This window comes from Streptosporangium lutulentum (genome assembly GCF_030811455.1).
GTDB lineage: Bacteria > Actinomycetota > Actinomycetes > Streptosporangiales > Streptosporangiaceae > Streptosporangium > Streptosporangium lutulentum.
Genome location: NZ_JAUSQU010000001.1, coordinates 57,672 through 115,342 on the forward strand (window position 1 = coordinate 57,672; position 57,671 = coordinate 115,342).

General features: G+C 69.5%; 42 protein-coding genes (1 of these 42 only partly in view). 25 read left to right on the forward strand and 17 right to left on the reverse strand.

Annotation, left to right across the window (positions count from 1 at the left end):
* Window positions 1-22: 22 nt before the first annotated feature.
* On the reverse strand, window positions 23-1,156 hold the full coding sequence (locus tag J2853_RS00250) for a CaiB/BaiF CoA transferase family protein (RefSeq protein ID WP_307553652.1): 1,134 nt from the start codon (window positions 1,154-1,156) through the stop codon (window positions 23-25).
* Window positions 1,157-1,382: 226 nt separating this feature from the next.
* On the opposite strand from J2853_RS00250, the gene J2853_RS00255 reads away from it, so the two are divergent.
* From J2853_RS00255 to J2853_RS00285, 7 genes are all read left to right on the forward strand, one after another.
* Window positions 1,383-3,014 (forward strand): serine/threonine-protein kinase, encoded by a 1,632-nt coding sequence (locus tag J2853_RS00255; protein WP_307553654.1) that lies wholly within the window; start codon window positions 1,383-1,385, stop codon window positions 3,012-3,014.
* A gap of 331 nt (window positions 3,015-3,345) precedes the next feature.
* Window positions 3,346-4,704, forward strand: a complete 1,359-nt coding sequence (locus J2853_RS00260) for an FAD-binding oxidoreductase (RefSeq protein WP_307553656.1) — start codon at window positions 3,346-3,348, stop codon at window positions 4,702-4,704.
* Between the two features lie 13 nt (window positions 4,705-4,717).
* Window positions 4,718-5,977, forward strand: coding sequence for a class I SAM-dependent methyltransferase (locus J2853_RS00265; protein ID WP_307553658.1), 1,260 nt, complete (start codon window positions 4,718-4,720; stop codon window positions 5,975-5,977).
* Between the two features lie 252 nt (window positions 5,978-6,229).
* Window positions 6,230-7,210, forward strand: a complete 981-nt coding sequence (locus J2853_RS00270) for an acyl-CoA dehydrogenase family protein (RefSeq protein WP_307553660.1) — start codon at window positions 6,230-6,232, stop codon at window positions 7,208-7,210.
* Entirely contained in the window at window positions 7,207-7,950 is a 744-nt protein-coding gene (locus J2853_RS00275) for a PIG-L deacetylase family protein (RefSeq protein WP_307553662.1), read from the forward strand. Before J2853_RS00270 ends, J2853_RS00275 begins: the two co-directional genes overlap by 4 nt.
* Window positions 7,947-8,573 carry a class I SAM-dependent DNA methyltransferase gene (locus J2853_RS00280; protein ID WP_307553663.1) on the forward strand — a complete coding sequence of 209 codons (627 nt, stop codon included), beginning with the start codon at window positions 7,947-7,949 and terminating at the stop codon, window positions 8,571-8,573. The genes J2853_RS00275 and J2853_RS00280 overlap by 4 nt, the downstream gene beginning before the upstream one ends.
* Window positions 8,570-9,436 carry a glycosyltransferase family 2 protein gene (locus J2853_RS00285; RefSeq protein ID WP_307553666.1) on the forward strand — a complete coding sequence of 289 codons (867 nt, stop codon included), beginning with the start codon at window positions 8,570-8,572 and terminating at the stop codon, window positions 9,434-9,436. Before J2853_RS00280 ends, J2853_RS00285 begins: the two co-directional genes overlap by 4 nt.
* Before the next feature lie 123 nt (window positions 9,437-9,559).
* On the opposite strand, the gene J2853_RS00290 is transcribed toward J2853_RS00285, so the two are convergent.
* Window positions 9,560-11,095, reverse strand: a complete 1,536-nt coding sequence (locus J2853_RS00290; RefSeq protein WP_307553668.1) for a long-chain-fatty-acid--CoA ligase — start codon at window positions 11,093-11,095, stop codon at window positions 9,560-9,562.
* Between the two features lie 180 nt (window positions 11,096-11,275).
* Here J2853_RS00290 and J2853_RS00295 point away from each other — a divergent pair, with 180 nt between their 5' ends.
* The 3 genes from J2853_RS00295 (at window position 11,276) to J2853_RS00305 (ending at window position 15,557) form a co-directional block, all read left to right on the forward strand.
* Complete coding sequence (locus J2853_RS00295) at window positions 11,276-12,820, forward strand: GMC family oxidoreductase (protein ID WP_307553670.1); 1,545 nt, start codon at window positions 11,276-11,278, stop codon at window positions 12,818-12,820.
* A 141-nt stretch (window positions 12,821-12,961) separates the two neighbouring features.
* The gene (locus J2853_RS00300; protein WP_370879161.1) at window positions 12,962-14,206 is read left to right on the forward strand and encodes a cytochrome P450; all 1,245 of its coding nucleotides are present in this window, start codon (window positions 12,962-12,964) and stop codon (window positions 14,204-14,206) included.
* A gap of 76 nt (window positions 14,207-14,282) precedes the next feature.
* Entirely contained in the window at window positions 14,283-15,557 is a 1,275-nt protein-coding gene (locus J2853_RS00305; RefSeq protein WP_307553672.1) for a cytochrome P450, read from the forward strand.
* A 1-nt stretch (window position 15,558) separates the two neighbouring features.
* Here J2853_RS00305 and J2853_RS00310 read toward each other — a convergent pair whose 3' ends face one another.
* Window positions 15,559-17,757, reverse strand: coding sequence for a hypothetical protein (locus J2853_RS00310; protein ID WP_307553674.1), 2,199 nt, complete (start codon window positions 17,755-17,757; stop codon window positions 15,559-15,561).
* A gap of 540 nt (window positions 17,758-18,297) precedes the next feature.
* Here J2853_RS00310 and leuS point away from each other — a divergent pair.
* Together leuS and J2853_RS00320 are read left to right on the forward strand one after the other, a co-directional pair.
* Window positions 18,298-20,784 (forward strand): leucine--tRNA ligase, encoded by a 2,487-nt coding sequence (gene leuS / locus J2853_RS00315; protein ID WP_307553676.1) that lies wholly within the window; start codon window positions 18,298-18,300, stop codon window positions 20,782-20,784.
* 508 nt (window positions 20,785-21,292) lie between these two features.
* Window positions 21,293-22,159 (forward strand): NAD(P)-dependent oxidoreductase, encoded by an 867-nt coding sequence (locus J2853_RS00320; RefSeq protein ID WP_307553678.1) that lies wholly within the window; start codon window positions 21,293-21,295, stop codon window positions 22,157-22,159.
* 70 nt (window positions 22,160-22,229) lie between these two features.
* On the opposite strand, the gene lexA is transcribed toward J2853_RS00320, so the two are convergent.
* Complete coding sequence (gene lexA / locus J2853_RS00325) at window positions 22,230-22,940, reverse strand: transcriptional repressor LexA (RefSeq protein WP_307553680.1); 711 nt, start codon at window positions 22,938-22,940, stop codon at window positions 22,230-22,232.
* A gap of 712 nt (window positions 22,941-23,652) precedes the next feature.
* Here lexA and J2853_RS00330 point away from each other — a divergent pair.
* From J2853_RS00330 to J2853_RS00345, 4 genes are all read left to right on the forward strand, one after another.
* Entirely contained in the window at window positions 23,653-23,919 is a 267-nt protein-coding gene (locus J2853_RS00330; protein ID WP_307553682.1) for a LysM peptidoglycan-binding domain-containing protein, read from the forward strand.
* Window positions 23,920-24,262: 343 nt separating this feature from the next.
* On the forward strand, window positions 24,263-24,724 hold the full coding sequence (nrdR, locus tag J2853_RS00335; protein WP_307553684.1) for a transcriptional regulator NrdR: 462 nt from the start codon (window positions 24,263-24,265) through the stop codon (window positions 24,722-24,724).
* 85 nt (window positions 24,725-24,809) lie between these two features.
* Window positions 24,810-27,638: a vitamin B12-dependent ribonucleotide reductase gene (locus J2853_RS00340; protein WP_307553686.1), complete on the forward strand. Its 2,829-nt coding sequence runs from the start codon at window positions 24,810-24,812 to the stop codon at window positions 27,636-27,638.
* A 232-nt stretch (window positions 27,639-27,870) separates the two neighbouring features.
* Window positions 27,871-28,707, forward strand: coding sequence for a helix-turn-helix transcriptional regulator (locus J2853_RS00345; RefSeq protein ID WP_307553689.1), 837 nt, complete (start codon window positions 27,871-27,873; stop codon window positions 28,705-28,707).
* Window positions 28,708-28,949: 242 nt separating this feature from the next.
* Here J2853_RS00345 and J2853_RS00350 read toward each other — a convergent pair whose 3' ends face one another.
* Entirely contained in the window at window positions 28,950-29,762 is an 813-nt protein-coding gene (locus J2853_RS00350; protein WP_417849753.1) for an SDR family NAD(P)-dependent oxidoreductase, read from the reverse strand.
* A 74-nt stretch (window positions 29,763-29,836) separates the two neighbouring features.
* Between J2853_RS00350 and J2853_RS00355 the strand changes: the two genes are divergently transcribed.
* The gene (locus J2853_RS00355) at window positions 29,837-30,493 is read left to right on the forward strand and encodes a TetR/AcrR family transcriptional regulator (RefSeq protein ID WP_307553693.1); all 657 of its coding nucleotides are present in this window, start codon (window positions 29,837-29,839) and stop codon (window positions 30,491-30,493) included.
* A 123-nt stretch (window positions 30,494-30,616) separates the two neighbouring features.
* Here the strand turns inward: J2853_RS00355 and J2853_RS00360 are convergent, their stop codons facing one another.
* On the reverse strand, window positions 30,617-31,543 hold the full coding sequence (locus J2853_RS00360) for a DMT family transporter (protein ID WP_307553695.1): 927 nt from the start codon (window positions 31,541-31,543) through the stop codon (window positions 30,617-30,619).
* 98 nt (window positions 31,544-31,641) lie between these two features.
* On the opposite strand from J2853_RS00360, the gene J2853_RS00365 reads away from it, so the two are divergent.
* Together J2853_RS00365 and J2853_RS00370 are read left to right on the forward strand one after the other, a co-directional pair.
* Window positions 31,642-32,532, forward strand: a complete 891-nt coding sequence (locus J2853_RS00365; protein WP_307553697.1) for a LysR family transcriptional regulator — start codon at window positions 31,642-31,644, stop codon at window positions 32,530-32,532.
* 308 nt (window positions 32,533-32,840) lie between these two features.
* Window positions 32,841-34,475: a phosphodiester glycosidase family protein gene (locus J2853_RS00370; RefSeq protein WP_307553699.1), complete on the forward strand. Its 1,635-nt coding sequence runs from the start codon at window positions 32,841-32,843 to the stop codon at window positions 34,473-34,475.
* Window positions 34,476-34,711: 236 nt separating this feature from the next.
* Here J2853_RS00370 and J2853_RS00375 read toward each other — a convergent pair whose 3' ends face one another.
* Entirely contained in the window at window positions 34,712-36,148 is a 1,437-nt protein-coding gene (locus J2853_RS00375; RefSeq protein ID WP_307553701.1) for an MFS transporter, read from the reverse strand.
* A 100-nt stretch (window positions 36,149-36,248) separates the two neighbouring features.
* On the opposite strand from J2853_RS00375, the gene J2853_RS00380 reads away from it, so the two are divergent.
* A complete protein-coding gene (locus J2853_RS00380; protein WP_307553703.1) occupies window positions 36,249-36,743 on the forward strand; it encodes a winged helix-turn-helix transcriptional regulator in 495 nt (164 codons plus the stop codon).
* A gap of 339 nt (window positions 36,744-37,082) precedes the next feature.
* A complete protein-coding gene (locus J2853_RS00385; RefSeq protein ID WP_307553705.1) occupies window positions 37,083-37,355 on the forward strand; it encodes a hypothetical protein in 273 nt (90 codons plus the stop codon).
* A 128-nt stretch (window positions 37,356-37,483) separates the two neighbouring features.
* Here the strand turns inward: J2853_RS00385 and J2853_RS00390 are convergent, their stop codons facing one another.
* The 8 genes from J2853_RS00390 to J2853_RS00425 form a co-directional block, all read right to left on the reverse strand.
* A complete protein-coding gene (locus J2853_RS00390) occupies window positions 37,484-41,644 on the reverse strand; it encodes a ThuA domain-containing protein (protein WP_307553707.1) in 4,161 nt (1,386 codons plus the stop codon).
* A gap of 1,900 nt (window positions 41,645-43,544) precedes the next feature.
* A complete protein-coding gene (locus tag J2853_RS00395) occupies window positions 43,545-44,744 on the reverse strand; it encodes a cytochrome P450 (RefSeq protein WP_370879162.1) in 1,200 nt (399 codons plus the stop codon).
* A 148-nt stretch (window positions 44,745-44,892) separates the two neighbouring features.
* Window positions 44,893-45,654 (reverse strand): ABC transporter permease, encoded by a 762-nt coding sequence (locus J2853_RS00400; protein ID WP_307553712.1) that lies wholly within the window; start codon window positions 45,652-45,654, stop codon window positions 44,893-44,895.
* Complete coding sequence (locus J2853_RS00405; protein ID WP_307553714.1) at window positions 45,651-46,472, reverse strand: ABC transporter ATP-binding protein; 822 nt, start codon at window positions 46,470-46,472, stop codon at window positions 45,651-45,653. Before J2853_RS00405 ends, J2853_RS00400 begins: the two co-directional genes overlap by 4 nt.
* Complete coding sequence (locus tag J2853_RS00410; protein WP_307553717.1) at window positions 46,472-46,885, reverse strand: DUF1048 domain-containing protein; 414 nt, start codon at window positions 46,883-46,885, stop codon at window positions 46,472-46,474. The genes J2853_RS00405 and J2853_RS00410 overlap by 1 nt, the downstream gene beginning before the upstream one ends.
* A gap of 2 nt (window positions 46,886-46,887) precedes the next feature.
* Window positions 46,888-47,217, reverse strand: coding sequence for a PadR family transcriptional regulator (locus J2853_RS00415; protein WP_307553719.1), 330 nt, complete (start codon window positions 47,215-47,217; stop codon window positions 46,888-46,890).
* A gap of 463 nt (window positions 47,218-47,680) precedes the next feature.
* Window positions 47,681-48,322 carry a TetR/AcrR family transcriptional regulator gene (locus tag J2853_RS00420; RefSeq protein ID WP_307553721.1) on the reverse strand — a complete coding sequence of 214 codons (642 nt, stop codon included), beginning with the start codon at window positions 48,320-48,322 and terminating at the stop codon, window positions 47,681-47,683.
* 96 nt (window positions 48,323-48,418) lie between these two features.
* Window positions 48,419-49,246, reverse strand: coding sequence for a LysR family transcriptional regulator (locus tag J2853_RS00425; protein WP_307553723.1), 828 nt, complete (start codon window positions 49,244-49,246; stop codon window positions 48,419-48,421).
* An 82-nt stretch (window positions 49,247-49,328) separates the two neighbouring features.
* On the opposite strand from J2853_RS00425, the gene J2853_RS00430 reads away from it, so the two are divergent.
* Window positions 49,329-50,642 (forward strand): MFS transporter, encoded by a 1,314-nt coding sequence (locus J2853_RS00430; RefSeq protein WP_307553725.1) that lies wholly within the window; start codon window positions 49,329-49,331, stop codon window positions 50,640-50,642.
* Here the strand turns inward: J2853_RS00430 and J2853_RS00435 are convergent.
* Together J2853_RS00435 and J2853_RS00440 are read right to left on the reverse strand one after the other, a co-directional pair.
* Window positions 50,606-51,337 (reverse strand): pyridoxamine 5'-phosphate oxidase family protein, encoded by a 732-nt coding sequence (locus J2853_RS00435; RefSeq protein WP_307553727.1) that lies wholly within the window; start codon window positions 51,335-51,337, stop codon window positions 50,606-50,608. The genes J2853_RS00430 and J2853_RS00435 overlap by 37 nt on opposite strands.
* A gap of 820 nt (window positions 51,338-52,157) precedes the next feature.
* Entirely contained in the window at window positions 52,158-52,310 is a 153-nt protein-coding gene (locus J2853_RS00440) for a carboxymuconolactone decarboxylase family protein (RefSeq protein ID WP_307553729.1), read from the reverse strand.
* 423 nt (window positions 52,311-52,733) lie between these two features.
* Between J2853_RS00440 and J2853_RS00445 the strand changes: the two genes are divergently transcribed.
* The 3 genes from J2853_RS00445 to sthA all read left to right on the forward strand — a co-directional run.
* On the forward strand, window positions 52,734-56,276 hold the full coding sequence (locus J2853_RS00445) for a serine/threonine-protein kinase (RefSeq protein WP_307553732.1): 3,543 nt from the start codon (window positions 52,734-52,736) through the stop codon (window positions 56,274-56,276).
* Between the two features lie 80 nt (window positions 56,277-56,356).
* A complete protein-coding gene (locus J2853_RS00450; RefSeq protein WP_307553734.1) occupies window positions 56,357-56,614 on the forward strand; it encodes a metallothionein in 258 nt (85 codons plus the stop codon).
* A 67-nt stretch (window positions 56,615-56,681) separates the two neighbouring features.
* Window positions 56,682-57,671, forward strand: partial view of a Si-specific NAD(P)(+) transhydrogenase gene (sthA, locus tag J2853_RS00455; protein WP_307553736.1) — the 5' portion only. The gene runs 414 nt beyond the window's last position; only the first 990 of its 1,404 coding nucleotides appear in the window; its start codon is at window positions 56,682-56,684; the stop codon falls past the right edge of the window.

Below are 57,671 nucleotides of genomic sequence, written 5' to 3' on the forward strand. Positions count from 1 at the left end.
TCCTCGGACCGCGAGGATCGGCTCATGCGAGCACCCCCGCGGCGCGGAGCTTGGCGGCGGCCTCGTCGGACAGGCCCCAGGAGGAGAGGTCCGCCAGCCGGGTGGCGGGTGAGAGGTCCTGCTCGGGCGTGCCGAGCAGGCGCGGGGAGGGGGCGGGCTGCCGGACGCCGCCGACCTCGACGAACGTGCCGCGGGCCTTGTTGTGCGGATGGCCGGCGGCCTCACCCATCTCCAGCACGGGGGAGACGCACGCGTCCGTGCCGTCGAACACGGCCTCCCACTCGGCCCGGGTCCTGGATCTGAACGCCTCGGCCAGTCGCTCGCGCAGTGCGGGCCACTGCGACCTGTCGTCGCGGTCGGGCAGGTCCGTCAGGCCCATCAGCGAGACCATCTCCGCCCAGAACTGCGGCTCCAGCGAGCCGACCGCCAGGAACCCGCCGTCGGCGGTCTCGTAGGTGTCGTACATCGGCGCGCCGGTGTCGAGCAGGTTCGTGCCGCGGGGGCCCCAGAAACCGCTCTGGACGCCGTGGTAGAACATCGCGAACAGCGTCGCGGCCCCGTCCACCATGGCCGCGTCGATCACCCGGCCCTCGTCGGTCCGCTCCCGCTCCAGCAGCGCCAGCAGCACGCCGTACGCCAGCATGAGACCGCCGCCGGCGAAGTCGCCGAGGATGTTGATCGGCGGGGTCGGCTTCTCGCCCTCGCGGCCCAGCATCGACAGGATGCCGGAGATCGCGATGTAGTCGATGTCGTGCCCGGCGGTGGACGCCAGCGGGCCTTCCTGGCCCCAGCCGGTCATCCGCCCGTAGACCAGGCGCGGGTTGACCGCGTGCAGGTCGGCGGGGCCGATGCCGAGCCGCTCCGCGACCCCGGGCCGGAAGACCTCGATGACCACGTCGGCGCCCCTGGCCAGTTCCTTGAGCGCGGCCACGCCCTCGGGGGACTTCAGGTCCAGCCCGATCGTCCGTTTGCCCCGGTCCATCACGTCGGCGCGGGGCTTGTCCCCGGCCGCGGCGACGGCTCCGACGCGATCCACCCGCAACACCTCCGCGCCGTGGTCGGCGAGCATCATCCCGGCGAACGGCCCGGGGGCCAGTCCGGCGAGTTCGAGCACGCGAACTCCGGCCAGCGGGCCCTTCCTGGTCACGCGCTCCATCGACATCTCCTCAGGTGCGATTTCGGCTCCGGTCCGGTACGACGTAGGCAAGCAATCACTTGGCTGCCCGCGACCGTGCCTCCACGGCCAAGTAGAACAACATTCGGCTTTCTGTGGCAAGACATCCCCCTTGAGGCCCCGTGGCCCTCAGGCTGTATGGGAAACTTGCGCCCTCTCTGAACGAGGTCTAGGGGTAATTGAGATGACATATCCGCACAGTGAACGGGTGGTCGCTGGGCGTTATCGATTGCTGCGAGAGCTTGGCCGAGGCGGCATGGGGGTGGTGTGGGAGGGATACGACACCCTCCTCAACCGCTCGGTCGCGGTCAAGGAGGTACTGCTTCCGCCGAACCTCTCCCCGGCCGAGTACCAGCTCCAGCTGACCCGCACCTCGCGCGAGGCCAGGACCGCCGCCCGGCTCAATCACCACGGCATCGTGGCGATCTACGACGTGGCGGAGCAGGACGACCGCCCGTGGATCATCATGGAGCTGGTCAGGGCCCGCGGGCTGGACGAGGTCGGGCCGTTGTCCGTGCAGCAGGTCGCCGGCATCGGCCGCCAGGTGCTGTCGGCCCTGCGGGCGGCACACGAGGCGGGCATCCTGCACCGCGACGTCAAACCCAGCAACATCCTCCTCGACGCCGAGGGTCGCGCCGTGCTCTCCGACTTCGGCATCGCCACCATCGAGGGCGACAGCTCCCTGACGCAGACCGGCATGGTGACGGGCTCGCCGAGTTTCCTGCCTCCGGAACGCGCCATGGGCGTCGAGGCGGGTCCCTGGTCCGACCTGTGGGCACTCGGCGCGACCCTCTACGCGGCCCTGGTGGGCCACGGTCCCTTCGAGCGCCGCGACGCCATCTCCACCCTCGGCGCCCTGCTCACCGAGGAGCCCGACTTCAGCCGGGTGCCCCCGGCGATGCGGGAGGTGCTCTCGGGCATGCTCCAGCGCGAGCCCGCCCACCGCCTGACCGCCGAGCAGGCCGACATGCTGCTGGCACTGGTGAGCAGCGACCCGTCGGCGGCGGCTCGCCGTACCGGTGACTGGGAGGCGCGGAACGCCGGGCACGCCACGAACACCGGGCGCGTCACGAACGCCGGGCGTGCCACGCACGCCGGGACCGCGCCGAACGCCGCCGCGGCGCCGCACGGCCGCCGGCGGCCCCGGAGCCGGAGCCGGATCCCGCTGATCGTGGCGGCCGTGGTGATCCTGGCGGCGGGAGGCGGCGCCGTGGCGATGGCGATGACGGGGTCGGAGGAGCCCGTCGCGCAGGCGGAACCGGCCCCGGTCCCGTCCGCCGCCGAGTCCGAGAAGGCGGAGAAGCCGTCGGAGAAGCCGAGCCCCTCGCCCACCCCCAAGCCCTCGAAGACCGTGGTCGCCGAGTCCGGGCCGCAGCTGAAGGTGTGGCAGGCGAAGGCGCCGCAGAACTGGTCCATCCGGTATCCGGCCGGCTGGACCGGGGACTGGGCGCCCACGGGCTACACCCAGTGGTTACGCCGGGACGGAGCCGCGCACATGTCGGTCGAGGTGCTCGACGGCTCGCTGGACAGCCTGGAATCGCTTCAGGCGAGCGTCAAGGACAACGTGACGCGGTGGAGCGACGTCCTGGCGGAGGACACGAGGAAGATCCCCCTGGCCTACGGCTCCGGGCTTGAGTGGGAGTTCACCTGGACGATGAAGGACAGCGGCGGGGCGGCGTGGGCCACCGCTGGGGTGGAATATCACGAAGTGCAAAGGTTTGTCGCAGTTGGCGATACGGTGATGGTGCTCAGCTGGACCACTGACAGCACTCAGTGGAGCAGCCAGCAGGGCCTGATGAACCGCGTGTTCGACAGTTTCCACCCCCGCGGAGGCGAGTGACGTGTTCCTGGAAGCCGACACGGCCCGGAAGGCGATCGACCCGCCCCCCGGCTGCGGCGCCCGCCGCGCACGGCGAGGCGGCACCGCGGGCCACTCGCAGCCCGATCGACCGCGTGCTGGATAATTCGAAGGACGCGGTGGGTGGCCGCCCCGTGACCGTGACGAGCACGATCGGCGGGGTGGATCCGACCGTCCGGCGTCGTTCCCCAGGGACACGTCCATAGAGTTTTCTCGTGTTTAACGCGCCCTGCCTGGTTCCGGAGACATCCGAGATATACCGTGCTAGGGCGATCTTTTGATGAAGGTCATGGGGGTGATTACTGTGCAACAGATGACACAGATGTCGGCGCACCGGCGGGCAGTGGAACAGATCAGAGAGTCCTACGCCGCCATCCCCGCCGACGCGGTGCCTCGGCTGGCCAAGGCCACCACGAACCTGTTCCGGTTCCGGGAGGGCGTGAAGGCGGCGAAGCTGTCGGCCCGGGACCTGGATCAGGTCATCGAGGTCGACCCGATTACCATGACCGCCGAGGTCCAGGGCATGACGACCTACGAGCATCTGGTGGACGCCACGTTGGCGCACGGGCTCATGCCGTACGTCGTGCCGCAACTGAAGACCATCACGCTCGGCGGCGCGGTGACGGGGCTGGGCATCGAGTCCAGCAGCTTCAGGGACGGCTTACCGCACGAGTCGGTGGAGGAGCTGGAGATCCTCACCGGCGACGGCCGGATCGTCGTGGCCCGCGACGACAACGAGCACCGCGACCTGTTCCGGGCCTTCCCCAACTCCTACGGCACGCTGGGCTACGCGCTGCGGATCCGGATCAAGCTCAGGGCCGTGCAGCCGTACGTCCGGCTGAGCCACATCCCCTTCGCCGACGCCGACAAGTGCATGCTCGCCATGAAGGAGATCTGCGAGAGCGGCGAGCACGAGGGGGAGCCGGTCGACTTCGTGGACGGCACGTTCTTCGGCCCGGGTGAGCTCTACATCACCGTCGGGCGCTTCGCCGAGCGTGCCCCGTACCTGTCGGACTACACCGGTATGCGCATCTACTACCGGTCGATCCAGACCAGGTCCCGCGACTGGCTGACCGTTCGCGACTACCTGTGGCGCTGGGACACCGACTGGTTCTGGTGCTCGCGCGCCTTCGGCGTGCAGGGGGCGCTCGTACGCTCGCTGATGCCGCGCAAGTGGATGCGCTCCGACGTCTACCGCAAGCTCGTCGGACTCGACCAGAAATACGGCGTGATCGCCCGGGTGGACCGCTGGCGCGGCCTGCCCATGCAGGAGTCGGTCATCCAGGACATCGAGGTGCCCGTTGAGCGCGGCGCCGAGTTCCTGGAGTTCTTCCATGGCAAGGTCGGCATGGCTCCGGTCTGGATGTGTCCGCTGAAGTCCAACGGTGAGTGGCCGCTCTACCCGCTGGAGCAGGGGCGGTTGTATGTGAACTTTGGCTTCTGGGGTATGGTCCCTCTGCCCCGAGGCCAGTTCGACGGCTACTACAACCGTCTCATCGAGCACCAGGTGCACGAGCTGGAGGGGCACAAGTCGCTGTACTCCACATCGTTCTATCCCCCGGACGAATTCTGGAAGTTTTATAACGGAAACGCCTATTGGCCGGTCAAGCGGGCATACGACGGTGGTGGCCGGTTGCTCGACCTCTACGACAAATGTGTACGGGGGCGTTAGGGAGGTTGATTCTGTGTTGCTTGCAGAAATCTTCGAGAAGGTCATGGGGCCTGAGGCGGACGTCCGCTTCATCGCCTACGACGGAAGCAAGGCCGGGCCGGTCAGCGCGGACATCAGCATCGAGGTGAAGAGCCCCGTCGCCGTAGCCTACCTGGCGCAGGCCCCCGGCGAGTTGGGGCTCGCCAGGGCCTACGTGTCAGGGCACATCGACGTCCACGGCGACGTCTACTCGCTGCTGTCCCGGATGTGGTCGCTCACCATGAATGACCTTCCGATGAGCCAGAAGGCGGCGGCGGTGCGCGCTCTCGGCGTACGGCCGCTGCTGAAGCGGGTGCCGCCGCCTCCCCAGGAGATGCGGCGCAGCATGCTGGCCAAGATGGGCAGCCGGCACGCCAAACAGCGTGACGCCGAGGCCATCCACCATCACTACGACGTGTCCAACAAGTTCTACTCGTGGGTGCTCGGCCCGTCCATGGCCTACACCTGTGCCGTCTTCCCCAGCGAGGAGTCCACGCTGGAGGAGGCGCAGTACGCCAAGTTCGACCTGGTCGCCCGCAAGCTGGACCTGAAGCCCGGCATGCGTCTGCTGGACGTCGGCTGCGGCTGGGGCGGCATGGTCATCCACGCCGCCCGTGAGTACGGGGTGAAGGCCCTGGGCGTCACCCTCTCGCGCCAGCAGGCCGAGTGGGGGCAGAAGGCCATCGCCGAGGCGGGGCTCGGCGAGCTGGCCGAGGTCCGCTACATGGACTACCGGGACGTCAAGGAGACCGACTTCGACGCCGTCAGCTCGATCGGCCTGACCGAGCACATCGGCAAGGAGCAACTGCCGTTCTACTTCCGGTTCCTCTACGACAAGCTCGTCCCGGGCGGCCGGCTGCTCAACCACTGCATCACCCGGCCGACGGGCACCGAGAAGACCATCAACACCAAGGGTTTTATCAACCGTTACGTCTTCCCCGACGGGGAGCTGGAGTCGGTGGGTTACCTCGTCCGTCAGATGGAGGATCTCGGCTTTGAGATCCGTCACGAGGAGAACCTGCGCGAGCACTACGCCGAGACCCTCCGTTACTGGTGCGCCAACCTCGACGAGCACTGGGACGAGGCGGTCGAGGAGGTCGGCGAGGGCAGGGCCAGGGTCTGGCGGCTCTACATGGCCGGCTGCGTGGTCGGCTTCGAACGCAACAAGATCCAGCTCCACCAGCTTCTCGGGGTGAAACTCGACTCCGAAGGCAAAGCTCACATGCCCCTCCGCCCCTCGCTCGACTGGCCCTGAAGCCCAGTGCCCTGAAACATGGCGTTTTAACGTATTTCGTTTTGACGTGCAGGGCGCTGACTCACAGGACAGCGAGCAAGGCGGTATCCGGGCGTAGTTCGTCCTGAACCGTGTGCGCCCCTTTCCACGAGGTCCTCGTGGAAAGGGGCGCACACGTCTGTTACCCGATGATCCGCTCGCCCGGGGAACGATTCCTCCTTCATCACCCGCGCCGGGTGATAAGGATGCTTCCGGCGGGGTAGTGCCCAGCCTATGAACGGGGAGTGGCAGGGGAGTCCTGCCTGGTGCGGTGAGGTCTGCGGGGAGTTCGTCGCCACGGTGGAGTCAGGACGGCTGGACCTCCCGTTGCCCGGCGCGGGCCGCACCGCGCAGCGGTGGGAGGCGCTCGGCGCGCTGGCCCAGCGCGACCTGTCGCTGGCGCGACTGTGCGAGGGGCACACCGACGCCGTCGCGATCCTCGCCGAGCTCACCGGCCGCAACCCGCCGGAGGGCAGCCGGTGGGGCGTATGGGCGGCACAGCCCCCGGGCCCGTCCCTCGCGGCGATCCCGGAGGACGGCGGGTGGCGGCTGCGCGGGACCAAGCAGTACTGCTCGGGCGCGCGGGTGTGCACCCACGCCCTGGTGACCGCCGAGGCGCCGGACGGCCCTCGCCTGTTCGCCGTCGCGGTCGAAGACCTGGAACCGGTGGCCGGCAGCTGGGGGGCGACGGGAATGGCGGCCAGCGACACCCTGGACGTCTTCTTCGACGCCGTTCCCGCCCGGCCGATAGGGCCGGTGGGCGGGTATGTGGAGCGACCCGGTTTCCACCACGGCGGTGCGGGCGTCGCCGCGTGCTGGTACGGAGGGGCCAGGGGCGTGGCCGAGACCCTGCTGGCCGCCGCCGGGGAACGCGACGTCGGCCCGCACGCCCTGGCCCACCTGGGCGCGATCGACGTGGCGTTGCGGACCGCCCGGACCGCCCTGCGGGAGGCCGCGGACGAGATCGACGCCGATCCCCACGACCTCAAGGGCATGGGAAGAGTGCGGTCACTGCGTCTCAAAACACTGGTGGAGAGCGTGGCCACCGACGTCATGGGCCGGGTGGGCAGGGCGCTGGGAGCCGGACCCCTCGCCCGCGACAGGGCACACGGGCGCAGGGTCGCCGATCTGACGGTCTACCTGCGCCAGCATCACGCCGAACGGGACCTCGCCGCCCTGGGCGCGATCATCGCCGAGCAGGGGACCGTCTGGTGAACGCGGAACCGGCGGATCGGTCCGCGCTCAATCCCATCGACGCCCCGGGGACCCCGGAGGCCGAGTGGCGCGCGTGGCCGGGGCTCGGCGCCCTCCCGGCGCTCGCGTACGGCGGCTGGCACAGCGTCGTGGTGATCGCCGCCCATCCCGACGACGAGGTGCTGGGGGTGGGCGGGCTGCTGTCGCTGCTGGCGGAGGCGGGCGTACGGCTCCGCCTGATCGCCGTCACCGACGGGGAGGCCTCCCATCCGGGCATCGCCGATGTGCCGGCGCTGGCGGCGCGGCGGGTGAACGAGAGCGAGTCCGCGCTGGAGGCACTCGGCGCCCGCGCCGTCGAGATCATCCGGCTGGGAATGCCCGACACGGGGCTGGCTGCCCGCGAGGGCGAGCTCACCGAGGCGCTGAAGGAGGCGGCCGCCGGGTTCCAGGTGTGCCTGGCCCCGTGGGAGGCGGACGTGCACTCCGATCACGAAGCCGCCGGCCGGGCCGCGACCGCGGCCGGACTTCGGCCCTACTTCTACCCGATCTGGACCTGGCACTGGGCCCGGCCCGGCGACGTGAGACTGCCCTGGAGCCGGGCGCTGCGGATCCCCCTGCCGCCGCCGAACCGGGCCCGCAAGCTGGCGGCCGTCGGCTGCTTCGCCAGCCAGCTTGAGCCCCGCGGCGACGGCCTGGAGGCCGTGCTTCCCCCGGGCATCCTCGCCCACTTCACCCGCGACCAAGAGGTGCTCTTCCGATGACCGCCGAAGCGTCGACTCTCGGGCCGGAGTACTTCGAGCGGATGTACTCGGCCTCACCCGACCCCTGGGGGTTCACCTCCCGCTGGTACGAGGAACGCAAGTACGCCGTCAGCGCCGCGATGCTGCCCTCCCGCCGCTACCGCGACGCCTTCGAGGTCGGCTGCTCCATCGGGGTGTTCACCGCCATGCTCGCCCCGCGCTGCGACCGCCTGCTGGCCTGCGACCTGTCTCCCGTCGCGGTCGCGGCGGCCGCCGAGCGCACCGCCGGCCATCCGCGGACACGGGTGGAACGGCGCACCCTGCCCGGCGACTGGCCGCGGCACGAGGGTGGGTTCGACCTCATCGTGCTGTCGGAGGTGCTCTACTACTTCGGCGGCGAGGACCTGGACCGGATGCTCGACCTCGCGACCGCCGCGCTGAGCCCCGGCGGCACCCTGCTCGCGGTGCACTGGAGGCATCCCGTCGCCGAGTATCCCCGGGGCGGCGAGGAGGTACACCGCGCCCTCGCCGGCCGTACCGGGCTGACCCGTCTCGTCGATCACCGCGAACCGGACTTCCTCGCCGAGGTCTATCTTCGCGGTTCCGCGGCTCCCTCGGTGGCCGAGACCGAGGGACTCGTGTGATCCAGGCCGTCGGAGTCGTGATACCCGCCCGCGACGAGGAGGACCTGCTGCCCTCCTGCCTGGCCGCCGTGGACCTGGCCGCGCGCCTGATCACCGGTACGGCGGTTCACCTGATCGTCGTCGCCGACACGTGCAACGACCGCACCGCCGCCCTCGCCGCGCGGGCCGGGGCGACCGTCGTCGAGGGCAGCATGGCCAACGTGGGGCGCGCACGGCTGGCGGGGGCCGAGGAGCTCCTGCGCCGGACCCGCGCCCTGGATCCGGCAACCGTCTGGCTGGCCACCACCGACGCCGACACCCTCGTCCCGCCCTGCTGGCTCAGCCGCCAGCTCAAGCACGCCCGCCACGGGTGGGAGGCCGTCGTCGGCACCGTGACGGTCACCGACTGGGCCGGATACTCCCCGCGGTACCAGGCCGTCTACACCGAACGGTACGCCGCCGGTACGGAGGCCCCCGGCGCGGAGACGGCCCGGACGGAGATCGCCGGCGTGGAAGCGGCCCGGACGGAGGCCGGCGTGGAGGCCTCCTGGACGGAGGCCGCCGGCGTGGAGACGGCCCGGGTGGAGACCGGTGGCACCGCCCGGCGGCATCCGCACGTGCACGGCGCCAACCTCGGCGTCACCGCCGCCGCCTACCTGGCGGTCGGGGGGTTCAGCGCGCTGCGGACCGGTGAGGACCACGCGCTGGTCCGTGCCCTGGAATCGGCGGGGAGACGGGTCCTGCGCACCACCGACGTGGCCGTGGTGACCTCCGCGCGCCGCGACGCACGGGCGCCGGGCGGGTTCGGCCACTTTCTCACCTGGCTCGAACACGAGGTCATGCCCGGCGCGAACCGAGGGCCCTCGCGCCGCCGTACCCGGTGAGGGCGAGGACGCGCGAACCCGGCGCCGGGTTCGGACATCGGTCGAAGGATGCCCGAACCCGACGCCATGGCCCCTACGAGGGCCCTACGGGCGGGAGAGACGACGGCTCGCGCCGCCGCCCGCTCAGCGAAGCTCGCGCTTGAGGATCTTGCCGGTGGCGGTCATCGGCAGCGCGTCACGGAACTCGACGATCCGCGGGTACTTGTAGGCGGCCATGTTCTCCCTGGACCAGGCGACCAGCTCCTCCTCGGTCACGGTCGCCTCGGGGGCGCGGATGACATAGGCCTTGACCTCCTCGCCGTGCGAGTCGTGCGGGACTCCGACCACCGCGACGAGGGAGACCTCGGGATGGGTCATCAGGACCTCTTCGATCTCGCGGGGGTAGACGTTGAAGCCGCCCCGGATGATCATGTCCTTGGCGCGGTCGACGATCGAGTAGTAACCGTCCGCGTCGCGGGTGGCGATGTCGCCGGTGCGGAACCAGCCGTTGTTCATGACCTCGGCGGTGGCCTCGGGCCGGTTGTAGTAGCCCTTCATCACGTTGTGGCCGCGGATCGCGATCTCACCGGGGCCCTCGCCCTCGATCGTCTTCCAGTCGCCGTCGACGAGCTTCATCTCCACACCCCAGATCGGCGTGCCGATCGTGCCGGGCTTGGAGGGCCTGCCGTACTGGTTGAAGCTGGCCACCGGCGAGGTCTCCGACAGGCCGTAGCCCTCAAGGATGCCGATGCCGAAGGTGGCCTCGAAGTCCTTGAGCACCTCGACGGGGGAGGAGGCGCCGCCCGCTGACGCGATCTTGAGCGTGGTGGGCACCTCGTCGCCGTCGGCGTGGATCTTCGACAGCATGGCCCAGTACATGGTCGGCACACCCGCGAACAGGGTGACGTTCTCGTTGCGGATGAGCTCCAGGGCGGGGCCGGGCTCGAAGCGCGGCATGAGCACGACGGTGGCGTGACGCCGGAACCCGGCGTTCATGACGACCGTCTGGCCGAAGGAGTGGAACAGGGGCAGCACCGCGAGATAGGCGTCGCCACCCTCGGTGCGGGGGAACATCTCATCCGAGACCATGGCGTTGAGCAGCATGTTCTGGTGGCTGAGTTCGGCGCCCTTGGGCTGGCCCGTGGTGCCGCTGGTGTAGAGGATCACCGCGGTGTCGTCCGCCGAGGTCTGCACGGTCTCGAACGTGCCCGGCATGCCGTCCAGCGCCGCCCACAGCGTCTCGCCGTGCTCGGACTCCGTGGCGAACGCGGCGGCGGGCAGCACGAAGAAGTGCTCCGCGGACGGGGCGCCCTCGAAGCCGGCCCGTCCCCGTTCGCCCAGCGGGAGTTCCGGAGAGCCTTCGAAGCAGAACAGCGCCTTGGCGTCGGAGTCGTTGAGGTGGTAGGCGATCTCCCTTGACTGCAGCAGAACGTTGAGCGGCACGACCGTGGCCCCGGCCTTGAGGATCCCGTAGTAGACGAACGGGAAGTAGGGCAGGTTCGGGCAGGCCAGCGCGACCTTGTCGCCTTTGCCGATGCCCCGGGAGACGAGCAGGTTGGCGACCTGGTTCGCGACGGTGTCGACCAAGGAGTACGGCAGGCGCAGGTCACCGAAGACCAGCGCGGTGCGGTCGGGGAACTCCCGAGTGCTGTCTTCCAGCACGATCGACAGGTTGAGCATGGTGCGTCCTCCTCCGAGAAACCCTTGACCCGCTCATGTTTTCAGGCCGGGATACCTACCGGTAGGTAACAGTGGTTACAAATTGACGAGCAGGCAACGAAAGGATAAATACGTGGGAGCCCGCTTACCGGGGAGGCGAGCTGACCGTCTGTGCGAATGTGCGAAGAAGGGTCAGTGGGCATGGAGTACGACTACGTGATCGTCGGCGCGGGATCCGCTGGATGCGTGCTGGCCAACCGGCTCTCCGCGGATCCGGCGGTGACGGTCGTGCTGGTCGAGGCGGGCGGGACCGACGACAAGCTCGCGGTCCGGATGCCCGCCGGGTTCGGCAGGCTCTTCAAGACCGAGGACGACTGGAACTTCACCACCGCCAAGCAGGCCGAGCTGTCCGGCCGCGAACTCTACTGGCCGCGCGGGCGGATGCTCGGCGGCTCCTCGTCGATGAACGCCCAGATGTGGGTGCGCGGGCACAGGGCCGACTACGACGGCTGGGGAGTGCCCGGCTGGTCCTACGACGAGGTCCTGCCGTACTTCCACAGGATCGAGCGCCGCGTCGGCTCCAACCACGACGGCGTGTACGGCACGCGGGGCCCGGTCCACATCGAGGAGCTGCGCACCCCCAACCCCGCCACCGCGGCCTTCCTCCGGGCGTGCGGGGAGCTGGGGCTCACCCGGCTGGCGGAGCTGAACGGCCCCTCCAACGAGGGCTACTCCCAGACCCCGGTCACCCAGAACAGGGGCCGCCGCTGGAGTTCCGCCGACGCCTACCTCAGGCCCGCGGCGAAGCGGCCCAACCTCACCGTGCTGACCTCCTTGCACGTGCGCGAGATCCTGGTCGCCGACGGGCGCGCGACCGGTGTGAGGTACGGCGACGGCACGGTGGTGCGGGCGCGCAAGGAGGTCATCCTGTCGGCGGGGGCGATCGGTTCCCCGCACCTGCTGATGCTGTCGGGCATCGGTGCGGCGGACGAGTTACGGGCGGGCGGCGTCGAGCCGGTCCACGAGCTGCCCCAGGTCGGCAAGAACCTCCAGGACCACCTGGCCTCGGGCATCTTCCTGCACTGTCCCCAGTCGATCACGCTCGCGGGCGCGGAGTCGATCGGCAACCTGCTTCGCTTCCTGGTCGGCCGTAGAGGAATGCTCACCTCGAACGTCGGCGAGGCCGTGGCCTTCATCCGCACCTCTCCCGACGAGCCCGCCCCCGACATCGAGCTGATCTTCGCTCCCGGGCCCTTCATCAACCACGGGCTCACCCCGCCGCCGGGCCACGGCCTGACCGTCGCCTCGATCCTGCTCCAGCCGGAGAGCCGCGGGCACATCTCCCTGAACGGCCGCGAGGTCGTGATCGACCCGGGGTACCTGACGGCGGAGGCCGACGTCCGGCGGCTGGTCGCCGGGCTGAGGAAGGCCGGGGAGCTGTTCGAGACCGCCGCGCTGGAGCCGTTCGCCGGACCGCCGATGGACCCGTACTGGGGCGCGCGGACCGACGAGGAGCTCGCCCGCTGGATCCGGGAGCGCAGTGAGACCCTCTACCACCCGGTGGGCACCTGCCGGATGGGGCAGGACGCCGACTCGGTGGTGGATCCCGACCTGAAGGTCAGGGGGATCGACGCCCTCCGGGTCGTCGACGCCTCGATCATGCCGGTCATCAACCGCGGGCACACCCACGCGCCCACCCTCATGATCGCTGAAAAGGCCGCCGACCTGATCGCCGGTGACGGGTGACGTGTTGACCGCCGGTGGGCCGCCGGTGGGCCGTGCCTGATGCCGTGGCGCGCGCCGGCGGTCCCGCGAGGTCGAGGATCTCATTCCGGCTGACCGGATCGGAGATCACATGGCAGGATCAGTGACCAGAATGAGATTCCAATGGAGGCTGGTGTGACGGTTTCACTCGCGGATATCGACCTGTCGGACATCGCCTTCTGGGAACGGCCGATGGTCGAGCGCGAGGAGGCTTTCGCGCTGCTACGCGCACAGCCGGTCCCGGTGCTGTTCCCCGAGCCGCCGGTCGCCTACGCGGCTCCGGGGCCGGGCTTCTACGCGCTGGTGAGGCACGCCGACATCGTCGAGGCCAGCCGCCGACCCGACGTCTTCTCCTCGGGCCGGGGCACGACCTCCGTCCAGGACCTGGGGGCCGAGTTCGGCGAGTACTTCGGCTCGATGATCAATATGGACGACCCTCGGCACGCCCGGCTCCGCCGTATCGTCTCCCGGGCGTTCACCCCGAAAATGATCAAACAGTTCGAGGCCGACGTGCAGGTCGAGGCCACCCGGATCGTGGACGACCTCCTCGCCAAGGGGCCCGGGTGCGACTTCGTGACCGAAGTGGCCGTCAAGCTGCCCTTGAAGATCATTTGCGACATGATGGGTGTCGGCGCCGAGCACTACCAGACGGTCCTCGACGCGTCCAACATCATCCTGTCGGGCGGCGACCCCGAATTCATCGCGGACGTCAGCCGCGCGGCCGAGCTGCTCCTCGGCGCGGGACAGCGCCTGCAGGACCTCGTCGTCTCCCTGGCCGCCGAAGGCGGTGACAACCTCATCACCTCCCTGACCAGCGCCAACATCGACGGGGAGAGGCTCACCGCGCAGGAGCTCGGCTCGTTCTTCATCCTGCTGGTCGTGGCGGGCAACGAGACCACACGCAACGCCATCTCGCACGGCCTGCACCTGTTCACCCAGAACCCCGACCAGCGCGCCCTGCTGCTCGACGACCTGAAGGGCCGCCTGCCCGGCGCGGTCGAGGAGATCGTCCGCCTGGCCTCGCCCGTCGCCTGGATGCGCCGCAGCCTCACCCGGGACCACGAGATGAACGGCCACCTCTATCGCGAAGGTGACAAGGTCCTGCTCTACTACTGGGCCGCCAATCGCGACGAGGACGTCTTCTCCGACCCCTACCGCTTCGACATCCAGCGCGCAGACGGCCCGCACCTGGGCTTCGGCGGCCCGGGGCCGCATTTCTGTCTCGGCGCCCACCTGGCCCGCCGTGAGATCACCGTGATGTTCCGGGAACTGTTCACCCGGCTCCCGGAGATCCGCTCCGTCGGCGAGCCCGACCGCCTGCGGTCAAGCTTCATCAACGGCATTAAGCATCTCACCTGCGAGTTCTGAAGCTTTGACCGCTTAAAGCATGACTTGTACGGCTATCCATTGACGTAAATGGTTGCTTTCGCAAATGATTGGCGCCATGACCGTGACGCCAGCCGAGCGAAAGCCGATCATCTCCGCCGACGATTTCGACCTGTCGGACCATGACTTCTGGGCCAGGCCCATACCCGAGAGGGAGCACGCCTTCCAGCTCCTCCGGGATCTTGAACACCCCGCCTTCTACGAGGAGGTGGAGCTCTCCTTCGCGCCGAGGGGGCCCGGATACTACGCGCTGGTCAAGCATGCGGACATCCTGGAGGCCAGTCGCAATCCCGAGGTGTTCTGCTCGGGGGAGGGCGGAGCCACCAACATCCCGGACATGCCGCCGGAGTTCACCGAGTACTTCGGCTCGATGATCAATATGGACGATCCCCGGCACGCCCGGCTCCGCCGTATCGTCTCCCGGGCGTTCACCCCGAAAATGATCAAACAGTTCGAGGCCGATGTCGACACGGCCGCCGCCCGCATCGTGGACGATCTCCTCGCCAAGGGGCCCGGATGCGACTTCGTGACCGAGGTGGCCGCCAAACTGCCCTTGAAGATCATCTGCGACATGATGGGGATCCCGGAGAAGGACTACGGCACGGTCTTCGAACGGTCCAACATGATCCTCGGCGGGTTCGACCCCGAGTACGGCGGCGAGGACATGTCCACCGTCGCGGAGAAGCTGCTGACCGCCGGGATGGAGCTGCAGCAGCTCGTCCAGGACCTCGCCGCGCAGCGGGCCGAGCACCCCACGAGCGATCTCATCTCATCGCTGGTCAACGCCAACATCGACGGGGAGAGGCTCACCGCGCAGGAGCTCGGTTCGTTCTTCATCCTGCTGGTCGTGGCGGGCAACGAGACCACACGCAACGCCATCTCGCACGGCCTGCACCTGTTCACCCAGAACCCCGACCAGCGCGCCCTCCTGCTTGAGGACCTCGACGGCCGTCTCCCCGGCGCGGTCGAGGAGATCGTCCGCCTGGCCTCGCCGGTGAACTACATGCGCCGCAAGGTCACTCGCGACCACGAGATGAACGGCCAGCTCTACCGCAAGGGCCAGAAGGTCGTCCTGTACTACTGGGCCGCCAACCGGGACGAGAGCGTCTTCCCCGACGCGCTCCGCTTCGACATCACCCGCAGCCCCAACCCGCACGTCGGCTACGGCGGACCGGGGCCGCACTTCTGCCTCGGCGCCCACCTGGCCCGCCGTGAGATCACCGTGATGTTCCGGGAACTGCTACGCCGCGTCCCGCAGATCGAGGGTGGCAGCCCGGAACGGCTCTACTCCAACTTCATCAACGGGATCAAGCACATGAACTGCGAGTTCTGAGTCACGAAGTCGTCGCCTTGATCGACTTGAAGACGGTGTTGATGTCGGGCAGCAACTCCTTCTTGCTGTCCGGCACCGACATGTAGACGATCGCGGGCAGGTCGGCACCGGTGCTCACGGCGGCCACGACCATGGTGGTCTTGGCCTCACCGGAAGTGATCTCGTAGGCGGCGAGCTGGCCCGGCAGGCCGTCGACGGTCAAGGTCTGCTGGGCGGTCTTGCGGGCGGTGTTGCCCTCGGGGAAGAACTTGTTGCGGCCGGCGGACGCCACCGCGTTGATCACGGGGGCGAGGTTCTCCGGCGAGGTGTACTTGCTCTTCAGCCGGGGCGAGAGCGGGCCCGACATCACCTGGGCGAACTGCGTCTTGCCCGTGGAGTCCGGTCCCGCCGGGAGATACTGGCGGGTGGCGAATCCGAAGACCGTGGGCACGGTCGAACGCTGATCCTGGCGCCAGGGAGCGCCGAGCTTGGTCAGGGTGATCCCCGCCCCCTGGTCGGTGAGGGTGCCGGCGACCGGCGAGGCCTCACCGGGGAAGCGCGGCAGACGGCCCAGCGGCTTGGGCTTGGAGGGGGCCTTGCCGGTGGCCGCGGGCTTGGCCGTGGTGGTGGCGGGCTCCTCCTCGGCCGAGGCCAGCGGTCCGGCCACGAACGCCCAGATCAGCGCGATGATCAGCGCGACGGCCACGGAGCCGGCGAGCGCGAAGACCCAGACCGGCTTGCCCTGCCCGTCGAGATCCTCGTCGTCCATGGCCTGGTAGTTGTCGCCGAAGACCGTGTTCCACAGCTCCTGCTGACGCTCGGGCGGCGGGGTCTTCGGGCCGCTGATCTGGCCCGCGGTGACGAACGGCTTGCTCGGGTCGGACGGATCCCTGCTCAGGTGGTGGCCCGGCTGACCCTGCTGCACGGGCGGGGCCGGCGGGATCTGCGAGGTCTGCTGGAGCTGGGGGCCGTTGCCGGGATGCTGACCGTCGGGGCCCCGAGGCGGGAAGACGGGGACATCCGGTGCGGCCGAGGTGGCCGCCGCGGTCGCGGCGGCCAGAGCCCACATGGCGGGGTTGTCCGCCACGCCGAAGCTACGACGCGGCGCGGGGCCGGCACCGTTGGCGGCGTTGCCGCCACCTCTGCCGTTGCCGTCGCCGAAAGGAGCACCGTTGCCGGAGGGAGCACCACCGAGCGCGGCGACGGGGACATCGGCCGGAGGGGTCGCCCGGGGAGGGGAGAAGAGCGGGTTCTGCGTCGCGGCGGGACCCGCGCTCCACGCCGTGTTCTCCGCCGGAGGCGGGGGAGTGGGCGGCCACACGCTGTTCTCCGCCCCGTGAGGCGGCGGCCAGGAGCCGAGGTTCTCCCGCGGGGGCCCGGAGGCCTGCCAGGAGTCGGCCGGCGGTGAACCGGGAACCTGCGGGCGGCCCTGGTCGCCCGCCTGGGGACCGGAGGCGCCGCCCCCCTGCGGCGCGGTGGCCTGCTGCCATCCGTCGCCCGGGGAAGGGGCGCCGGGAGAGGTCTGCTGCCAGCCGTCGCCGGGGGAGGTCTGCCATCCGCCGCCGTTTCCCTGCGGGCCGGAGGTCTGCTGCCAGCCGTCGTTTCCTCTCGGCGAGCCGCCCTGGTTCGCCGGAGGGGTGAAAGCCTGCTGCCAGCTACTGCTGCCCAAAGAGGGGTTGCTGGGAGAGCTCTGCTGCCACGGAGCCTCGGCCGGAAAACCGGTGGCCCGCTGCCGGTCGTCGTTTCCTCCCTGTGGCGCGGCGGCCTGCTGCCAGCCGTCACCACCCTGTGGCGCGGCGGCCTGCCAGCCATCGCCTCCCTGCGGCGCGGCGGCCTGTTGCCGGCCGTCGCCTCCCTGCGGGCCGGGAGCCGGTGGACGGCCCTGGTTGCCTGCCTGGGGACCGGAGGCCTGCTGCCAGCCGTTGCCCGGGGAGGGGTTGCTGGGAGAGGTCTGCTGCCACGAACTCTCGGCCGGGGGACCGGAGGGCTGCTGCCGGTCGTCGTTTCCTCCCTGTGACGCGGCGGCCTGCTGCCAGCCGTTGCCGGGAGAGGTGATGCCGGGGGAGGTCTGCCACGAACCGTCGGCTCGATGCTCGTCCTGGGGAAGAGGAAGTCGGGGGCTGCTGGTGCCAAGGGGGTCCTGCGCCCAGGTGGGCGGCGGCTCTTCTGCCTCCGGCCATGCCCGAGGCAGGGGGGATTGGCTGGACTGCTCCGAGGCCATGCTTTCCTTACCTCCCGCGCGGGTGCCCGAATTAGGGGTATTGGGCATGGTCTCACGTAGGACAGGGGGATTCGCAGGGAAACTGGAGAACGCTCCCCTGAACTGGAGTCCGGTGGGGTCGGTTGGTGGATCCTGCAGGGGCAGGCCGACCTCCGAAGGATCCGGGCCCTGCCCCGGCTCGACTGAATGTGCCACGGTAAAGAGAGTAAGCGGGGGGACGTACGAGGTCACAACAGGTGTATCGCCATCCGGTCTCGTCTTGCCCGGATGTGCGAGCGTCCCCATTGTGCCGACCGGCCGCTCCGCTGTCCCCCTTTCATGATGATCGGCCTTGTTTTCCCAGGCCATGAATATGACTTGTGGACTGCGATAGGCTTGGAATATGCATGCCGCGACCTTGCTGCTTACCGGGCCGCATCGGATTTCCTGGCTCTGAGTGCCCTGCCGATGCGGCTGCCCTTCGCGTGAGCGGAGGGTTTTTCCATTGGGCCAGAACGGGCCAGATCATCTGCACAGACGTATACCGAGGGAAGATTGAACGTGAGCGAGCGAGCCGACACGCAGAGCGACGAGCAGCATTATGACCCGCAGGCGCTGCAGGTCAAATGGCAGCAGCGGTGGGAGGAGCTGGACCCCTTCCGGGCCTCCGACGACCCCGCCGACACGCGTGAACGACGCTACGTGCTCGACATGTTCCCCTATCCCTCGGGCGACCTGCACATGGGTCACGCCGAGGTGTTCGCCATCGGCGACGTCGTCTCCCGTTACTGGTTCCAGCGCGGTTACAACGTGCTGCACCCCATCGGCTGGGACTCCTTCGGCCTGCCCGCCGAGAACGCGGCGATCCGGCGCAACGCGCACCCCGCCGAGTGGACCTACGCCAACATCGAGACCCAGGCCCACTCCTTCAAGCGTTACGCGGTTTCCTTCGACTGGTCTCACCGCCTGCACACCAGCGACGCCGAGTACTACAAGTGGACCCAGTGGCTGTTCATCCGCTTCTTCGAGCGCGGCCTGGCCTACCGCAAGGGCGGCCTGGTCAACTGGTGCCCGAACGACCAGACCGTGCTGGCCAACGAGCAGGTCGTCGCCGGGCGGTGCGAGCGATGCGGGGCCGACGTCGTCCGCCGCGAGCTGACCCAGTGGTATTTCAAGATCACTGACTACGCCGACCGGCTGCTGGACGACATGGTGCAGCTGAAGGACGGCTGGCCGGAGCGCGTGCTGACCATGCAGCGCAACTGGATCGGCCGCTCCGAGGGCGCCGACGTCAACTTCGTGATCGAAGGTCGCGACGAGCCGGTCACCGTCTACACCACCCGCCCCGACACCCTGTACGGCGCGACCTTCTTCGTGGTCGCCCCGGACGCGCCGCTGGCGGCGGAGATCGTCACCGACGACCGGCGTGAGGCGTTCGAGGCGTACCAGGCCGAGGTGGCCAAGCTGTCCGACATCGACCGGCTGTCCACCGAGAAGGAGAAGACCGGCGTCTTCCTGGGCCGGTACGCGATCAACCCGGTCAACGGCGAGCGCATGCCGGTCTGGGCGGCCGACTACGTGCTGTCCGACTACGGCCACGGCGCCATCATGGCCGTGCCCGCGCACGACCAGCGCGACCTGGACTTCGCCCGGACCTTCGATCTGCCGGTACGGGTGGTCGTGCACACCGGCCTGGCCGACCCCGGCGAGACCGGCGTCGCCACCTCCGGCGACGGCGCGATGGTCAACTCCGGCCCGCTGGACGGCCTGGCCAAGGCCGACGCGATCCGCAAGATCACCGAGGTGCTGAGCGAGCGGGGCACGGGGCGTCCCACGGTCAACTTCCGGCTGCGCGACTGGCTGCTGTCCCGCCAGCGCTTCTGGGGCTGCCCGATCCCGATCATCCACTGCCTCGACTGCGGCGAGGTCCCCGTCCCCGACGACCAGCTGCCCGTCACCCTGCCCGACCTGCGCGGTGAGGCCCTGACCCCCAAGGGGGTCTCCCCGCTGGCCTCGGCCGAAGACTGGGTCAACGTCGACTGTCCCAAGTGCGGCGGTCCCGCCATGCGCGACACCGACACGATGGACACCTTCGTCGACTCCTCCTGGTACTTCCTGCGCTACGTGGACCCCTCCTACGAGGGCGGCCCGTTCGACGTGGAGAAGCTGCGCCAGTGGGGGCCGATCGACCAGTACGTCGGCGGCGTCGAGCACGCGGTGCTGCACCTGCTGTACTCGCGATTCTTCACCAAGGTCCTGCACGACATGGGCATGGTCGATTTCGTCGAGCCCTTCACCCGCCTGCTGAACCAGGGTCAGGTGATCAACCAGGGCAAGGCGATGTCCAAGTCGCTGGGCAACGGCGTGGACCTGGGCGAGCAGATCGACTCCTACGGCGTGGACGCGGTCCGGCTGACCGTGGTGTTCGCCGGCCCGCCCGAGGACGACATCGACTGGGCCGACCTCTCCCCGGCCGCGTCGCAGAAGTTCCTGGCCCGTGCGTTCCGTGTCATGGCCGAGGCCGGTGCGGCCTCGGCTCCCGGCACGGACTTCGCCACCGGTGACCTGAACCTGCGCAAGATCGTCCACCGGACCGTCGAAGAGGTCACCCGGCTGGTCGAGTCCCATCGCTTCAACGTCGCGGTGGCCCGCATGATGGAGCTGACGAGCGCGACCCGCAAGGCCATCGACTCCGGCCCCGGAGCCTCGGACCCGGCGGTCCGAGAGGCCGCCGAGACCCTGGCGGTCATGCTGTCGCTGGTCGCGCCGTACGCCGCGGAAGAGGGCTGGGAGCGGCTGGGCCACCCCGCCACGGTCGCCAAGGCGGGCTGGCCGACGGCCGACCCGGCCCTGCTGGTCCAAGACTCCGTCACCTGCGTCGTCCAGGTCGCCGGCAAGGTGCGCGACCGGCTGGAGGTCTCCCCGGAGATCTCCGACGCGGAGCTGGAGGCTCTGGCGCTGGCGTCCGAGAAGATCCAGCCCTTCCTGTCCGGCGCGCCGCGCAAGGTCATCGTCCGTGCGCCCAAGCTGGTCAACATCGTCCCCTGACCCGCGTCCCCGGATGAACGCCGGAGGTGTCCCGTGCCGCTCACGCGGTCTCTCGCAGAACGCGTGAGCGGCACGGGACACCTGCTTTCACAGACGCGTCCGCTGGTTCGACGCCTTGACCGCGTGCACGGAAGGCGACGGCCCACCGTGCCGTCCTCTCCGTTCTCTCCGTCTCCGCCGTTCTCTCCGTCTCCGCTGTCTTCTCCGTCTCCGTCCTCTCCGTCTCGCCGTCCTCCCGTCGAACGCGGCGGCGTCGCGGCACGGCGATCTGTCATGCCGGCAGAACGTGATCCCACCCGTGTGGCATGGCCCTCACACGCCTGCCGGCCGGCGCGAATGTTACGGTGTGTGTCCATTCCACTCCACGGAGTCTCGCCGAAGGAGTGATCGCGCCCCCGAGATCACTCCCGCGTGGCTCCTCACCCCCGGTTCGACGACGGGGCGCCGGCCCGCATCTCGGTAGCCGGTGGTGGAAGGGAAGGACAACGGCTGACAGGGGGATAGAGGCATGCGGGTATCGGTATTGGGGATGGGCAGCATGGGGCGGGCGCTGGCCCTGCGGTTGCTCGAACGCGGTCATGTGGTCACGATCTGGAACCGGACGCCGGGCAAGGCGGCCGAGGTCGTCGACGCCGGTGCCGTGGAGGCGTCCTCGCCGATCGAGGCCGCGCGGGGAACCGAGGCCGTGCTGATGTCGCTCGCCGACGACAGGGCGGTCCGTGACGTCATGACCCGGCTGGCCGATCTCGGATCGGATCCCGGAGGGCCGATCGTGGCCGATATGAGCACCGTCTCTCCGGACACGTCCCGCGCGCTGGTGGATCTGGTGCCGGGAGGCCGTTTTGTGGCCGCCCCCATCCTCGGAGGGCCTCAGGCCGTCGTCGAGGGGCAGGCCATGGGGCTGCTGGGAGGCGAACGCGATCTCGTGGACCGGCTGAAGCCGATCTGGCCGGATCTCTTCGCCACGCGCTGGTACTACTGCGGGGGCGACCCGGGAAACGCCCTGACGTACAAGCTTCTGAACAACTATCTGATGATGTCGGGTATCGCCGTCATCGCCGAAGTGGTGGCGACGGGTCAGGCGGCCGGACTCGACGAGGCGATGCTGAGGGAGTTTCTCTTCCAGTGGCCGACCGTCGCGCCCGCCCTGCACAACCGGCTCGACGGCATCCTCGGTGACGACCACCGCGGATGGTTCACGACGTCGCTCGGTGCCAAGGACGTGCGGCTCACCGTGGAGGTCGCGGAGTCGAGGGGTATTGATCTTCCGATCGCCCGGCTGGTCGAACGGCGCTACGAGGAAGCCGCCGAGCGTGGATGGAGCGACTCCGACATAACCGCGGTCGTGGAGTTGCTCAGGGACCGGCGTCGCTGAACGCCGGAGGGGAGCGTGGCCCTGGCCGGGTGGCCTCGCTCCCCTCCGATGTGTTGTCTCGCGGTGTGCGTCAGAGCTTGCGCAGAACCGCCACGACCTTGCCCAGGACGGTGGCCTCGTCACCCGGGATCGGGTCGTAGTTCGAGTTGTGCGGGACCAGCCAGACGTGGCCGTCCTTGCGCTTGAAGGTCTTGACCGTGGCCTCACCGTCGATCATCGCCGCGACCACGTCGCCGTTGTCGGCCACGGGCTGCTGGCGCACGACCACCCAGTCGCCGTCGGCGATCGCCGCTTCGATCATCGAGTCGCCGGTCACCTGGAGCAGGAAGAGCGTGCCCTCGCCGACGAGTTGCTTGGGCAGGGCGAAGACGTCTTCGACGCTCTCCTCGGCGAGAATCGGGCCACCGGCGGCGATCCGGCCGACGAGCGGCACGTAGGCCGCGGTCGGGCGGTTGACCGGCGCCTCGTCGTCTCCGGCGCCGGGATCCACCCACAACGCGGGCTCGCCGGGGAGACGCACCTCGAGCGCGCGGGGACGGTGCGGATCGCGGCGCAGGTAGCCCTTGCGCTGCAACGCCGTCAACTGGTGCGACACGCTGGAGGTGCTGGTGAGCTGCACCGCCTCACCGATCTCTCGCATGGACGGCGGATAGCCGCGCTGCTGCACGGAATCACGGATGACCTCAAGGATCTTCCGCTGCCTGGGGGTGAGGCCAAGAGAGTCACGTCTGCGTACCGCCAGGTCGCCGGTGGCCGAACCGTTCTCGTCATGCTCGCTCATGCGATCTCCTCGCATCCCGGTCTGTATTGATTGCGTCGCACACAGCGACCGTACTCCGACCGAAGATCATACTCAAACAATAGTTCGAATGTCCTCGAAATCGATGCCAGCGTGGTGTACAACATCGTACGGGAGTTCGATCGACATCGTGTTCGATTCACCGATCTTTCTTCGACATGTGTTCGGCCAGGTCGAAGGGATGGGGGCCATCATGAAGCCGACCGCGACGACACTGCGATCCGTGCCGTCACCGAGATCCGTGGCGCCGCCGGAATCCGCGAAAACACCGCCGGCCGCGAAAACGCCGCCGCCCGCGAGGATGCTGCGGTCCGTGCCGCCGTCGGGAGCCGTTCCGTCATCGAGATCCGCGACGCCACCGAGGTCCGTGTCGTCATCGAGATCCGCGACACGGTCAAGGTCCGTTCCGACGCTGAGATCCGCGACACAGCCGAGGTCCGTGCCGCCGCCGAGATCCGTTCCGGCGCCGAGATCCGCGACACAGGCGAAGTCCGTGTCGCCGTCGAGGTCCGTGAGGATGTTGCGGTCCGTGCCGCCGTCGAGATCCTCGAAGGCGCCGCGCCCCGCGGCGAAACCGCGGTCCGTGCCGGCGCCGCGCTCGCGGGCGGTGGCGTCCCCGCGGCCGGGTTCGCGGAGGGGTGCCGGGCGTCCTCATGCGCCGCTGCGCCTCACTCGGCGTGGGAGGATTGTGGTGGTGGCGGTGCTCGCGCTGCTGACTTTGGGAGGGCTCTGGATCGGGGGCCGCATCGACGCCGCCTCGGCGGGCGAGCGGAGAGGCCACGAGGGCCTGCACTGGGTCGTGGTGCAGAGGGGCGACACACTGCGGGAGATCGTGGACGCGGTGACGAGAAAGGTCGATCCCGACGGGGTGACTCGCCAGATCATGGATCTCAACGGGCTGTCCGGCTCGGTGGTCCAGCCCGGGACCCGGCTCTACCTGCCCGCCGGTCTCACCCCCTGAGGGGGTGCCCCCGGAGGTCGTTTCGACGTCTCGTTCGAAACGTCGAGCGAAGGTTCGTGAAGCGTGAGGGGGTCACTCGGGAGGTCTTCGAAGGGCGACACGCCGGACGACGGCGGCTGATCAGCGACTTCGCTCCGAAGGGTCTTCCTAACTTGCGTTCATGGTCCGACCCTCCTACCGTTGGACCACAACATCTAGTGGCTTCGGCGACATACTTCACCATAGATTGTGTTTCCATTACCGCACCTCGACTATTCGAGGAGCGTGCGCACGCGTCTCTTCCCGAGCGCTGTGAGGTGCATGGGGTGAGTGAGCCGCTCAGCCGGTCAGGGAGGCGACACGCGTGCACTGTCCGTTCTGCCGTCACCCTGACACGCGGGTCATCGACAGCCGCTCCACCGAGGACGGCGGCGCCATCCGCCGCAGGCGCACATGCCCGGAGTGCGGGCGCAGGTTCACCACGCAGGAGACGGTGCTGCTCATGGTGAGCAAGCGCAGTGGTGTGACCGAGCCGTTCTTCAGGGACAAAGTGGTCGCCGGGGTTCGGCGGGCCTGCCAGGGCAGGCCGGTCGGCGAAGACTCGCTGGCACGACTGGGCCAGCTGGTCGAGGAGGGCATCCGGGCGACCGGGTGCGCGGAGATCCCCGCGCACGAGGTCGGGCTCGCGATCCTGGGCCCGCTCCGTGAGCTGGACGAAGTGGCCTACCTACGGTTCGCCTCCGTCTACCGCGGATTCGAGACCCTCGCCGACTTCGAGGCGGAGATCGAGCAGCTGCGGACAGAGCGTTCCATCAAGCAAGACTGAATCAGACCCCGGGCGCCGGGGGACAGGGCGGCGCGTTGATGTATCCGGCTCGAGGGCCCTTCAAGGGCCCCGGAAGGGGGAAGTCATGACGGAAACCGTCAGTGGTGCGGTTACACGTGGGGGCAAGCGAGTGCACAAGGGTTTGAGGATGAAGCGCATCTTCACCACACCTGGAGTGCATCCCTACGATGAGGTGCTCTGGGAGCGCCGTGACGTCGTCATGACCAACTGGCGCGACGGGTCGATCAACTTTGAGCAGCGGGGCGTCGAGTTCCCCCAGTCCTGGTCGGTCAACGCCGCCAACATCGTGACCACCAAGTATTTCCGCGGCGCGGTCGGCACCCCGCAACGCGAGTGGAGCCTCAAGCAGCTCGTCGACCGCGTGGTGGGCGTCTATACCAAGACCGCCGTCGAGCACGGCTACTTCGCCACCGAGGAAGACGCCGAGATCTTCGACCACGAGCTCAAGCACGCCCTGGTCAACCAGATCTTCAGTTTCAACTCGCCGGTTTGGTTCAACGTCGGCACGGCCTCGCCGCAGCAGGTCAGCGCCTGTTTCATCCTGGCCGTCGACGACCAGATGGAGTCCATCCTCGACTGGTACAAGGAAGAGGGTGTGATCTTCAAGGGCGGTTCGGGCTCCGGCGTGAACCTCTCCAGGATCCGCTCCTCCAAGGAACTGCTCTCCAGCGGCGGTACGGCCAGCGGCCCGGTCTCCTTCATGCGCGGCGCGGACGCCTCCGCGGGCACCATCAAGTCGGGCGGCGCCACCCGCCGCGCGGCCAAGATGGTCGTCCTGGACGTGGACCACCCCGACATCGAGGAGTTCATCGAGACCAAGGCGCGCGAGGAGGACAAGGTCCGCGCGCTGCGCGACGCCGGGTTCGACATGGACCTGGGCGGCAAGGACATCGTCTCCGTCCAGTACCAGAACGCCAACAACTCCGTGCGCGTCTCCGACGAGTTCATGAACGCGGTGGAGAAGGGCGAGCGGTTCGGCCTGCGCGCCCGCCTCACCGGCGAGGTCATCGAGACGGTCGAGGCCAAGGACCTGTTCCGCAAGATGGCCAAGGCGGCGTGGGAGTGCGCCGACCCGGGTGTCCAGTACGACGACACGATCAACGACTGGCACACCAGCCCGGAGACGGGCCGCATCACCGCCAGCAACCCGTGCTCGGAGTACCTGCACCTGGACAACTCCTCCTGCAACCTGGCGAGCATCAACCTGCTCAAGTTCCTGAACGACGACGACTCCTTCGACATCGCGAGCTTCGTGAAGGTCACCGAGCTGGTCATCACCGCGATGGACGTCTCCATCACCTTCGCCGACTTCCCGACCCAGAAGATCGACGAGACCACCCGGGCCTACCGCCAGCTCGGCATCGGCTACGCCAACCTCGGCGCGCTGCTCATGGCCACCGGCCACGCCTACGACTCCGACGGCGGCCGGGCCGTCGCCGGGGCCATCACCTCGCTGATGACCGGCGTCTCCTACCGCCGCAGCGCCGAACTGGCCGCGGTCGTCGGGCCGTACGACGGCTATGCCCGCAACGCCGACGCCCACAAGCGGGTCATGCGCAAGCACAGCGAGGCCAACGACGGCCTGCGCACGATCGACGCGATCGACGGCGCCATCCACCGGGAGGCCTCCAAGCAGTGGGCGGAGTGCCTCAAGCTCGGTGACAAGAACGGCTACCGCAACGCTCAGGCCTCGCTGCTCGCGCCCACCGGCACCATCGGCCTGATGATGGACTGCGACACCACCGGCATCGAGCCCGACCTCGCCCTGGTCAAGTTCAAGAAGCTCGTCGGCGGCGGCTCCATGCAGATCGTCAACCAGACGATCCCGCGGGCGCTCCGGCAGCTGGGCTACCAGGAGGAGCAGGTCGAGGCGATCGTCGAGTACATCGCCCAGAACAGCCACGTCGTGGACGCCCCCGGTCTCAAGCGGGAGCACTACGAGGTGTTCGACTGCGCCATGGGCGAGCGGGCGATCGCCCCCATGGGGCACGTCCGGATGATGGCCGCGGCCCAGCCGTTCCTGTCCGGCGCCATCTCCAAGACGGTCAACCTGCCCGAGTCCGCGACGATCGAGGACATCGAGCAGGTCTACATGGAGGGCTGGAAGCTCGGTCTGAAGGCCCTGGCCGTCTACCGCGACAACTGCAAGGTCGGCCAGCCGCTCTCCGTCGCCGGTAAGAAGAGCGACGAGAAGGCCGCTCCCGCGGAGCCGGCGGTCCAGGTCGTGGAGATCAGCCGCCCGACCCGCCGCCGGATGCCGAACCAGCGCCCCAGCACCACCACGCGCTTCACCGTGGGCGGCGCCAAGGGCTACATGACCGCCTCGTCCTACCCCGACGACGGTCTCGGCGAGGTCTTCCTGAAGATGTCCAAGCAGGGCTCGACCCTCGCGGGCGTCATGGACGCCTTCTCGGTGGCCATCTCCATCGGCCTGCAGTACGGCGTGCCGCTGGAGACCTACGTCGGCAAGTTCGTCAACATGCGCTTCGACCCGGCCGGCATGACCGACGACCCGGACGTCCGCATGGCCGCCTCGGTGATGGACTACATCTTCCGCCGCCTGGCCCTGGACCACCTGCCCTATGACGACCGGGCCGCCCTCGGCATCTTCTCCGCCTCCGAGCGCTCCGCCCAGCAGCGAGGTGAGGACCCGGCCCCGATCCACACCGACGAGGTCATCGCCGAGCTCGCCACCTCCGCGCCGATAGAGGAGCAGCCGCAGCCCCGCCCGGAAGCGGTCGCCGTGGCCGCCCCGGAGCGGGTCGGCTCCCTGGAGTCCCACCAGGGTCGCACCGCCGACGCGCCGCTCTGCATGACCTGCGGCACCAAGATGCGCCCCGCCGGTAGCTGCTACGTCTGCGAAGGCTGCGGCTCCACCAGCGGCTGCAGCTGATTTCAGGCGGAAAAGCAGCATCGGCTATGGAAGCCAGGTCTGCATAGTGCCTGGTGACGAAGGGGTCCGGAATCGAATCCGGACCCCTTCCGGTGTTTCCGGATTCCGATTTCACCGGCAGCTTCGATTCCACGCCTATCGGCACGAGTCGACGCCAGGAAGCCCAGAGGTACGACCAGTCGTCTTCCGCCGGGCGCCATTCGACGTGCGGGAAACGGCAGGGGACCTCCACATGGCCTTCGACAGCCGTGACGGCTTGGTCAGGGTGAGTGTGGACGTTCGCACGACCCAGTCCAGCCAGTGCAGGTTATGGGATCTGAGCCAGCTCGACCTGGCCATCCAGGCAGGGGTCTCCAGCCGGCACGTCAGCTTCGTCGAGACCGGGCGCACGATTCCCAGCCGACCGATGGTCCTGCACCTGGCGGAACAACTGCAGGTCCCGCTGAGAGAGCGCAACCGGCTCCTGGTCGCGGCGGGATACGCGCCGGTCTTCCAGAAGCGCCCGCTGGACGCCCCGGATCTGTCCGCGGCGCGTGAGGCCCTTCATCAGATCTTGCGGGGGCACGAGCCGAATCCGGCGTTGGTGGTGGACCATTGCTGGAATTTGATACTCGCCAACTCCGCCGCCGATGTGTTCCCGGACGGTGTCGCCCCCGCCTTGCTCGAACCACCGGTCAACATGATGCGCCTGGGCCTGCACCCTGACGGGTTCGCACCCCGTCTGCTCGATCTGGAGCAGGTACGGGGATTTCTGCTGCCGCGGTTGGCGCGACAGGTGCAGCGGAGGGGGGATCCCCAGTTGAGCGATCTCTATGCGGAACTGGTCTCCTACGGCGCTCCCGGGCAGCTTCAGCCGCCAGATCCCGCTGACATCGCCCTGCCCGTCCGCATCCGGCATCGAGGGGTCGAGCTGAGCTTCTTCAATACGATCACCACGTTCGGAGCCGCTTTCGACATCACGCTCGAAGAGATCGCGATCGAGGCGTACTTCCCCGCCGACGCGCGCACCGCGCTCGCATTGCGCGGAGGAACCCACTCGGCGGCGCCGAACACCGCACCCTCCGAATAAGCGCACGTCCCCGGTAGGCCGGGTGCGAGCAGGGTTTTGACGCGGGGCAAGCCACCGCATCGCAACGGGTTCGCTGTCCCGGACCTCCGGCGAAGGTCCGAGACGGCCTCTCGAACAGGCGTGCCGGTCAGGATCGTGATGGCTGGAACGACGAACGCCCGGCCCCTACGTGGCCGGGCGTTCGGTGCGGCACGGATTCGACGCTCACCGACGTGCCGGACACGAGCGTCCGCTGTGCACGATCAACGGAATGCGGCCAGCGCGACCGGCTGCCACTTCCGCCACGTGGCAAGCCGTTCCTCGTACTCGGCCTCGACCGGCTCGAACGACGTGCCGAAGAAGACCCGGGCCGGCGGGTCGTCGGTGTCGGCCAACTCCAGGATCGGCCCGCGCGTCGCCTTGGGGTCGCCGAGGTCCCACACGATTTCGGTGACCGCGCGGACCTCGGCGTAGTCCGGGTGCTCGGCACTGGTGCGGCCGCTGTTGCCACCGAAGTCGGTCGCGTACGGGCCGGGCTCCAGGCAGACAACGTCGATGCCGAAGTGCGTGACCTCCTTGCGGAGCGACTCCGACAGCCCTTCCACCGCCCACTTCGAAGCGTGGTAGCCACCGATGCCGGGGAACGCCCGGACCCCGCCCTCGCTGGTGACCTGGATGATCCGGCCGTGACCCTGCGCGCGCAGCACAGGCAGGACCGCCTGCGTCACCCATAGCGTGCCGAAGAAGTTGGTCTCCATCTCGGCGCGGATCTCGGTCTCGGTCAGTTCCTCGACCATGCCGAAATGGCCGTAGCCCGCGTTGTTGACCACCACGTCCAGCGCGCCGAAGTGCTCAGCCGCCTGCCGCACGGCGGCGAACACGGCCGCGCGGTCGGTGATGTCGAGCCGCAGGGGCAGGACGGCGTCGCCGTACTTCTCGGTGAGGGGATGCGAGTGGTCGAGGTCGCGTGAGGTGGCGGCGACCCGGTCACCCCGCTCGAGGGCGGCCTCCGCCCACTCGCGACCGAACCCCTTCGACGTGCCGGTGATGAACCACGTCTTGGACAACGTCTTCACCTCTCTCCAGTCGATACCTTTGATGGCAAGAGTAGCATGGAATGCATTAATTGAATGGATGGTATCGTTGCCGTATGGAAGGTCGGCGAGATCGGAAGAAGCGGCAGACCCGCGAGCGGATCCAGACCTCGGCGCTGGAGCTGTTCGCGTCGCACGGCTACCGCAACACGACCATCGCGGCGATCGCCGAGCACGCGGACGTCGCGACGCGGACCGTCACGCTGCACTTCCCCACCAAGGAAGACCTGCTGTTCGCCGACGACCCGTTCGGCCCGGAGTCGCTGGCGGCCCGTCTCGACACCCGGCCCGGCGCCGTCCTCGATGTCGTCGGCGAGTGGATGCGCGACACGATGCACGCCCTCGACGAACGCGACGCCGACCAGGGCCGCAAGCCGGGCGAGACCTGGTCCCTGCGCGTCAAACGCGCCACCCTGATAGCCGAGGACGAGGACCTCCGCGGCCGCGGCCGCGGAGGCTACTACGAACTCGAACGCCTGATCGCCGCCGCCATCGGCGAGGACCTGGGCCTGGCGCCCGACGCGCTGGCCCCGCGCCTGACCGCGTACACCGTGGTGGGCGGCCTGCGCGAGCTGTACATGACCCACGAGGCCCACCATCGCGACACCGCCACCGAGGAACTGCTTCCCCTGGTCGACCGCGTACTCGACTTCGCCCGCGCGGGCCTGGCCAGGCTCGCGGACAAACCATCGCCGGCTCACCTCGGCCCCTGAGCCACACCGCTCGTTCGACGATCCTGGCACTTGCCATGAGGGACAGGCGCGGACGGAGAACGCCGCGAGCGTGAACGAGCCCTCCGACGCGGTCCGCCATGAGGGTGACGCCGTCGCCTGTCCTCAGTTCCTCGGTGCGACGAGCGTCGCCGCGTCCTCCGTGGCCGCCGGTGGCCGCTTGTGCCGGGTCATCCCGACGCCGACGAGGACGACGGCCATTCCCGCGATGACGCGGAGGCCGAGCTCCTCGCCGAGCACGATCGCCCCCAGTGCCACCGAGACGATCGGCAGCAGGTAGCCGACGGTGGCGGCGCTGGTCGCGCCTTCGTCCGCGATGAGCCGGTAGTTGAGGTAGAAGGTGATTCCGGTGCTGAAGATCCCGAGAATGACGACGGCGATCACGGCCTTCGGATGGAGATCCACCGGTACCGCGCCACCGGCGAGCAGGGCCGGCGTGCTCAGTCCCGTGGCGGCGACGAGCTGGGCCGCGGCCAGGGCGAGGGGGGCGCCGCCCTTCGGGGTGAGCTTGCGTCCCATGTAGGCGAAGGCGATGGCGTAGCTCACCGCCGCACCGAGCAGGGCGAGGGAACCCCAGCTCAGGAGCCCGGCCTCGTGCCAGGGGGCGAAAATCAGCAACGTGCCCGCGAACCCGAGCAGGAGCCCGCCCAGGCGGGCCGGGTGCGGTCCGCGTTCGGTGCCGATGGCGATGCCGATCAGCAGGGACCACAGCGGAGTCGTCGCGTTCAGCACGCCGGCCGTCCCGGAGTCGGCGGTCTGCTCGCCGATGCCGAAGAGGAGGAACGGCAGAGCGTTGCAGAAGAGGGCGGCCACGACGAGGTGGCCCCAGGTCGTGCGATCTCGCGGGAGGTGCTGGCGCGCGAGGCGGGCCAGGCCGAGAAGGACGGCCGCACCGAGCGCGGAGCGGGCGAAGGTGATCTGGAACGGGGTCAGCCCGTTGTTCAGGGCCAGTTTGATCCAGAGAAAGCTCGATCCCCACAGCAGCGCGAGTACGGCCATGCGGGCCAACGAGCCACGTCCGCCGATGGTCACTTCTCGCCTCCTCGTCCGGTCGGTTCGACATGAACGTTGCCCGAGGAGAACCTGGCAGGACAAGTGAAAGCTTCTGCACTACCTTTAAGATCTGCTACATGCTTGATGTGCGACGCATGCAGGTCCTCCGCGCGGTGGTCACCAGCGGGTCGGTGACCGCCGCGGCGGCGGATCTGGGCTACACGCCGTCCGCCGTCAGCCAGCAGGTGGCGGCGCTGGAGAAACAGGCCGGGCTCGCGTTGCTCGAACGCGTCGGCCGGGGCGTACGGCCGACGGCGGCCGGGCGGCTGCTCACCGAGCACGCGGCCGTCATCGGCAGGCAGGTGGCCGAGGCGGAGGCGGCGCTGGCCGACCTGCGAGCCGGGCGCACGGGTCGGCTGGCGATCCGCTACTTCGCGACGGCGGGCGCCACCCTGGTGGCGCCCGCGCTGGCCCGGTTCCGCCGGGAATACCCGGGCGTGCAGGTCGACCTCAAGATGACCGACCCCGAGGACCCGCTGGGGGAGGTGACGCAGGGCAGGGCCGACCTGGCCGTCGTGGTCCGGCCCCACGACCGGCTCCACGAGGGCGTCCACCTCGTCCACCTGCTCGACGATCCCTATCGCGTCGTCCTGCCCAAGGGACACCGGCTCACCTCGAAACGGGTCCTTGACCTGGCCGACCTCGCCGACGAGCCGTGGGTCGGCAGCGAGGCGCCCGGCCCCTGCCTCGACGCCATGCTCGAAGGCTGTGCCACGGCGGGCTTCGGCCCGCACTTCGTGGTGGAGAGCGAGGATTACGCCACGGCACAGGGGTTCGTCGCCGCGGGCCTGGGGATCGGCCTGATCCCGGAGCTGGGGCTGGCCAACCGCCACCCCGCCGTCGTCGTGCGCAAGGTTCGCGGACCGGAACCCAGCAGGGTGATCCACGCGGCGGTGCGGGAGACCTCGCTGGGCCAGTCGGCGCTCGGCGGACTGCTCGCCGCACTCCGGGACGCGGCGACGCGATGAACGTCAGCCGCCGCGAGAGCCGGAGAGGTGCCGGCGACGGCGGTGCGGTGAACGCCGGCCACCTGAGGGGCGTCGGCGACGGCGACGCCGTCGCCGCCCGATCGTGACGTACGGCTCGGCGGTGCCGTCTCCGGAAGGGAAGGCCGGGACACGCCGGGCAGAGCCGTTCACTTTCCCGACCATGTGTGCACTCCTGTTTCAGCCCCGCAGTTTGCCTCGGTGCGTTGAACTTTCGACTCGATTGTCTTGATCGGGAACACCCGTTCTTCGGATGATTGCGATCACCCACCGAGTCACAAGGATGTGTCATGGACAACCACCCAGGCCGCGGACGCGGCTCCCGTGCGCGGCTCGCGCTCGGCGTGGCCGCCGTGCTGGCCGTCGCAGCACCACTGTCGATCTCCGGGGTGGCCGCGGCGGCGGAGCCGGCCGCACCCGTCGTGTCCACCGCTTCGACCGGCGGCGGGACCGCGGCGCAGTGGACGACGCGGACCGTCGCGCCGGGGGTGGAGGTGCGCACCGGCACGATCAGGAATCCCGCGGCCACGCCCGGCTGGACCGTCACGGTGCAGGCCGCCGTCACGTCCCGGTTCGGCACCCCGGCCTGGGCCGTGGTGGGGACGGAGTCGTGGGCCTCGGAGACCGTGAGCCGGTTGCGCGCCGCCGGCTTCGAGCCTGACGTGACCCGGGTGCCGTGGCCGGCTTACGCCGACACGCCGCACGGCCTCATGGGCGTACGGGTCCGGATCGGCTCCTACCCGACCCAGGACGCGGCGAAGAGCACGGCGTCGCAGGTCACCGCGGCGGGACTCCGTACCGTCGTGGAGTGGACCGGCTACGACGCCGACCAGCCTGCCGACGTGGAGAACATCCAGGTCGCGGTCATCGACCCGCGCAGGTTCGCCGGCTCCGTCAAGGCCACCCACGACGGCAACGTCGCCCAGCGGGAGACGACGTCGTCGGTGGCCGCCGAACTGGGTTCGCTGGTGGGTGTCAACGGCGGCTTCTTCCTCACCTCCAACGCCGACGGCGTCCAGGGCGTCCAGGCCGGCATCGGCGCCTACAACGGCGAGCTGGCCTCGATGGCGGTGGGCTCACGCGCGGCCTTGATCCTCGGGGACGGCGGCCGGCGCAACCGGATCGCCGATCTGACCACCACCGTCACCGTGAGCGCCGGTCGCGCCGACCGCGCCGTCCGGGGCATCAACCGCACGCCGGGACTGGCACGGAACTGCGGCGTGCCCGGCGGGACTCCCACCGCGGAGCCGCGCCACGACGTCACCTGCACCCTGACCGACGACCTGGTCACGTTCACGGCCGAGTACGCCCACGACCTGCCGGCCGGTGCCGGGGTCCAGGCGGTGCTGGACTCCAAGGGCCGCGTGGTGTCGGTCGGCGCCCGGGGAGGCGTCGTCACGCCCGGCCACACCGTGCTCCAGGGCATCGGCGCGGCGGCCGACTGGCTCACCGCCCACGCCGTGGTGGGCAAGAAGGTCTCCGTGACGGAGGTCGTCCGCGACGCCGACGGCCGGAGGGTCAAGCTCGGCGCGAACGACAGCATCATCAGCGCCGCCCCGACGCTGGTGGAGAACGGGCGGATCCACATCGACGCCGCCACCGAGGGCGTCGTCGACCCGGCGGACCTGTCCTTCGGTTACGCGTGGGCGAACAACCGCCAGCCCCGGACGATGGCCGGCATCGACCGGCAGGGCAAGCTGCTGCTGGTCACCGTGGACGGCCGTCTCAGCGGCGGGAGCGAGGGCTTCACCATCGCCGAGGGCGCGGCCTTCATGCGGTCCCTCGGCGCGGAGCAGGCGCTGAACCTGGACGGTGGAGGCTCCACCGCCATGGCGGTGAACGGCGCTCTCGTCAACCGCCCGTCGGACGCGACGGGCGAACGCGCCGTGGGCGACACGATTCAGGTGCTGCCGCGCACCCGCTGACGTCGGGCCGTAAGCCGGTGTCCGCCAGGGGGTGAACCGGAAAAGGGGTGTCCCGGCCGTCACATCGGCCGGGACACCCCTTTTTGTGTTCACGGAGGAACGGAACTCCTCCAGATCGGGATCAGCACTCGCGCATGGCGCGCGCCTCCTCGGTAACGGCGGTCATGGTGGCGTAGACGATGTCACCGAACTCGCCCTTGATCGCGTTGAAGGACATCGCTCGGTGGCCCGCTGTTCTATCTGGTCGCGGTCTCGGCGGGGACGGGCTCGTGGATCCGGGGCGCCTTGCGGGCGCGGAGGCCGAACGCGGTGACGACCGCGCCGAGGGCCCCCGCGACGACCGGGACGACGAGGGCGGCCCGGAGCGCGTCCAGCCCCGCCTCCGGTGAGCCGCCGTCGCCGAGCGCCGCGACGTTGACGGCGGTCACCGCTGACAGGCCGAGGGCGATGCCGAACTGGATCGCGGTGTACAGCAGGCCGCCGGCGAGGCCGTGCTCGTGTTCGTCGACGTCCTCGACGGCGGCCATGGTCAACGGGCCGTAGGCCAGGGAGAAGGCCAGTCCCAGCAGGACCATGGTCGGCAGCATGGCGGTGTAGGCCCAGTCCAGCCCGACGGGCAGGAACAGCACGTAGGCCAGGGTCGCCAGGACCAGCCCTCCGAACAGCACCGGGACGTTGCCGAACCGGTTCACCAGCCGTGGCGTCAGGGTCGGGGCGAGAACGGCGTCGACGCCGATCACCAGCATGGCCAGGCCCGTCTGCAGCGTGCTCCAGCCGCGCAGTTCCTGCAGGTACAGGGTGGCCAGGAACTGGAAGCCGGCGAAGGACCCGAGGAACAACAGCGCTCCCAGGTTGGCGCGTACCAGGGGGCCTGAGCGCAGGATTCCCAGCCGCAGCAGCGGGTCGGCCGACCGCCGCTCGATCACGACGAAGAGGGCCAGCAGCGCCAGACCCGCGGCGAACGCCCCCACCGTGCCGCCCCAGCCGTTGCCGGAGTGCTCCAGGCGGATCACTCCGTACACCAGCAGCAGCATCGCGCCGGTGACGCTGAACGCGCCGGCGAGGTCGAAGCCGCCGGCCGGGCGGTCCGGAGCCCTCGAATCCTTGATCAGAGGGATGGCGGCCAGCAGGATCGCCGCCGACAGGATGACCGGGGCGAAGAACACCCACCGCCAGCCGAACGAGGCCAGCAGGCCACCGGCGACCAGGCCGAGCGAGAAGCCGCCCGCCGCCGTTCCGGCGTAGACCCCCAGCGCCTTGGTGCGCTGCGGGCCCTCGGGAAAGTTGCCGGTGACGAGCGCCAGCCCGGCGGGGGTCATGAAGGCCGCCGCGACCCCGGTGGCGAACCTGGCGACCAGCAGCATCCACCCCTCGGTGGCGAATCCGCCCAGGCCGGAGAAGACCAGGAAGACGGCCAGCCAGAACAGGAACATCCTGCGGTGGCCCAGCAGGTCGGCGGTACGGCCGCCCAGCAGCATGAACCCGCCGTAACCGAGCACGTAGGCGCTGACCACACCGCTGAGCATCCCGGTGGACAGGCCCAGGTCGGCCCGGATCGACGGCAACGCGACGTTCAGCATCGCCACGTCGATGCCCTCCAGGAAGATCGCCCCGCACAGTACGAACAACACACCCCAGGCGCGTCCGTCCATACGGCCGCTCGATGCGGACATGAGTTGATTCCTCTCGCGAAAGGCGGGACCGGCCAGGTTCTCCAAATGACTGCCGGTTCCCTCTTGTAACCAGCAGCAGCTTCGGACACCATCGATGACCATGGAAGACGGCACTTCAAAGTCCCTCGGTCACTGCGGGGATACCGACGACGACTACGACGTTCTTCAGTGGGACACGCGGGAGGACTGTGAGGTCCGGCAGATCCTCGACCGGATCGCCGACAAATGGTCGCTACTGGTCATCGCCCTGCTCGACCAGCGCAGCCTGCGCTTCACCGAGCTGCGTCGCAAGATCGACGGAATCAGCCAGCGGATGCTCGCCCGGACCCTGCGCCATCTGGAGCGCGACGGTCTGGTGAGCCGTACGGTGCATCCGGTCGTGCCGCCACGGGTGGACTACGAGCTCACACCCTTGGGCGCGAGCCTGCACCACACCGTCCGCGCGCTGGTCACCTGGACCGAGAAGCACCAGAACGAGATCGCCGTCGCCCGTTCGGCGTACGACGTCCGCGTGGTGGTCGAGCAGGAGGCCGCGGAGAAGGAGGCGGTGCGGCGGGAGGCCATGGCCCGGGGGGTACTCGCGGGCGGGCGTTGAGGGAACGCGTCAGGCTTATCGCCTGATGCGGGCTAGTTTTTCGGGATTTATCACAATGTCGATGGCGGTGATGCGCCCGTCGGCCCCGGCCTGATGTGAACTCCCGCCGCGTCAAATGATCGCTTTTCGTAAATGCCTTCTATTTCAGATTTTTGATTGGGGGGCGAAGGCCGGGGTAGTCGTTTCGAACCGTCATCAGCGGTTCGGAACGGCGAGCGCCCGGCCCTCGAAAGCCGGACCCTCGCCGCGACGTGGAAAGTGAGTCAGGTGCCACGCGGGAATCGCGGGACGTCACTTTCCCGGCCGCGATGCGAATACGACTCGACGAAAGGTGAGATCGTGGCGAACAATTCTGGACAGACCGGTTCCGACGCGGCGTCGGCCGCCGCCAAGACATTGGCGGACCCCACGTCGACCCCCAAGGAGAAGTCCGCCGCGGCCAGTGCGTTGTCGCAGGCCCCGGAGAGCGAGGGGGAGACCGGCGCCAAGGCGGCGTCGGCCTCGTCCAAGACGCTGTCGGACTCGAAATCGGCCGGTGCGGAGAAGTCCGCCGCGGCCAGCGCGCTGTCGCAGACGCCGACGGACGCGGATAAGGACGCGAAGAAGAAGTAGCCGCGGACAGAGGGGAGAGGAAGCCGGGACCCTCACCCCGATCGAGCGGTCGCGCGCCCGGAACCGTGACGCGTACACGGATCGGCCGTGGCACACCTGGCCGGTGTGCCACGGCCGCGGTTTTCCGGTTAGGACAGACGCGCGATGAGCGCGTCGGTGTCGCGGGTCAGGACCTGACGGACCTCCTCCACGGTCACGATCGCCGCGTCGGCGGCCACGGCGCGGAACTGCTCCAGCGCCTTGACGGTCTTGGCGTCATTGCCGTTCACCTCGGCCTTGAGCACCTTGGTGAGCTGGTTGTGCAGCTTGTTCGCGCCCTTCTGGCTGAGCCTGCTCGTCGCGGCGAACCTGTCGATCAGGTTGCCCAGGTCACGCGTGGAGGTGGTGACTCCGAAGGTGACCGTCTGGTTGGTCCTGTTGCCCGCGTTGTCGGTCGCGGTGACCTTCAGCGCGTGGGTGGCGAGGCTCAGGTCGTACAGCGGCAGCAGCAGGCCGGACTGGTGGGGGGCGGAGTCGAGTGTGCCCTTGAGGGTCTTGACCCCCGAGGTGCTGTCCACCGCCTGCCAGCTGATCCGCAGGTCCTGGCTGTCGCCGTAGATCTGGCCGTCGGAGATGCCGGAGATCAGGACGGTCGGGCGGGTGCCGTCGATCTTCAGCGTGGCGGCCTTCTCGGTCTCCACGTTGCCGGCCTTGTCCTTGGCCCGGTAGGCGAGGGTGTGGGTGCCGTCGCCGGAGATGTTCACCGGCTCGGTGTACGGCTTCCAGCCGCCGTCGTCGAGGGAGTACTCGATCCCGGCCGCTCCCGAGGTCGCGTCGGTGGTCGCCAGGGTGACCGGCACCGTGGTGCCGTGCCAGCCGTCGTCGCCGGCCGCCGCGAACTGGGCGGTGGTCAGCGGCGCGGTGGCGTCCTTCTTCACCGAGACGGTGTCCTCCGCGACGTTGCCCGCCCGGTCGGTGACCCGGTAGGCCACGGTGTGGTCGCCGTCGGCGGTCAGGCTCACCGGCTCGGAGTAGGCCGTCCACGGTCCGCCGTCGACCTTGACCTCCGTCTTGGCGATCCCCGAGGCGTCCTCGGCGGTCACCGCCACCGAGACGCTGGAGACGAACCAGCCGGCGGCGCCGTCCGGGGTGGCCGGGGTGGTGGTCGCCGAGACGGTCGGCTTCACGGTGTCGGCGGCGCAGTCGCCCTGGGCCAGGCCCATGGCGTAGCGGATGCCGCCGACCAGCAGCTTGCGGAAGTCGCCGTCGGTGTACGACTCCTGGGTGTGGCCGAGGCCGGTGTAGAACGACCGTCCCTCACCCTGCGTGCGGCACCAGGTGATGGGGTGGTCGCCGCCCATGTCGCCGCCGGTGTAGCTGCTCTCGTCCAGGCTCTGCAGGACGTGAACGGCACCCCGGGGGTTGGTGCGGTAGTTGTACCACTCGTCGGAGCGGTTCCAGGTCGCCCCGAGGTGCGCGGTGGCGGGGTGGGTGCGGTCCTCGTTCTTGACGGTGGCCTGCTGGGGGGCCGGGTGGCCCTTGAAGTAGGCCCCGACGAGCTTCCCGTAGTACGGCCAGTCGTACTCGGTGTCGGCGGCGGCGTGGACGCCGAAGTAGCCGCCTCCGCCGTCGACGTACGCCTCGAAGGCCGCCTGCTGGGCGTCGTCGAGCACGTCGCCGGTGGTGCTGAGGAACACGACCGCCTTGTAGTTCGCCAGGTTGGCGGCGGTGAAGGCGCCCGCGTCCTCGGTCGCGGTCACCGAGTACCCGCCCGTCTCGGCGAGGTCCTGGATGGCCTTGATGCCCGCCGGGATGGCGTCGTGCCGGAAGCCGGCCGTCTTGGAGAAGACCAGCAGCCGGTCGTCCGAGGGCTCACCGCCGCCGGTGCCGAGGGTGAAGGTGTCCACGTCGTAGAGGTTGCCCCGGCCGCTGGGGCCCTTGAAGACGAGGAACAGCGTGGTGGAGCCGCTGGGCGCGTTGCTCAGGTCCGCCGAGACGTCGACGAAGGTGTCCCAGTTACCGGTGATCGGAACGGTCGCCGTACCGAGCAGGGGTCCGGTCGCCGAGCCTGTGCGGACCTCGATGGTGCCGCCGGCGCCGGCGGAGGCGACCCGTGCCGTGAACGTGTTCGCGTTGCCCAGCGCGTAGGGCTGGAAGGAGATCCAGTCGTTGTTGTCGGTGAAGCCGATCGCCTTGCGGCCTTCGGCGGAGCCGTGGTCGGTGATCTGGATGCCGGACTGGGCGCCGAAGTGCTCGGCCTGGCGGTGACGGGGCTGCAGGATGCGCGTGCTCTCGCCGGTCAGGCCGTCGCTGTCGGTGTAGGTGGCGACGAGGACGCCGTAGAGGTTGGCTGCGGCGTCGTGCTCACCGTCGGACGGGACCACGATGCTGCCCGAGCAGCCGCCCTTGGAGGTGATCAGGTGACGGTGGTTGTCGTGGCCCAGCAGGTAGTCGACGTTGACCTTGGTGCAGTCGATCGAGGAGTCCTCGGGGTCGGTGACGTCGACCGTGAAGGGCACGGTGTCACCGAAGGAGAACAGCTGCCCGTCGGCGGGCAGGGTCAGCTTCACCGTGGGAGCGGTGTTGCCGACGGTCACGATGACGTTCGCGGTCCCGGTCAGCCCCTCCGGATCGGTGACGGTCAGCGTCGGGGTGTAGGTGTCCTCCTCCTCGTAGACGTGGGTCGGGTTGGCCTCGGTGGAGGTGTTGCCGTCGCCGAAGTCCCACGAGTAGGTCAGCGCGCCGCCCTCGGGGTCGGAGCTGCCGGCCGAGGAGAACTTCACGGTCAGCGGCGGGAGGCCGGAGACCTTGTCGGCCGCGACCTTGGCGATCGGGTTGCGGTTGGTACCCGCGAGATACTCCACCCGGTAAAGGGCCTGGTTGTCGCTGCCGGTGCCGTAGTCGAGCACATACAGCGCGCCCTCGGGACCGAAGGCCATGTCCATCACCTGGGTGCCGGTCCAGGGGAAGTCCTCGATCACGCCGGGGGCGCCGTCACCCTTCACCTCGATCGCCTTGATCCATCTGCGGCCCAGCTCACCGGCGAAGTAGCGGCCGTCGAGGGAGGCGGGGAACTTGACGTTCGATTCGAGATCGGCGTCGTAGCGGTAGACCGGTCCGCCCATCGGGGATTCGGAGCCGCCGCCGAACTCCGGCGGGGTGCCGGCCTCGCCGCCGTAGCGGATCCAGCTCGGCTTGGCCGGGGGCAGCGTGGTCAGGCCGGTGTTGCGGAAGGAGTTGTTGGTCGGGCCGCCGGCGCAGTCGTACTTGGCCGCGGACGGGCCGGAGGGGAAGGTGTATTCGTTATAGGTCTCGGCGGTGGTGTTGGTGCCGGTGCAGTACGGCCAGCCGTAGTTGCCCGGGGCGGTGATCCGGTCGAATTCGACCTGGCCGCCGGGGCCGCGGCCCGGGTCGGCGCCGCCGGCGTCGGGGCCGTAGTCGCCGAGGTAGACGATGCCGGTGGGCTTGTCCACCGACATGCGGAACGGGTTGCGGAAGCCCATCGCGTAGATCTCGGGGCGGGTCTTGGCGGTGCCGGGCGGGAACAGGTTGCCGGCCGGGACGGTGTAGGTGCCGTCGGGCTGGGGTTTGATCCGCAGGAGTTTGCCGCGCAGGTCGTTGGTGTTGCCCGAGGAGCGCTGGGCGTCGAACTGGGGGTTGCGGTCGGTGCGCTCGTCGATGGGGGTGTAGGAGTTGGACTCGAACGGGTTGGTGTCGTCGCCGGTGGTCAGGTAGAGGTTGCCGGCCGCGTCGAAGTCGATGTCGCCGCCCACGTGGCAGCACTGGCCCCGGTCGTTGGGCACCTCCAGGACGACTTTCTCGCTGGCCAGGTCCAGGGTGTCGTCGGTTTTGAGGGTGAACCGCGACAGGTTCAGGTGGCCCTTCCACGCCTCGAAGGTGGCCGCGGTGCCGCTGGTGGGGGCGTCCCCGCCGGGGGTGTTCAGCTTCGGCGAGTAGTACAGGTAGATGTGGCGGTTGGTGGCGAAGTCCGGGTCGGCCGCGACGCCCTGCAGGCCTTCCTCGTCGTGGGTGTAGACGTCGAGCTTGCCGGCGACCTTGGTGCTTCCGGCCGGATCGGTGATCCGGACTGTGCCGTCGCGGGCGGTGTGCACCACCGAGCGGTTGGGCAGCACGGCCAGTGACATGGCCTCACCGAGCTTGGCCCCGCCGACGGCCAGCTGAACCTGCTGGTAGTCGGGGGCGGGAATATCGATCGCCGCGTGGGCCGGAGAGCTGGCGACCGCGTTGCCGGAGATGGCGAGTAATGCCGCGGTGAACAGCGTGGCCCACGACCGAGGACGTGGTGACATTGGTTCCCTTTCCTGACATGGGGGGTTAAGTCAGGCAAGGCGCGCGCCGCCGCGCTTTTTGCCGTCATGCATTGCGGTGTTGCGACTGGAGAGTGCCTGCTCCAGGTATGTGGGGCCGTCAGGCAGGCGTCATGGGCCTGCCTGACGTGCCGTCGGCGCGAACGGCTCCGGGGCCGGTCGCGCGGGAGGGGCGGATGAGGAGTGGTACGCCGTACCGGGCCGGGGTGGTGCGGACGTCACGGCGCCGTGGCCGAGGCGGGTGGGAACGGTCCCGGCCCACTTCACCGTGCTCGCGCGTTCGAATGCCGGTGCTCGTGGCCGTCACCGGGCGAGGAGTTCGGTCCTCAGGTCGGAGACGGTGGTCCGGTGCAGGCCGGTCGTCCCTGTGACGTCGACCGGGATCGGGGCGTGTGATCGCACGGGCGCCGCCGCGTCGGCGACAGGCCCGCACGGTGAGGCGCGGCAGGATCCGGCGGCTGGGCGAGGCTGCCCGCCGGGTGAGTAGAATGCTGCTCCTGCGCCACGTGAGCATCGATCCTTTGTTTGTCTCCAACAGCAATTAATTGGGTTTGTAACATGGATATGTCCCGTTATGCACCCCTGCGTCGGGTAACGAGTTGGCATCTACCGATCCCGTCGCAGGTCGACGCGTAAATTCGGCTCACGGTGCGGGGGCAGGAGAGCCGAGGCGGGTCGTGCCTCGCGTTTCGGGGACGTTCGGTTTTTAATTCGGCCAGCCATACGAATTAATCGGGGACGTCGCGTGCCACGGCTCATCCGAGGAGAGCGGCTTCGCCAAACCCGTGCCCGAAGACGAGCGGACGCCGCGCCGGCGCCGGACCGCGACCGGCGCGCCGTATTCCGGGACGCGCTCCGGGTGAAAGTGATGGCCGAGCCGCAGCGGCTCGGCCATCGTCAAATCGTCAAAAATCGGAACCCGCTGTCAGGAACGTTCCTTTAGCGCGGCTGCACCGGGTACGGGGGACCCATCTGGCCGGGCCGTCCTCCGGGGTTCGAGCCCTGATACGGGGGCCGCATCTGGTCCGGCCGTCCTCCGGGGTTCGAGCCCTGATACGGGGGCCTCACCTGGCTGGGCTGACCTCCCGCGTAAGGAGGCCGGGGACCCGGATGGTGGGGAGGCCAGGGACCCGGGTGGTGGGGAGGCCAGGGACCTGGGTGGTGAGGAGGCCAGGGGCCCGGGTGGTGAGGGGGCCAGGGACCTGGGTGGTGAGGGGGCCAGGGATCCGGGTGGTGAGGGGGCCAGGGACCTGGGTGGTGAGGGGGCCAGGGGTCCGGGCGAGGAGGCCAGGGGCCCGGGCGGGGAGGCCAGGGACCCGGGCCGGGCCCCGAAGCGGGCACGCATTCGTACTGCGGACATGGCGTGGTGATGCACCACTTGGGCGAGGGTACGCAGACGCGGCCCGGACCGCAGTTGACCGCCGCGCACGGAGATCCGGGAGGACTGCCGGGAGAACTGCACGTGCCGGCCGCCTGCGCGGCCGCTCCGGCGGCGGTGACCGCCTGCACCGCCGGAGCGGCCGACAGCCCTTCCGCCCAGGCCGTGGTCGTGGCGACGGGTAAACCGGTCGCCACGACCACGGCCATGGCCAAGATCGGGATTAATTTTCGGAGCATTTTCCCCCCCGTTGTCATGATCGGCTCTAGCTCTCCGGTGATGCTCGCACCGGCCGTGCCTGCTAACGGCAAAAGGACTCTCAGCAAGGCGGATGGCTTGCCGGGGGCCTGCCGGTGACGCCGTCATATCGGGGGGTATCGGAGGGAATGTCAATCCACCTGCCTGCCGGCGGGTGAGGACGTCGGGGGAGACGCGGGTGTGGCGGGCCAGGCCGTCGCCGTGGACGGGCGGCCGCAGGCGGCCTCATCCGTCACCGGCTCGCGGTCACACGTCCCAGGTGACCGGGAGGCTTTTGACCCCGTAGATGTCCGCGGTCTCCGGGCGCAGGGCGACCTCTTCGGCCGGTACGGCCAGACGCAGCGTGGGGAAGCGGTTGAGCAGCGCGGGGAGCGCGACGCGCATCTCGACGCGGGCCAGCTGCTGGCCCAGGCACTGGTGGATGCCGTGGCTGAAGGCCAGGTGCCCGCCCTCCTGCCTGCGCACGTCAAGCACGTGGGGGTCGGTGAAGCGCTCGGGGTCGCGGTTGGCGGTGGCGTACGACAGGATGACCGTCGTGCCGGCCTTGATGGTCTGGCCACCCAGCTCGACGTCCTCCAGCGCGACCCTCGTCAGCTGCTTGACGACGGTCAGATACCGCAGCAGCTCCTCCACGGCCCCGTCGGTGAGCGCGGGCTCGGCGCGCAGCGCGGCCAGCTGCTCCGGGTTCTGCAGCAGGGCGAAGGCGCCCAACGCCAGCATGTTCGCGGTGGTGTCGAACCCGGCCGACAGCAGGATCAGGGCCATCCCCCGCAGCTCCTCATCGGTCAGATCACTGTCGAGCAGGTCACTGAGCACGTCGTCGGTGGGCTTGGCGCGCTTGGCGGCCACCAGCTCCGCCAGGTAGTTCTGGGTCGCGGTGTAGGCCGCGAACAGGTCCTCGTCGCCGACCTCGCCGCCGAGGAACGTGTCGATGTTGTCCTGGAAGGAGCCCCGGTCCTCGTACGGCACGCCCAGCAGCTCACAGATGACGACGGAGGGGATGGGCTTGGCGAACGCGGTCACCAGGTCCGCCGACGGCCCGGCCTTCTCCATCGCGTCCAGGTGCTCGGCGGTGACCTGCTCGACGCGCTCGGTGAGCAGCCGCATGCGCCGGACGGTGAACTTGCCCACCAGCGGTTTGCGGTAGCGGCTGTGCTGGGGCTCGTCCATCAGCAGGAACTCGCCGGGCGGCGCCGGGGGGACCTCGATGTCGCCGTAGTCGACCAGCGGGTGGTGGCCCATGAGCTCCTTGCGGGAGCTGAAGCGCGAGTCGGCCAGGATCGACCGGATCAGGTCGTAGCCGGTGACCAGCCAGCCCTGGTGTCCGTCGGGGAAGGGGAATCGGCTGATCGGGCCGTGCTCGCGGGCCTGGATCAGCTCCTTCGGCGGGTCGAAGGGACAGCCGGGCTGACGCGCGGTCGGCATCGTCGTGATGGTGTGTTCCATGGTCATTCCTCTGGTTTCCGCTCGTGACAGTATGTGTTTTCCGCGGTTTGAGAGCCGTGTCGCGTCCAGGATTCCGGCCGGTCGCAGGACGTGCGTTCAGGCAGGTGATCAGCGCTGATCCGGATCAGGACGGACCCGGTCGACAGCCCTAGGAGATCTTGCGGCGGTAGGTGTTCATGGCGAAGGCGTAGGCGACGATGAGGATGCCGACGCACCAGGCCAGGGCGATCCAGACGTCGGTGCCGACCGGCTGCTGGGTGAACAGGTCGCGGATGGCGTTGACGATGGAGGTCACCGGCTGGTACTCGGCGAAGGCGCGCACCGGGCCGGGCATGGTGTCGGTGGGCACGAAGGCCGAGCTGAGGAACGGCAGGAAGATGAGCGGGTAGGAGAACGCGCTCGCGCCTTCCACGGACTTCGCCGTAAGACCGGGGATGACGGCGATCCACGTCAGCGCCAGGGTGAACAGGATCAGGATGCCGGCGACCGCGAGCCACGCCTGCACCGGCGCCGACGAGCGAAAACCCATGAGCAGGGCGACGAGCACGACGACCACGAGCGAGATCAGATTGGCGATCAGTGAGGTCAGCACGTGCGCCCACAGCACGGACGAGCGCGCGGTCGGCATGGACTGGAAGCGCTCGAAGATGCCGCTCGTCATATCGGTGAAGAGCCGGAAGGCCGTGTAGGCGATGCCCGAGGCGACCGTGATGAGCAGGATGCCGGGCAGCATGTAGTTCACATACGAATCCGACCCGGTTTTGATCGCGCCGCCGAACACGTAGACGAACATCAGCATCATGGCGATCGGCATGATCGCGGTCGTGATGATGGTGTCCGGGCTGCGGCTGATGTGGCGCAGGGATCGTCCCAGCAGGACGGTGGTGTCGCCGAAGAAATGCTTGCTCATCGTCGTTCCTTACTCGTCTGTGCCGATGCTGCGGTCATTGCCGGCGTCGCGTCCTTGCCGTCGGCGCCGACGAGGGTGAGGAAGACGTCTTCGAGGGTCGGCTGCTTTTCGACGTATTCGACCTTGGCGGGCGGGAGCAGTTGCTTGAGCTCGTCCAGGGTGCCGTTGACGATGATGCGGCCCTGGTGCAGGATCGCGATCCGGTCGGCGAGGTGTTCGGCCTCGTCCAGATACTGCGTGGTGAGCAGCACCGTCGTACCTTGCTCGGCGAGTTCCTTGACGGTCTGCCACACCTCGATGCGCGCCTGGGGGTCGAGCCCGGTCGTCGGCTCGTCGAGGAAGATGATCGACGGGTCGCCGATGAGACTCATGGCGATGTCGAGGCGGCGGCGCATGCCCCCCGAATACGTCGAGGCCCTCCGCGCGCCGGCGTCGGTCAGCGAGAACCGATCGAGCAGGTCATCGGCGACCTTGCCTGGATTCTTGAGGTGCCGCAGCCGGGCGACCAGCACGAGGTTCTCCCGCCCGGTGAGGATCTCGTCGACGGCGGCGAACTGTCCGGTGAGGCTGATGGACTCGCGTACGTCGGCGGCCCGCGTCGCGACATCGAAGCCGTTGACGCCGGCGGTCCCCGCGTCGGCCTTGAGCAGCGTGGACAGGATTCTCACGACCGTGGTCTTGCCCGCCCCGTTCGAGCCGAGCAGGGCGAAGATGCTGCCCCGCGCCACCTCGAAGTCCACGCCGCGCAGTACCTCCAGCTTCCCGTACGACTTCTGCAGACCTCGTACCTGAATCGCCTGGGCTTGCTGTGCCGTCATCAGACGGTCCTCTCTTCTTTTCCGGTGTCTTCGCCGGCGGCGCGCTCGATGGCGTCGGCCAGCCGTTCCCGCTCCCGGCTGATCCACCGCCCCACCGGGTAGTTCTGAAGGAACGCCTCGGCGAACTCCACGGGGTCTTCCCCGACGACTTCGCGGATCGAGGTTCCGCTCGCCGCGCTCTGCTCGAACAGATCGGCGAGGTCCTCGTACATCGAGGCCGCCTCGCCGCCGTCCCCTGGCCCGAAGTGCATCAGGTACCGCTCCAGCGCTTCGACCGCCGTGCGATAGCTCTCGGGAAGCTTTTTGACGCGCGCCTTGTACTGCCGCCAGCGCCTCTTGTCCTCCAGTGGCCCGGTGACCACTTCCAGGTACTGCCGGTAGCGGCTCTTCGGCTCGTTCGACTCTGTGTCCATGTCTACTTGTCTCTTTCGCGGAGCTGTTCGAGCCGTTCTGCGAGGAAGCTCCAGTTCCTCCAGAACTCTTCGAGATACTCACGTCCCTGAGCGTTCAGGGAGTACACCTTGCGTGGCGGCCCTTTCTCGGACGGGACCTTCTCCACGTCGACGAGACCGTGCCGCTCGATCCTGACGAGCAGCGCGTAGACGGTGCCCTCGGCGATGTCGGAGAAGCCCCGATCCCGCAGCCACGCCGTGATCTCGTAGCCGTGGGCGAACCGGCCGGACAGGATCGCCAGGACGATGCCCTCCAGCGTTCCCTTGAGCATCTCCGTCGTCTGCTTGCCCATGGGACACCCCCCTTTCAGCTACTCGGTTCTGCTAGGTACCAGTAGAAAGTAACACTGACTACCAGTACATAGCAACACCGAATAGCTGAGATGTGACCCGGGACCGCACACGCGTGATCTGATCACCGCTCGTGGGCGAGCCCGCCGCCACTCCCCTCAGGGGAGGACGAGTCGCGTCAGCCCGCCGGAGATCCCGATCCTCGGCGTCGCCGTCGCGGACGCGGCGGGAGCACCGGCGGCCGCGGGTGCCGCAATCGCTGAACGGTCCATGGAGTCCACCGTCGCCGACCGCTCTGATACCGGGCCGTCGCCGTGCTGACGCGGCCGCTGACACGACACCGCATCAGACCTGATCGCCCCGCCGGCCGCAGCGCCACCCGGCGGACCGCCGACGGCCTCGTACGCGGTGGTCACGGACCCGGCCTCAGGGGAAAGGCGCGACCGCGCCGGGGGTCTCCGGGGCTTACCCGGCGGTCCAGCGCCGGGTGATCTCCTCGGCGTCGGGCGCCGGGCCGGGCAGGGGCTCCGCCGAGGTCAGGTGCATGGCGTCGAGGATCAGGGCCAGGTATCGGCGCCTGATCTGGGAGGTTCTGGTCTCGTCGCCGAGGTGGACGGCGGAGAGTTGATCAAAGATCATCGCCATGTCGGCGACGTTCAGGCCGGGACGGAGCACGCCGGCGTTCCTCGCGCGATCGAAGACCCGTGTGGCGAGTTCGGACGCATGGGCGGAGTCGCGGTAGAGGTCCTCGGTGGGCGTGAAGGTCCCGGCCAGGTTGATCGTCAGGGAGTGGACGTCGGCGTCCACGACGCGGCGCATGAACGCGGTGAAGGCGGTCCACGGGTCGCCCTCGTCGGCCAGAGCCGCCTCGGCCTCGGCGATGTAGCGCTTCAGGCCGTCCGCGCAGAGTTTGCGGAGCAGGTCCTCCTTGCCGGCGTAACGGCGGTAGAGGGCGCTGATGCCGACTCCGGCACGTTCGGCGACGGCCGAGACCGGTGCGCCGGGGTCGGCGACGAAGACCGCGCGCGCGGCCTCCAGGATCACCTGGTCGTTACGAGCCGCCTGGGCCTTCCGGCCGTTCATGGGCGCCGGGGGCGTTGCCTTCATCCCTTCAATCTATCTTCGGAACGTAAGGTTCCGTTCTGGATGAGGGAAACTCCTGGAATCCGGAGACCCGCCCGATCCGGAAACGGGACCGTCCGTTCAGGAGCTCATGGCGTAGAGCAGGTCGCGCAGGCCCTCCTCGCGGCCGTTGAGCCAGACCATGCGCAGGGCCAGGGCCGGCGCCTCCGGCTCCAGCGGGATCAGAGTGCCGGCCGCCAGGTCCTCGGCGATCGCGAAGTCGGGGAGCAGGGCCATGCCCAGCCCCTGCTTGGCCCACTCCCTGACGGTGACGACGCCGGGCAACTCCCGCCGCCTGACGTCGAGGCCGAACATCCGGTCGGAGGCCATCCGGATCGAGCAGGCGGGCTCGGTCACCAGCAGGGTGTCGGCGTGCCCGGTGGGGGCCGCGACCAGCACCAGCCGGACCTCTCCCACATCGAGGAAGTCCAGTTCGGGCGGTGGGACGAAACCGAGGCCGCCGATCTGGACCCCGGAGTCGAGCAACAGCCCGGCGTCGAGGGAGCCCCGTGCGATCTCGGCGAGCAGCAGTTGCCTGGAGAGCGCGGTGACGTCGAGGTCGATGTCGGGACGGGACTCGGCCAGGCGCCGGATGATGCCGGGCAGCCGGGTCGCGGCGAGCATCTCCAGCGCGCCCACCCGGACCTCGCGGCGCTGCCCGGTGACCGCCAGCCGCACCGCCTCCGCGTGGTCGAGCAGACCGCGGGCCTCGGCGAGCAGGGTCCGTCCCGGCCCGGTGAGCCGCATGCCCCGGGGAGTGCGCTCGAAGAGCGTCACCCCGAGGGAGCTCTCCAGCCGGCGGATCTGTTCCGACGTCGAGGCCGGTGCCAGGCCCAGCTGGTTCGCGGCTTCGGTGATCGTGCCCGCCCCGGCGACCGCGACAAAACCCCGCAATTGCCTCAGATCCATGTCGTCAGCATACGGTTTTCCCGAACGCCCCCTGAGGCTGCGTCTGTTGAGATGAAATGTCCGATTCCGCAGAGTTGCCGGCATGCTCGCGACACCATCCTTCCGGCGGCTCGCCGGAATCTCCCTCGCCTACTTTCTCGTCCTCCTCGACACCACGGTGCTCACCGTCGCCCTGCCCGACCTGCGCGCCTCCCTCGGCGGAACGTTCGCCGACCAGCAGTGGGCCGTCAACGGCTACACGGTCGCGTTCGCCGCGTCGCTCCTGACCGGCGGGGCGGTGTCCGACAGGTATGGCGCGGCCCGGGTGTTCCGGCTGGGTGTCACCGGGTTCGGGGTGATCTCCCTGATGTGCGCTCTGGCGCCCGGCATGGGAATCCTCATCGCCCTGCGCGCGCTGCTGGGCCTGGCGGGGGCGCTCTGCCTGGGAAGCTCCCTCGGGCTGATCGCCCAGCTCCATACGGATCCCGCCGGCAGAGCGCGGGCCATGGGGGTGTGGGCGGCGCTTACCGGCACCGCGCTCGCGGCCGGTCCGCTGCTCGGCGGGCTGCTCGTGGAGTCGTACGGCTGGCGCGCGATCTTCCTCGTCAATCCGCCGCTCGCCGTGCTGAGCCTCATCGCCGTCCGAGGTCTGGTCTCGGCCATGGGGGCGGGCAGGATCGACTGGGGCGTGCAGGTCGTGGCCTGCGCCTTCCTCGGTCTACTGGCTGCGGCGATCACCGGCTTCTCCGTCCCTGCCGCCTCGCTCGCCCTCGTGGCGCTCGCCGTACTGGTCTGGCTGCAGCGGCGTGCTCCCGAGCCCGTGCTGCCGGGCGGATCGCTCCGTGCCTCCTGGCCGGGCCTGCTCACCGGCGGGGTGGTGAACTTCGCCTTCTCGGGAGCGCTCTTCGTGATCACACTGCTTCTTCAGGGAGAGCGGGGGTTCACGCCGCTGGAGGCGGGGCTGGCATTCCTGCCCCTGACCGTCCCGATGACCTTCAACGCGCTGCTCACCGGCCGTCTCGTCGCCCGCTACGGCCCGGGTCCCTCGATCCTGGCCGGCCTCGCCCTGCTGTCCGCGGGCCTGACGGCGGCCCCCTCGGCAATCGGAATGATCATGGTGGGCCTCGGCCTGTCGTGCTGCCTGCCCGCCCTGGTCGCGGACGTCGTGTCGACGGCTCCCGCCGGTACGGCGGGCACGGCGGGCGGCCTGCTCAACGCGGTGCGGCAGGTGGGCGCGGTCCTCGGAGTGGCGGTCATGGGAGTCGTCGCCCACGGCACGGCCGACGGCACCTCCCGCGCGCTGCTCCTCGCCGCGGTCCTCACGGCCCTCACCCTGGTGGTCCGGTGCGGTACACACTGGGCCGGGCGCCGAGCCGCAGGTCAGGACAGCCGCGTGCCCGTGCGCCCGCCGATGTGATCGGGGGGCGTGGCTCCTTCGGGGAGCAGGGGATCGGGGATCGGGGCCAGCCAGGTGGTGGCGAGCGGCAGTACGCCCGCCCAGAGCCCCAGCGCGGCGTCGGGCCCCTCTCCGTCGTCGGGCGGGCCCGAGCTCACCTTGACCGACGCCTCCGCCAGGGAGATCGCAAGGATGGTCGTCGCCGCCAGTTCCTTACGGCTGGGCCGCCTGGCGTAGTCCCACTGCCCCGGGGCGGAGTGCTCGGTCAGGATCCGCAGCGCGGCCAGCTTCTCCTCGCCCTCCAGCCTCCGGGGCACCCCGTAGACCATGGCGGACCGGTAGTTGACACCGTGCTCGAACACCGATCTGGCGAGGACGAGGCCGTCCACATGGGTGACCGTCACACAGACCACGCTCGGCCCGGCCGACGGACCCGGCCTCGCGTCGGCATCCCCGTCAGGGCTCCCGGATCCGGCCCGTGCCCCTGATGACTCTCGCCCGGTCAGGCTCCGGCTGGCGGACGACCCGTGGACGTAGAGGTGGCCGGCGTCGAAGCCGTAGACCGTGGGAACCACCATCGGCACACCTTCGGAGATCACCCCGAGGTGGCAGACGAACCCGGCACGCAGTACCTCGTACAGGGCCGCGCGATCGGTCCGGCCCTTCTCTCGGAGGCGGCGGTGCCTGGTGCGCTCCGTTGCCGATAATTCGCTCACGGATGGACATTCAACCAGACGTCGGCGACGGGCTCCCGGGAACGGATCCTCAAGACGGGCTCGCCGGGAGCCGGACCGGTGAATCGGGGTGAGACGTCGAATTCGCTGAACGTTAATTTTGACGACATATTTGCGGAAGGCCCGCAAAAAAGCTTCGGAAGCCGGCAGCCGGGACGACGGCTTTGACGGGGGGCTCGCGAAAGACCCGCAAGATGGCGGCAGGGCTGCGAAAAAGAGTCCGGGAAGCCGGCGGAAGGTCCGCGACGGACCCGCGAAAAGGCCCTGGAAACAGAGAAAGACCCGTCCGGGACGGGTCTTTCGCGGGCTGGGGTCAAGCGGCGGGGGTGGGACCGCTCGTGCGTGGGAAGCGCAGGACGTTTCGTCCGGTGTAGGCACGAAGGTCGACGACCTTCGTGTCACCGGACGTTCTGCGGCGTGTCGCGGAACGGATGTCCCGGATCTTGAGCCGTGCGACATATGGTGGCACGACCACAAGTCTCTTCATTGAGCCCCCCGGCGTGATGGTTCTGTTATAAGAGATGTTTACAGATCGTGGCATAAGACTGTCGTAAAGACAAAGGTCAGTACGGAAGCCGACGACCTGACGGAGAGCGTAGGTCCAGGCTGGAAGTGCGGATGGGACGGCGCCGGCCCCGCCGGGTGATTCTGGTGCGTCGCATGGTCTGCCCCCTTTTCCTTGGACTCACCGTGCTCCACGTCGCGTGGTGTCCGGTCGACGGCCGCCTGCGGGGCCGGTCCGGTCGGACGGGCTCGCACGGATGCCCATGCGAGCCAACCTAGTCCGCCACCGCCGCTGGGATCAACCGTTTTGGTTACGGAAAGATTCAGGATCCATACGTGTGGTGACGGCGATCCGGTTCCACGCGTTGATCGTCGAGATCGTCATCACCAGCGCGGCCGGCGCCTCCGGCTCGTAGTGGGCCTCGGCCTCGTCCCGCACCTCGTCCGGCACCGTCTCCCGCGGTCGCCGAGCCGGGTGACCTCCTCGGCCAGGGCGAGGGCGGCCCGCTCGGCGTCGGTGAAGAACCAGGGCCGGCATGGCCTGGTAGGCCCCAGGGGCGAGTTCCGCCACATTCATCCCTGCCCGGCGTGAGCCGGGATATCGGGGGCCACCGGCCGGCCGGCGACACCCCGATCTCCGAACGGTCCGCCCCGCCCGGCCGGAACCAGGCATCCTGTACCACGTCCCCGGCCTCGTCGAGGCCGCCGAACGGCAGGTGGACCACCCCCGTCTGCCGCAGCCGGACGGGGCCGAGTCCGGCCAGACCTTCATCACCGTTCACGTAGGGAGGACGAGACATGTCCCACGTGTGTGACATCCGGCGAACCACCTCGTTTCCCGGAGCGTCCGACATGTCGCCGAACGGAGCGTGAGGTGAAGTCCGGGCTGATGGACGGAGACCCTCAGCGGCTGGGCGGCTACTGGCTGGCCGGGCGGCTGGGCGCGGGCGGCCGGGGCGTGGTCTACGAGGCGTACGACGCCGAGGGCAGGCGCGTCGCGGTCAGGGTGCTGCCCGATGACGCGGGCACCGACCCCGAACTGCGCGGCCGGTTCGGACGCGAGGCCGCCGCGGCCCGTCGCGTCGCCCCCTTCTGCGCGGCGGGCGTGCTCGACGCGGACCTCGACGGGCCCAGGCCGTACATCGTCTCCGAATACGTGGAGGGGCCGACCCTGCGCGGGGCCGTCGCGGAGGGGCGCCGCTTCACCGGGGGCGACCTGCACCGTCTCGCGACCGCGGTCGCCACCGCGCTGACCGCCGTCCACGAGGCCGGGATCGCCCACCGTGATCTCAAACCGGACGACGTGCTCCTCGGTCCCGACGGTCCCCGGGTGATCGACTTCGGTGTCGCCCGTACGGCGGACCTGTCGCCGACCGCGACCGGCATGGCGGCGGGCATCCCGACCTACCTGGCTCCCGAGATCTTCACGGGCCGGGGCGCGGGCACGTCCGCCGACGTGTTCGCCTGGGGCGGGATCATGGTCTTCGCCGCCACCGGGGCGGACCCGTTCCGGGTGGAGAGCGTGGGCGGCGTCACGGACCGGGTGCTCTCCGTGCGACCCCAGCTGGACATGCTGCCCGAGCACCTCCGGCCGTTCGTCGCCGCCTCGCTCGCCAGGGACCCCGAGGCCAGGCCGTCGGCCAGGGATCTGCTGCTCGCCCTGGTCGGCGGGGACGGCGGCCTCGGCACCCCGGAGCTGCTCGCGGCGGGCCGCGAGGCCGGGGCCCCGCTCCGGGCCCCCGTCGCCGACCCCGCGCTCGGCACCCTCGCCGAGGAGGTCTACGCCGGGCTCGGCCCGGCCGAGCGGGAACTCGCCCCCGAGGTGTTCCTCCGGCTCGTCACCGTGACGGACGACGGCCGGTTGATCGTACGGCGGGCGTGGCGGGCCGAGTTCCTCGACGGGCGAGCCGAGAGCGAGGCCGCCGCCGTCCGGCGGCTGCTGCGGGCGTTCGCCCCCTTCCTCAGCCACGACGACCAGGAGATCTGGCTGTCGCGGCCCGCACTGCCGCAGGCCTGGCCGAGACTGCGCATGTGGGTCCGGGCCAACCGGGACGGCCTGGTCGTGCACCGGGGGATCCTCACCGCCGCGCGGCGCTGGCAGACCCAGGGCCGCGCGGACGGAGACCTGTTGCGGGGCGGCGGCCTGGAGAGCGCGACGCACTGGGCGGCCACCGGCCGCCGCGCCATCACGCTCAGCCTGGTCGAGCGCGACTTCCTGAAGGCGGGCGCCGCCCTCGCCGGGCGCCGTGCCCGCCGGAGCCGGCTGCTGTCCGTCACCCTGGCCGTGCTACTGGTGATCGCGCTGGCCGCCGGGACGCTCGCCGTACGGCAGGGCATGGCGGCCGACGCCCGCAGCGCCGTCCTCGCGTCCCAGCGCGACAGCGCGGAGGCCCGCCGGCTCGCCACCACGGCCGACACGCTACGGGTCGCCGATCCGGTCAGGGCCATGCTGCTCAGCGTGGCCGCCTGGCGGCTGGCCCCGGTGATCGAGGCCAGGGCGAGCCTGTCCGGCTCGCTGGCCCAGTGGGAGACGGCCACGTTCCATGATCCGGCCACCTCGATCCGGACGCTCAGGGCGCTGAGCGGCGACGGGCGGACGCTCGTCAGCGCGGGGGAGGGCGAGGCGCGGATCTGGGACGTGCGGACCGGCAGGCGCACCGGCGGGTTCGGGGGGATCGGGGAGGACCTGCGGGCGCTCGCGCTGAGCCCGAGCGGCAGGCTGCTCGCGGTGATCAACGGTCTGGAGCTGACGGTCTGGGACGTGGTGACCGGCGGTCCGACCGGCGTGGCCCTCACCGTCCGGGGGCGTTTCGACGGCGGGGACACCGGGGTGTTCTTCGGGCAGGCCGAGAACCGGCTCGTGGTCGTCCGGGACCGGGGGCTCACGGTCGTGGATCTCACCACGGGGAGGACGACGTCCCCGCCCGGTTTCGGGAGCGTCGACGTCTCTCCCGACGGGAACAGGCTGGTGGCCGGCGGCGTCGACGGCCTGCCGACGGTCTGGACGCTGGACCGGACGGCGGGCCTCCCGCTGGGCGGCGGGTGCGACGGCTGCGCGCCGGATGTGGCCTACAGCCCGGACGGCAGGACCGTCGCGGTCGCCCGGAACAAGGACATCGAGCTGCGAGACGCGTTCACCGGAGCGAGGCTGGACCCCCTGTTCGAGGAAGGCGACGGCGGCGATCTGGCCTTCAGCCCCGACGGGCGCTTCCTGAGCGCCGCGGACGAGACGAGCCTCAAGCTCTGGCGGGTCCGGGACGGACGGCTGCTGCTGACCCGGAGGATCGACGCGTTCTCGCCCGTCGTGGCCTTCGACCCGGACGGGCGCACGCTCCGCCATCTCACGGAAGGCTCGGTGACGGCTTTCGACATCACCGCGCTGACCAGGCCCGTCACGCTGAAAGGGCCCGTGACCACCTGGGCGGAGCTGGCCCCCGGCGGGCGGCTGCTCGCCTCCAGGGAGACGGAGACGAGCGAGGTCGTGCTCCGGGACGTACGGCGGCGCACGCGTGTCGCCGCTCTGGAGGCCGGCCCCGTACGGGACGACGGCCACCTTGAGATGGCCTTCAGCGGAGACGGCAGGCGGCTGGCGATCCAGACGGGCGGACGGAGTCCCCGGCTGACGGTCTGGGACACCGTCACCTTCAGGCGGATCGCCGCCGTCGCCATCAGGCGCGACGCGCGGGCTCTCGCCGTGGCGATCAACACCGACGGTTCCGCCGTGGCCTCCTACGCGAATCACCAGGATGCCCGGCGACCGCTCCCGGGGAGGGGGAAGATCCGGGTATGGGACGTACCCAGCGGGCGTCTGCGCTGGTCACGGCCTCAGGAATCCGTCGCCGGTCAGGTGTTCAGCCCGAACGGCAAGGCTCTCGCGCCCGTCGGGGGAGATCAACGGCTGCTGGACACGGTGACGGGGAAGCCGTTCGGCGACGCGTACGGCTCGCGAGGGACCGGTAGCCCGATGATCTCGCTGGCCTTCAGCCGGGACGGTGCCCGCTTCGCCACCGCCGACCGGGCCGGACGGATCTCGGTCTGGGAGACGGCGACCAGGAGGCGGGTGGGCGTCCTGATCAGAGGCGGCGCGGGCGCGGGGGCCGGGCTGGTCCACTCGCCCCGTGGCGACGTGATCGCCGCCGGGGCCGGTGAGCGGGCGGTCGCGCTGTGGGACATCGCGACCGGGCGCCGCCTCGGCCAGCCGATCACGGTGGGGACCGGCGACCTCCGGTCGCTGGCGTTCGCCGAGGACGGGTCCCGGCTGATCATGATCGACGTCGACGGCGTCCTGACCGAGCATCCGGTCGACCCGGAGCTGGCGGCGCGTGCGGTCTGCGCGCGGGCGGGCCGTACCCTGTCGCGCGAGGAGTGGAGCGCCTATCTGAACGGTGTGCCCTATCGCAATGTCTGTCCCCTTTGATCGCGATAAGGATGCCTGTCTGATCGGAGGATGCCTGGGTAGACCTACACGGAAGATGCCGTGAGTTTTCGGGGGGAAACATGGCGCAGTGTGAAGTCTGTGGCAATGACTATGACATGAGCTTCGAGGTGCACGCCCAGGGAGCGGTGCACGTTTTCGACAGCTTCGAGTGTGCGATCCATCGGATGGCGCCCGTGTGCGAGCACTGCGGGGTCCGGATCGCCGGGCACGGGGTCGAGGCCGACCGGCGCTGGTTCTGCTGCGCGCACTGCGCCCGCGCGGAGGGCGCGAACGCGATCGTGGACCGCAGCGGGATTCCGGCGCAACAAGGGATGTAGGAGACGGTCTCCGCGGAGATCCCAGGGAGTCTGGTCGTGGACGCCTCTGGCATCCAGACTGATTCTCATGTGGGATTTTGATGTCCTTGTCTTGGGCTCCGGGCCGGGTGGGCAGAAAGCCGCGATCGCCGCGGCGAAACTCGAGCGGCGCGTCGCGCTGGTCGAGCGACGTAACATGATCGGTGGCGTCTGCATCAACACCGGCACCATCCCCTCCAAGACGCTGCGCGAGGCGGTCATCCACCTGACCGGCCTCAACCAGCGGGGGATGTACGGGCAGAGTTACCGGGTGAAGGACGAGATCACCGCAGCCGACCTGGGAATCCGCACCCAGCACGTGATCGGCCGCGAGGTGGATGTGATCCGCAGCCAGCTGTCCCGCAACCACGTGGCGGTGCTGAACGGGCTGGGGCAGTTCGTCGACCCTCACACCATGGCCGTCGTCGACGAGAACGGCCACGAGGTGAAGGTCACCGCCGAAAAGATCATCATTGCCACCGGCACCCGGCCCGCCCGCCCCGAGACCGTGGAGTTCGACGACAATACGATCATCGACTCCGACGGCATCCTGCAGCTGCAGCACGTGCCCGACTCGATGGTGGTCGTCGGAGCCGGGGTGATCGGCATCGAGTACGCCTCGATGTTCGCCGCCCTGGGCACCAAGGTGACCGTGGTGGAGCGCCGCGAGCGGATGCTCGACTTCTGTGACCTGGAGATCGTCGAGGCCCTGAAGTATCACCTGCGAGACCTGGCGGTGACCTTCCGCTTCGGCGAGACCGTCGCCGCGGTGGAGCGCCGCTCCCGCGGGGCGCTGACGGTGCTGGAGAGCGGCAAGAGGATTCCCGCCGAGACGGTGATGTACTCGGCCGGACGCCACGGCGTGACCGACAAACTCGCCCTGGAGCGCGCGGGCCTGGCCGCCGACGACCGCGGGCGCATCGATGTGGACGAGCACTACCGCACCTCCGTGCCGCACATCTACGCGGTCGGCGACGTCATCGGCTTCCCCTCCCTGGCCGCCACCTCCATGGAACAGGGCCGCATCGCCGCCCACCAC

Excerpts from the sequence above, each read along its gene's own strand:
- J2853_RS00250 (WP_307553652.1), bottom strand. The coding sequence starts at position 1,156 with ATGGAGCGCGTGACCAGGAAGGGCCCGCTGGCCGGAGTTCGCGTGCTC.
- J2853_RS00260 (WP_307553656.1), top strand. The coding sequence starts at position 3,346 with ATGACACAGATGTCGGCGCACCGGCGGGCAGTGGAACAGATCAGAGAG.
- J2853_RS00270 (WP_307553660.1), top strand. The coding sequence starts at position 6,230 with ATGAACGGGGAGTGGCAGGGGAGTCCTGCCTGGTGCGGTGAGGTCTGC.
- J2853_RS00280 (WP_307553663.1), top strand. The coding sequence starts at position 7,947 with ATGACCGCCGAAGCGTCGACTCTCGGGCCGGAGTACTTCGAGCGGATG.
- J2853_RS00290 (WP_307553668.1), bottom strand. The coding sequence starts at position 11,095 with ATGCTCAACCTGTCGATCGTGCTGGAAGACAGCACTCGGGAGTTCCCC.
- J2853_RS00295 (WP_307553670.1), top strand. The coding sequence starts at position 11,276 with ATGGAGTACGACTACGTGATCGTCGGCGCGGGATCCGCTGGATGCGTG.
- J2853_RS00300 (WP_370879161.1), top strand. The coding sequence starts at position 12,962 with ATGGAGGCTGGTGTGACGGTTTCACTCGCGGATATCGACCTGTCGGAC.
- J2853_RS00305 (WP_307553672.1), top strand. The coding sequence starts at position 14,283 with ATGACCGTGACGCCAGCCGAGCGAAAGCCGATCATCTCCGCCGACGAT.
- J2853_RS00310 (WP_307553674.1), bottom strand. The coding sequence starts at position 17,757 with ATGGCCTCGGAGCAGTCCAGCCAATCCCCCCTGCCTCGGGCATGGCCG.
- J2853_RS00320 (WP_307553678.1), top strand. The coding sequence starts at position 21,293 with ATGCGGGTATCGGTATTGGGGATGGGCAGCATGGGGCGGGCGCTGGCC.
- lexA (WP_307553680.1), bottom strand. The coding sequence starts at position 22,940 with ATGAGCGAGCATGACGAGAACGGTTCGGCCACCGGCGACCTGGCGGTA.
- J2853_RS00340 (WP_307553686.1), top strand. The coding sequence starts at position 24,810 with ATGACGGAAACCGTCAGTGGTGCGGTTACACGTGGGGGCAAGCGAGTG.
- J2853_RS00345 (WP_307553689.1), top strand. The coding sequence starts at position 27,871 with ATGGCCTTCGACAGCCGTGACGGCTTGGTCAGGGTGAGTGTGGACGTT.
- J2853_RS00355 (WP_307553693.1), top strand. The coding sequence starts at position 29,837 with ATGGAAGGTCGGCGAGATCGGAAGAAGCGGCAGACCCGCGAGCGGATC.
- J2853_RS00365 (WP_307553697.1), top strand. The coding sequence starts at position 31,642 with ATGCTTGATGTGCGACGCATGCAGGTCCTCCGCGCGGTGGTCACCAGC.
- J2853_RS00370 (WP_307553699.1), top strand. The coding sequence starts at position 32,841 with ATGGACAACCACCCAGGCCGCGGACGCGGCTCCCGTGCGCGGCTCGCG.
- J2853_RS00375 (WP_307553701.1), bottom strand. The coding sequence starts at position 36,148 with ATGTCCGCATCGAGCGGCCGTATGGACGGACGCGCCTGGGGTGTGTTG.
- J2853_RS00380 (WP_307553703.1), top strand. The coding sequence starts at position 36,249 with ATGGAAGACGGCACTTCAAAGTCCCTCGGTCACTGCGGGGATACCGAC.
- J2853_RS00390 (WP_307553707.1), bottom strand. The coding sequence starts at position 41,644 with ATGTCACCACGTCCTCGGTCGTGGGCCACGCTGTTCACCGCGGCATTA.
- J2853_RS00395 (WP_370879162.1), bottom strand. The coding sequence starts at position 44,744 with ATGGAACACACCATCACGACGATGCCGACCGCGCGTCAGCCCGGCTGT.
- J2853_RS00400 (WP_307553712.1), bottom strand. The coding sequence starts at position 45,654 with ATGAGCAAGCATTTCTTCGGCGACACCACCGTCCTGCTGGGACGATCC.
- J2853_RS00405 (WP_307553714.1), bottom strand. The coding sequence starts at position 46,472 with ATGACGGCACAGCAAGCCCAGGCGATTCAGGTACGAGGTCTGCAGAAG.
- J2853_RS00410 (WP_307553717.1), bottom strand. The coding sequence starts at position 46,885 with ATGGACACAGAGTCGAACGAGCCGAAGAGCCGCTACCGGCAGTACCTG.
- J2853_RS00415 (WP_307553719.1), bottom strand. The coding sequence starts at position 47,217 with ATGGGCAAGCAGACGACGGAGATGCTCAAGGGAACGCTGGAGGGCATC.
- J2853_RS00420 (WP_307553721.1), bottom strand. The coding sequence starts at position 48,322 with ATGAAGGCAACGCCCCCGGCGCCCATGAACGGCCGGAAGGCCCAGGCG.
- J2853_RS00425 (WP_307553723.1), bottom strand. The coding sequence starts at position 49,246 with ATGGATCTGAGGCAATTGCGGGGTTTTGTCGCGGTCGCCGGGGCGGGC.
- J2853_RS00430 (WP_307553725.1), top strand. The coding sequence starts at position 49,329 with ATGCTCGCGACACCATCCTTCCGGCGGCTCGCCGGAATCTCCCTCGCC.
- J2853_RS00450 (WP_307553734.1), top strand. The coding sequence starts at position 56,357 with ATGGCGCAGTGTGAAGTCTGTGGCAATGACTATGACATGAGCTTCGAG.